The sequence below is a fragment of the Streptomyces sp. NPDC059851 genome, assembly GCF_042732005.1.
Classification (GTDB): Bacteria; Actinomycetota; Actinomycetes; order Streptomycetales; family Streptomycetaceae; genus Streptomyces.
On the sequence record NZ_JBHWJJ010000041.1, the window covers coordinates 1 to 55,604 of the forward strand.

Sequence of the window (55,604 nt, forward strand, 5' to 3'; positions counted from 1 at the left end):
GAGCCACTCACGCGGAGGAGAGGGGTTCGTCCCGGCGGGGGGCTGTGCGCCCCGGCCGCCTCGGCGACAACACCAGTTAGCCAGGCCACCGGCGCGCTGGCAAAGCCCCCCGTCTACTAGGGCGGCTCGCAGACCGGGGCGTCGGGCGGGTCGGGGCCGGGGGTGGGGAACGTGCAGGTGGGGCGGGGTTCGGGGTGGGTGCGGGCGGAGCCGTGAGGGCTACTAGGGCGGGCCGGATGTGACCTGGGTCCTGTGGGGCGCCTCACCGCCTCCGGGCCTGAATGTCACCTTTCGTGGTCGTTCGTACCTGTTTCTGGGCGTGTCCGGGGCCACTTTCGGCCCCTGGATCGAAGGAGACGGGGGCGTCGAACGCCGCTTTCCGAGTCGCTCGGCGGAGTGCCTTCAGCAGCGTGCCGCCGAGGGCGAGGGTCAGGACGACCGTCAGCGCGGCCCTGCCCAGGTCCCAGCCGAGGGAGGTCGCCGTGCAGTACGCGAGGAACCGCGTCAGGTTGGCCGCGACCGGATCCCCCGGGTGGAAGGAAACGCCCTGGCCCATGCCCTGCAGCAGGACCCAACCCTGCAGGTTCATGATCGTCCCGTACGCGAACGAGCCCGCGAACCCGTACGCCGCCAACATCAGCAGCTCCGCCCGGCCCCGTATGCGCTCCGGCCCGGGCAGCAGCCCGGCCCCCAGCGCGAACCAGCCCAGGGCCAGCATCTGGAACGGCATCCACGGACCGACCCCGCCCGTCAGCAGGGCCGACGCGAACATCGTCACCGAGCCGAGGACGAAGCCGAAACCGGGACCGAGGACGCGGCCGCTGAGCACCATCAGGAAGAACATGGGCTCCAGGCCCGCCGTCCCCGCACCCAGCGGCCGAAGGGCGGCGCCCACCGCGGCGAGCACGCCGAGCATCGCCACCGCCTTGGCGTCCATGCCCTGGTCGGCGATCGTTGCGACGACCACGCCGACGAGGAGGGGGAGCAGGGCGGCGAACAGCCAGGGCGCGTCCTGGGAGTGGGCGAGCCCGGACTGGCGGTCGGCGAGCAGCGGCCAGCCGAAGGCGGCGATGCCGATCAGGGTGACGAGGACGAGGGCGGCCGCGGCCCTCGGGCCGACCCGCAGGGGGCGGTTCACGGCGCACCCGGGGTGGCCGGAGCGTCGGGTACCGGCCTTTCGGGCGTGGGGGTGGGGGTGCGCGTAGGTGCGGGAGTGCGGGTCTCGGGTGGTGCGGGTGCGGCCGGGGTGGACGCCAGGGCCGCGGCGACCTCGGACACGGTGAGCCAGTGTCCCGGCGCCAGGATCTTGGCCACCTGCGGTGCGAAGGCCGGCGACGACACCACGACCTCCGCGGTCCGCCCGTCCGCGACGACCTCACCACCGGCCAGGACGACCACCCGGTGGGCCAGCTCCGCCGCCAGCTCCACATCGTGCGTGGCCAGGACGATCGCGTGCCCCTCAGCGGCGAGCTCGCGCAGGATCCCTATCAGCCGCGCCTTGGCCGCGTAGTCCAGGCCGCGCGTCGGTTCGTCGAGCAGCAGCAGTGCCGGGCGGCCGGTCAGCACCAGGGCGAGGGCGAGGGCCAGCCGCTGCCCCTCGGAAAGGTCCCGCGGGTGGGTGCCGTCGGCCACCTCCGGCAGCAGTGCCGACACCAGGCCCCGGCAGGTACCGGGGGTCGCGCCGGCGTCGGCGTCGGCGGCCGCGCACTCGGCGGCGACCGTGTCCGCGTACAGAAGGTCCCGGGGCTCCTGGGGGACGAGCCCGACGCGGCGCACCATCTCCGCCGGCGGTGTGCGGTGTGGCACCCGGCCCCCGACCGACACCTCGCCCCCGGCGGGGGCGAGGGTGCCGACCAGAGCGGCGAGGAGGGTGGACTTGCCTGCGCCGTTGCGGCCCATCAGGGCCACGGTCTCGCCGGCCGCCACCGCCAGGTCGACGCCGTGCAGGACCTCGGCGCGGCCGCGGCGCACCGAGAGGGCGCGGGCCCGTGCCACCGGGGAGGCGGCGTCCGCGGCGTCCGGAAGGGGGGTCGGGTTCGTGGCCTGGTTCGTGGCCGGGTTCGTGGCCGGGTTCGTCGTGGGATTCGAGTCCGCAGTCGCTACCGGGCCGCCGGTGCGGCGGAGCAGGCGCGCCAGGAGCCCGGGCCGGGTGGGGGCGGTCGCCGTCGCCGTCCCGGCGGCGTCAGCCGCCGGGCTTCCGCCGGAGGGGCGTGGCCGTGGGCGCGGGGGCGTCGCCGGGGGAGCAGGCCGGGGCGGGACCGCCGCCTCGGACAGACGGGCGCGCAGAGGGGGTGCCAGGCGGCGGGCGTCGCGTACCGACAGGGGGAGCGGGGACCAGTCCGCCAGCCGGCCCAGCGAGACCACCGGCGGCTGGACGGGCGAGACGGCCAGGACGTCCGCGGGGACACCGATGACCGGAGCCGCGCCCGGCCCGGGCAGGAGCAGCACCTGGTCGGCGTACTGGACCACCCGCTCCAGGCGGTGCTCGGCCATCAGCACGGTGGTGCCCAGGTCGTGGACCAGCCGCTGGAGCACAGCGAGGACCTCCTCCGCAGCCGCCGGGTCCAGGGCGGAGGTGGGCTCGTCCAGGACCAGCACCTTGGGGTGCGTGGTCAGGACCGAGCCGATGGCGACCCGTTGCTGCTGCCCGCCCGACAGGGAAGCGAGGGGGCGGTCGCGCAGGTCGTTCAGGCCCAGCAGGTCCAGGGTCTCCTCGACGCGGCGGCGCATCACGGAAGGCGCCAGGCCGAGGGACTCCATGCCGTACGCCAGCTCGTCCTCGACGACGTCCGTCACGAAGTGGGAGAGGGGGTCCTGGCCGACGGTGCCGACGACGTCCGCCAGCTCGCGCGGCCGGTGCGTACGGGTGTCCCGGCCGTCGACCGTGACGCGGCCGCGCAGGGTGCCGCCCGTGAAATGGGGGACGAGTCCGGACACGGCCCCGAGGAGCGTGGACTTGCCGGAGCCCGACGGGCCGATCAGCAATGTCAGTTCCCCCTCCGGGATGACCAGGTCGGCATCGCGGAGGGCCGGCTGCGGGGCGCCGTCGTAGGTGACCGACACCTCCTCGAAGCGGATCACTGTGACGCCTCCTTCTCTTGCTGTTGCTGCTGTTGCTGCTGTTGCTGCTGTTCGCGGTGCTGGTGCTGGTGCTGGTGCTGGTTGTGCTGGACGTGCTGGTCGTGTTCGTCGTGCGGGACGGCCTCGGGGGGAGTGGGGCCGGGTACCGGCGCCACGACGGCCGGGAGCAGACCGATCATCACCGCGGCCGCCGGCCACAGCGGCAGCACGGGAGCCGTCAGCGGGACCACCCCCGGGCGCAGGGCCTGCGGATCGGCCCCGGAGGCGTACACGAGGGCGGCGGCCACGGCCGCACCCGACCCGGCGACCAACCACGCGCGCACTCCCCAGCGGTCGGGCCGGTAGCGGGTCCGGAGGCTGCGCCGCCCGCCGAGCCGCAGGCCCGCGAGGGCGAGCGCGAGTCCGATGAGCAGGACGGGCAGGCCGTACGCGGCCCCTTCGGCGGCGAGCAGTCCGTACGTGCCCGCGCACATGCCGAGCAGGCCGCCCAGGGTGAGCACGGTGGTGGTGTGCCGCACGACGGACGGGACCCGGGCGGTACGGCCGTAGCCGCGCGCGTCCATCGAGGCGGCGATCGCGACGGAACGTTCGAGGGCGCCCTCCAGGACCGGCAGGCCGATCTGCAGGATGGCCTTGATGCCGCCGGTGGGGCGGCCGCGCAGGCGGCGGGCGGTGCGCAGCCGGGCCACGTCGGCGACCATGTTCGGCGCGAAGGTCATGGCGACGACGACGGCGACGCCCGCCTCGTAGAGGGCGGCCGGGAGGGACTTCAGCAGGCGGGCCGGGTTGGCGAGGGCGTTCGCGGCGCCGACGCAGACGAGGAGGGCGGCCAGCTTCGCGCCGTCGTAGAAGGCGAAGACGAGCTGCTCGGCCGTGACACGGCCGCCGAGGCGGATGCCCTGCGCCCATGCGGGGAGGGGGACCTCCGGGAGGGTGAACAGGACGTGAGAGCCGGGGATCGGTGAGCCGAGGAGTACGGAGAACAGCAGCCTCAGGCCGATCACGAACAGGCCGAGCTTGAGGAAGGCGGCGTACGAGCGGGCCCAGGGCGCGGACGTACGGCGCGCGGCTACGACGTAGCCGGCCACGGCGATGACCAGCCCGAGGAGGAGCGGGTTGGTGGTCCGCGAGGCGGCGGTGGCCAGCCCGAGCGCCCACAGCCACCACGCCCCCGCGTGCAGGGCATTGCCGCGCCGGGCCTCCGGGGCGGCGTACCTGCGGGCGCGGCCGCGGTCGCGGGTTGGGGCGTGGGTGCGGGTGTGCGTGCGGGCGGGGGTGGGAGTGGGAGTGGGAGTGGGAGTGGGAGTGGGAGTGGGGGTGTGGTGGGGGCTGGTGGGGGGTGTCATCGGCGGCGTCGGACGGAGCGCCATACGGCGGCCATCGCCAGGCCGGACAGCACCGCCAGGCCGGCCAGGGGGCCCACCCACGGGCCCTCCTTCTCTTCCTTTCCTTCCTTCGCCTCGTTCCCCCGGTCGTTGTTCGTGGTCGCGTCGCCGCTCTGCGGAGCCGGGGCTCCGGGAGCCGAGGGTGCGGGAGCGGCATCCGCGATCTGCTCGCCGCAGCCCTGCTTCGGGTAGCCCGAGATCGCGCACAGCAGTGCCGCGCTGTTGTAGCGCAGCGGCTTGGCCACCTCCGCCAGCGCCTCCGCGGCCGTGGCCTCGGGGGCCAGTTGCGCGCAGGCGGTGCGCGGGGCGTCCTGCGGCGGGGCGTCGCCCGCCGGCGCGTCCGCCGGTACGCCGAAGTCGACGACCACGGCGATCCGCTTCCGGCCCGGCGTCGCCGGGGTCGCGGAGCAGACCGCGTCGAAGTCCGCCGCCGCCCGCGGCCGGGCGGCCTCGGCGGCCGCGTCCTTGCTCACGGCGAAGCGGAAGCCCTGCACGGAGCCGTCGGCCGGGCGGGCCGTGGAGGGGCCCTGCGTGGCGTACGACCACTGGCCGCCCGCGCCGTCCCAGTACGACCAGTAGCGGTACCCGGCTGCCGCCGCGGGCGAGGCCGCGAGGAGGGACAGGAGGGGGAGGAGGGGGAGGAGCAGCGTCAGGGCGCCGAGGGCCAGGGGCCGGGGCGGGGCCGCTGCCCCGGCCGGGGGCGTGTTGCGGCGGCGGAGGCCGTGCATCAGAGCTGGTTCTTCTTGCGGCGGCCGCTCAGCAGGATGCCGATGCCCATGCCGGCCGCGGCGCCCACGCCGATCATCCACCAGAGGTTCTGGTCGCCCGAGCCGGTCTTCTCTTCGTCCTCGTCCTTGGCGCCGCTCGGCTCCGCCGTGGCCGCGGCCTGCGGGGCCGGGCCCGTGGCGTTCAGGGCTGCAACCAGGTCCGCGCCGCCGAACGCCTTCGGGTCGGTGCGCGTCGCGTGCGCCGCCAGGACCAGGGTGCCGAGGGCCGCCGGGCTGCCCTTGGCCCACTCCGCGGAGTTGCCCTGCAGCCACTCCAGCGCGCCGACCGCCGACTGCCTGTGCCCCGCCGCGGCCAGGGCGATCACCGCGTCGACGGTGTTGCCGACGTCCGGGGTCGGCTGGTCCGCGCCGGGCGTGACGGCCGTGAGGTGGCCGCCGCCCTTCCTCAGCGCCTCGGCCAGATAGCCCGCCGCCACCAGGCCGGCAGCCTCCGGCTCGGCGGCCGCGGTGCAGCCCGACGAGCCCGCGGGGGTGTCCTTAGCGGCCGGGGCGACGACCGCGCCCTTGCCCAGGGCGGCCAGGACGGCGGCGGCCGTCGCATCGGCGTTGGGGAGCAGCTTTCCGTCGGCCGGCTGGTACGCGAAGGCGCCACCGTCGGAGGGCGGCTGTGCGGTGCAGCCGAGCTGGAACGCGAGCAGGCCCTCGTACGCGGACTTGCCGGCCTTCGACTTCACCTCGGCCGGCTTCTCGCCCGCCACGGCCAGGGCACTGATGACCACGGCGGTGGAGTTGGCGTCGCTCGGCGAGCCGGGGACGAAGGCCCAGCCGCCGTCCTCGTTCTGGACGGACTTCAGCCAGTCCACGCCCTTCTTCACCGCCGCGTCCTGGCCGCCCAGTGTCTTCAGGGACTGGACGGCCATTGCGGTGGCGTTCGTGTCGTACATCGTCGTGGCGTCGCAGGCCGCGGCGGCGTCCGCGCGGAAGGAGGCGAAGCCGCCGTTCGCGCACTGCTGCCCGGCCAGCCAGGCAACGGCTTCCTTGGCGGGCTTGACGCCGACCGTGTGCTGGGCGAGCAGCGCGACGGACTGCCGCCACACGCCGTCGTACGTGGGGTCCTTCTTGCCGTACAGGCCGGACGGGATCACCGGGGGCGTCGAGGCCGCCGGGGAGGGCGCGGAGGGCGCGGCGAAGGCTGCGGGGGCGGCACCCGCGCAGAGCACGGCGGAGGCGGCGAGCGCTGCGGCGCTGCGGCGGATGTTCATGCGGGCGGGTGCCTCTCCTGCTGGGGGAGCGGGAGGCAGGCGCGCGCAGGCACCGGGCTCCGGCTCCGTTGACCTCGACGGTGGCGGCCGCCGGGGACTCCGGCGGCACGAGCCGCGCACCTTCGTGTACGGGGCGGTCCGGCTGCCGCCCGGTGGGGCCGGGGCGGGTCACGGTTGCGGGTCAGCGCCGGAATCGCACCGGCTTCCCCCCGTACGGAAGGGTGGACGACGGCCTCACTGTACCGGTCGGTATCGAGGGGACGGGTGGCGCAGGGGGCGGGTGGCCCTTACCTGCGGGGTGGGGGCTCGGGTACCTGCGGGGTGGAGGCTCGGGTACCTGCGGGGCTCGGGTACCTGCGGGGTGGGGGTCGGGAAGTGCGGCGCGTGGGGTCCGGCCCGGTCGGCTTGGCGGGTTCGGTGGGCTTGGGTGGGTGGGCTGCGGGCCTTTCGTCTTCTCCGGGGGCGGGGCACGTCCTTCCCTCAGAGGGCGCGGTACGCCGTCGGGTCGCTGCCCGGCACCGGTTCGGCTCGGCCCTGTTTCACCAGGCGCCGCAGGTGCGCCTCCGCCTCCGAGACGGCGATGTTGCGGGAGCCGTACGGGATCTGCTCCCAGGGCCGGTTCCACTCCATGCGTTCCGCCAGTCCCCACGGGGTCAGCGGCTCGGCCAGCAACTGCCACAGCCCCGCCAGCCGTTCCTCGTGGTGGCGCAGCAGCGCGCGGACCCGGGCCGGGGCGTCGGTGAAGGCGTGCTGGTGGGCGGGGAGCACCTCGGCGGGGTTCAGGCGGGCGATGCGTTCGAGGGAGTCGAGGTAGTCGCCGAGGGGGTCGGTGGCGCGGGTGTCCTCCGGGTCCTCGTACAAGCCGATGTGCGGGGAGATCCCGGGCAGCAGGTGGTCCCCGGAGAAGAGGCGGCCGCTGCCGGGCAGGTTCGCCGGGTGCGTTTCCTCCAGGTGCAGGCAGACGTGGCCGGGGGTGTGCCCGGGGGTCCATACGGCGCGGAGCCGGCGCCCGGCGAGGGGCAGCAGCTCCCCGTCGACGACCTCCCGGTCGGGGACGGCGGCGCGCAGGCCGGGCAGGGTGCGCATCCGGCCGCTCGCGCGGGCAGCCCGCAGTGGGGCGACGTGCTCGTCGGGGGCTCCGGCGGCGGTGAGCTTGGCGGTCAGGTAGTCGAGCCAGACTGCGGGCTCGGCGGACCGGGTCCGTAGGACGACCTCGGTGTCGGCGGCGTGCAGGGCGATCCAGGCGCCGGAGGCGTCCCGGACCTTGCCGGAAAGGCCGTGGTGGTCGGGGTGGTGGTGGGTGATGACCACGCCGTGTACGTCGGAGACCGCGGTACCGAGGGCCTTCAAGCCGGCGGTGAGGGCGTCCCAGGAGTGCGGGTCGTCCCAGCCGGTGTCGATGAGGACGGGGCCGCGGTCGGTGTCGAGGACGTGGACGAGGGTGTGGCCCAGGGGGTTGTCCGGGATCGGAACCTTGATGGCTGCGACTCCGCCGCCGTGGTGGGTGACTTCGGGGGCGGGGGGATCGGGAGGAACCGGAGCGGTCGGGGGAGCGGGGTTCTGGTTCTGGTTCTGCTCCTGGTTCGAGTTCTGGTTCTGGCTCGGGTTCTGGCTCTGGTTCTGGTTTGGGTTCGGTTCCGTCGTCGGCCTTTGTTGGTTTGGCATGCCGTCTCCTCGCCCACGGGTGAGAACGTGTTGCATTAGTAGCCCAAGTCGACCATCTGGGGGGCTTTCTGGCTAGTCATTGGATCTCTTTCGGGGTCCTGTCCTGGTCGTGGACTCCTAGAACTAGAACTGGTATCAGTTCGGGAACGCCAAGCCGGAGGAGGCACCAGCCATGACCGAGCGCGTCGAACACGGGCAGCTGTTCATCGGCGGGGAGTGGAGGGATCCGCTGGGCACCGGGACGATCGAGGTCGTCTCCCCCCACACCGAGCAGGTCATCGGCAGTGTCCCGCACGCGTCCCGCGGCGACGTGGACCGGGCCGTGGCCGTCGCCCGCCGGGCCTTCGACGAGGGCCCCTGGCCCCGGATGCCCTTGGAGGAGCGGATCGCGGTCGTCACCCGGATCAAGGACGCGATCGCCGTCCGGCACGAGGAGATCGCCCGGTCGATCAGCTCCCAGAACGGGTCCCCGTACTCCTGGAGCATCCTCGCCCAGGCGCTCGGCCCCATGATGGTGTACGACGCGGCGATCCAGGTCGCGCGCGCGTACGCGTACGAGGAGCACCGCCAGGGCGTGCTCGGGCCGATCCTGGTGCGCCGGGAGCCGGTGGGTGTGGTCGCGGCCGTCATCCCGTGGAACGTGCCGCAGTTCGTGGCCGCGGCGAAGCTCGCCCCGGCGCTGCTGGCCGGGTGCGCGGTGATCCTCAAGCCGTCCCCCGAGGCGCCGCTGGACTCGTACATCCTCGCCGACATCGCCCGGGAGGCCGGGCTGCCCGAGGGGGTGCTGTCGGTGCTGCCGGCCGACCGGGAAGTGAGTGAGTACCTGGTCGGTCACGCGGGTGTCGACAAGGTCTCGTTCACCGGGTCGGTGGCGGCGGGGAAGCGGGTCATGGAGGTGGCGGCCCGCAACCTGACCCGGGTGACCCTGGAGCTGGGAGGGAAGTCCGCAGCCGTTGTGCTGCCTGACGCCGATCTGGGGGCGGCCGTCGCCGGCATCGTCCCCGCGGCCTGGATGAACAACGGGCAGGCGTGCGTCGCCCAGACCCGGATCCTCGCCCCGCGCAGCCGCTACGGGGAGGTGGCCGAGGCCCTTGCCGCGGCGGCCGGTGCGCTGGTGGTCGGCGACCCCCTCGACCCGGCGACCCAGCTCGGCCCGCTCGTGGCGCGGAGGCAGCAGGAGCGGTCGTTGGAGTACATCCGGATCGGGCAGGAGGAGGGCGCCAAGGTCCTGGTGGGTGGTGGCCGGCCGGCCGGGCTGGAGCGGGGCTGGTACGTCGAGCCGACGCTGTTCGGGGACGTGGACAACGGGATGCGGATCGCCCGGGAGGAGATCTTCGGGCCCGTGGTGTGCCTGATCCCGTACGCGGACGAGCGGGAGGCGCTCGGGATCGCGAACGACTCCGAGTTCGGGCTGAGCGGGAGCGTGTGGACGGCCGACGTCGAGCACGGCATCGACTTCGCCCGGCAGGTGCGGACGGGGACGTTCAACGTCAACACGTTCAGCCTGGACATGCTGGGGCCGTTCGGCGGCTACAAGAACAGCGGAGTGGGGAGGGAGTTCGGGCCCGAGGGGCTGAGCGAGTACCTGGAGCACAAGATGATCCACCTGCCGGGCGGGTACGAGGCCGGGGCCGGAGCCGGGGCCTGAGGGTGGTGTCGGTGTCGGTGATGGGCGACAGGTGGCAGGTTCAAGTGGATCGGGGCGTTTGCATCGGGTCCGGGATGTGCGTGAACCACGCCCCGGAGGGCTTCGCCCTGGACTCGGCGCGTCAGTCGCATGCCCGTGAGGCGGAGATCGATGCGAACGAGCCGATCCTCGCGGCGGCTGAGGGGTGCCCCGTGGAAGCGATCATGATCACGCTGGCCGGGAGCGGGGAGGCGGTGTTTCCGCCGGAGGAGTAGGGAGGGGCGGGGCGTCGGGCTTCCCGCGAGCCCATTGTCCTTCCGGGGCGGGCCGGTCCCTCAGGGGCGCTCCTCCTTCGTCGTCGCGGCGCGTTGCGATGGCCTTCGGCCCCCCCTTGACCGACCGGCCCGCCCCGGAACGCCAACGGACTCCCGGGAAGCCCCGGAGGAACGGCCGGGGGTGGGGTCCGAGGGGCGGGGACGGTGGAGATGTGCGGCCCGGGCTCCGCCGGCGTTCGCCCCGGGCGGGCGGGAGGCGACTCGGGGCCGGGAGCGCCTTGAGGGCGGGAGTGCCTCGGGCGGTGGGTGGGCGCCTCGGGCGGCGGGTGGGCGCCTTGGGGGTTGGGTGGGCGCCTTTGGGGGTCGGGATCGCCTCGGGGTCGGGGCTGCCTCGGGCGCGGGATCGCCCGGGGGTGGGGTTCCTTGGCGGGCGGGACCGGCTCGTGCTTCGGGTGTGGTGGTCCTGTCCCGTGTCGATGGGTGTGCTGCCGCGCGTGCCGGTCGGGGTGTGCTGTCGTGCCGGTGGGGCGGCGGGATCAGGACTTTTCCGGAGCCGTGAGGTCGATCAGGCGGCAGACCGTCTCGATGTCGATCTTGACCTGGGCGATCGAGGCGCGGCCCGACAGCCAGGTGATCAGGGCGGAGTGCCACGTGTGCTCGATGACGCGGACCGCTGACAGCTGCTCCGCGGTGGGCGGGGCGTCCAGGCCCATCGCGTCCAGGATGATGGCGGTCGTCAGGCGGGACACGGTGTCCACCTCGGGGCTGACGCTGCGGTCCGCGAAGGTCAGGGCGCGGACCATGGCGTCCGCGAGGTGGGGTTCGCGCTGGAGGGCGCGGAAGGCGCGCATCAGGGTTTCCGCGACGCGGGCGGCCGGGTCATCGGCGGCCGGGGGGCGCTTGCGGAGGGTCGTGTGCATGTGCTGGAGCTGGTCCTGCATGGTGGCGACCAGCAGGTGCACCTTCGAGGGGAAGTAGCGGTACAGGGTGCCCAGCGCGACGCCGGCCGCCTCGGCGACCTCGCGCATCTGGACGGCGTCGAAGCCTCCGCGGCTGGCCAGCTGGGCGCTCGCGTGCAGGATGCGGCGGCGGCGGGCCTCCTGACGCTCCGTCAAGGGAGGGGATGTCGAGGTGTTCGGTTGCGCTGTCATGTGCCCCGTTCCATGCGCTCCGGCAGGCGACGCAGTCGTGGCGCGAATCACCTGCTCCGCCTCTTACGGTGTGGTTTCCGGCCGGTAGATTCAATGGTCTTCGACGGATCAAGTCTGAAACTTGTTCTACATTATCCGAGCGGTTACGCTCCGGCGAAAGTTGCAGGGAGAAGGGGGCCGAGAGTGACCGCAGAGGCCATGGTGACGAGCCCTTTCGCGGGGTCCGTGACGGACGGTGACCGGCCGTTGCGCATCGCGCTCCTGACCTATAAGGGGAACCCGTTCTGCGGGGGTCAGGGCGTCTACGTCCGGCACCTTTCCCGTGAGCTGGTCCGGCTCGGGCACTCCGTCGAAGTGATCGGCGCGCAGCCCTATCCCGTGCTCGAAGGCGGGGCCACGCTCACCGAGCTGCCCAGCCTCGACCTGTACCGGCAGCCCGACCCGTTCCGTACGCCCAAGCGCGAGGAGTTCCGCGATTGGGTCGACCTGCTTGAGGTCGCCACCATGTGGACCGGTGGGTTTCCCGAGCCGCTGACGTTTTCGTTGCGGGCCCGGCGGCATTTGGCCGCGAGGCTCGGCGAGTTTGATGTTGTTCATGACAACCAAACCCTGGGTTACGGGTTGTTGGGTGGGCTCGGCGCGCCCCTGGTGACCACCATTCACCATCCGATCACCGTGGACCGGAAGCTTGAACTGGATGCCGCTCAGGACCGGCTGAGGCGGTTGTCGGTGCGGCGCTGGTACGCCTTCACGCGGATGCAGGGGCGTGTTGCGCGGCGGCTGCCTTCCGTGCTGACCGTTTCCGGCTCGTCGAAGCAGGAGATCGAGGAGCACCTGGGGGTGCGCGGCGACCGGATCCACGTGGTGCACATCGGTGCGGACACGGATCTGTGGTCGCCCGATGCGGCCGTGGCCGAGGTGCCCGGGCGGATCGTCACCACGTCGAGCGCCGACGTGCCGCTGAAGGGTCTCGTGTACCTCGTCGAGGCGCTGGCGAAGCTGCGCACGGAGCAGCCCGGCGCCCACCTCGTGGTCGTCGGCAAGCGGGCCGAGGAAGGGCCCGTGGCACGGGCGATCGAGGCCTACGGGCTCCAGGACGCCGTCCGGTTCGTCAAGGGTGTGACCGACGAAGAGCTCGTCGATCTCGTGCGGAGTGCGCAGGTTGCGTGCGTGCCTTCGCTGTACGAGGGCTTCTCGCTGCCCGCCGCTGAGGCGATGGCCACCGGTACGCCGCTCGTCGCCACGACGGGTGGTGCCATTCCCGAGGTCGCCGGTCCCGACGGTGAGACCTGTCTCGCGGTGCCGCCCGGTGATGCGGGTGCGCTGGCCGTGGCGCTCGGCCGGCTGCTGGGCGACGCGCAGCTGCGGGCCCGCCTCGGTGCCGCCGGGCGGGAGCGGGTGCTGACCCGGTTCACCTGGGCCAAGGCCGCCGAGGGCACCGTCGCGCACTACCGGGCCGCCATCGAGCGGGCGCGCCGGGTCCGCTGACTCCATGTTTCTCACCGATCACCCCCGCGACCGCGAAGGCAGGACCCCGTGCTGACCGTCGATTTCTCCCGGTTCCCGCTCGCCGCAGGCGACCGCGTACTCGATCTGGGCTGCGGCGCAGGCCGCCACGCCTTCGAGTGCTACCGGCGCGGCGCCCAGGTCGTCGCGGTCGATCGCAACGGCGAGGAGATCCGCGAGGTCGCCAAGTGGTTCGCCGCGATGAAGGAGGCCGGCGAGGCCCCCGCCGGTGCGACCGCCACGGCCATGGAGGGCGATGCCCTGGCGCTGCCCTTTCCGGACGAGTCCTTTGACGTGGTGATCATTTCCGAGGTGATGGAGCACATCCCCGACGACAAGGGGGTCCTCGCGGAGATGGTGCGCGTGCTCAAGCCGGGCGGGCGCATCGCCGTCACCGTGCCGCGGTACGGGCCGGAGAAGGTGTGCTGGGCGCTGAGCGACGCCTACCACGAGGTCGAGGGCGGTCACATCCGCATCTACAAGGCTGATGAACTCATCGGGAAGATACGGGCCGCGGGCCTGAAGCCGTACGGCTCGCACCACGCCCACGCGCTGCACTCCCCGTACTGGTGGCTCAAGTGCGCGTTCGGGGTGGACAACGACAAGGCGCTGCCCGTGCGCGCCTACCACAAGCTGCTGGTCTGGGACATCATGAAGAAGCCCCTGGCGACGCGGCTGGCGGAGCAGGCCCTCAACCCGATCATGGGCAAGAGCTTCGTCGTGTACGCGACGAAGCCCCACCTCCCCGTCGGCGCGGCCCAGTGAGCTCCACCGGGCGCACCGAACGCTTGGTCCTGGACGGTGTGCTGACGGCCGAGGAGGCCGCGGCCACGGTGGCCGGGATCCTCGCCGCGCAGCGCTCCGACGGCGCCATCCCGTGGTTCCGCGGGCACCACCTCGATCCGTGGGACCACACCGAGGCCGCGATGGCGCTGGACGCGGCCGGCGAGCACGAGGCCGCCGAGCAGGCGTACCTGTGGCTGGCCCGGCACCAGAACGCGGACGGCTCCTGGCACGCGGCCTACGCGGACCGGCCGGACGGTGTGGACACCGCCGAGCCGCAGGACGACGGCCGGGAGAGCAACTTCGTCGCGTACGTGGCCGTCGGGGTGTGGCACCACTACCTGGCCACCGGCGACGACCGGTTCCTGGAGCGGATGTGGCCGGTCGTCCACGCGGCCGTGCAGTTCGTCCTGGGCCTCCAGCAGCCGGGCGGCGAGATCGGGTGGAAGCGCGAGGCGGACGGCACGCCCGTCACCGACGCGCTGCTGACCGGATCGTCCTCCATTCACCAGGCGCTGCGCTGCGCCCTGGCGATCGCCGAGCACCGCGAGGACCCGCAGCCGGACTGGGAGCTGGCGGCGGGCGCGCTCGGGCATGCGATACGCCGGCACCCGGAGCGGTTCCTGGACAAGGACCGGTACTCCATGGACTGGTACTACCCGGTCCTGGGCGGGGCGGTCACGGGCGCCCAGGCGAAGGAGCGGATCGACGGGCGCTGGGACGAGTTCGTCGTGCCGGGGCTGGGTGTGCGGTGTGTCCTGCCGAACCCGTGGGTGACCGGCGGGGAGTCCTGCGAACTCGCGCTCACCCTGTGGGCGATGGGGGAGTCGGACCGGGCGCTGGAGGTCCTGCGGTCCATCACGCACCTGCGCGCGGACAACGGCATGTACTGGACGGGTTACGTCTTCGAGGACGAAGCGGTGTGGCCCGTCGAGCAGACCACCTGGACCGCCGGTTCGCTGCTGCTGGCCGTGGCCGCGCTCGGCGGTGACGAGGCGACCACGGCGGTGTTCGGCGGGCAGGAGCTGCCTGCGGGGCTGGAGCCGGACTGCTGCACCGGCGGATGATGCGCGCGGGGCGGCGGTCGCGCCAGTCGGGTGGCCCGGACGGGTGGCCCGAGTGGCGGGGCCGGTGCCCCCGGGTGACGCTGCGGGGGACACCTCACTCCCTCGGAGGAAACCGTGTCCATACGCAGAACCGTCCGATTCCACCGCGCCGTCACGGCACTGACGCTGTCCACCGCACTGCTCGCCGGGGCCACCGGATGCAGTAGCGGCGACAGCAGTGGGGCGAGGGCCCAGGGTGCGAACGCGCCCCTGTCCGCGGCGGTACACGTCGAGCAGATCGAAGCCGTGGAACTGCAGGCCGCGTTGGCGCAGATGCGGGCGGAGGTCGCCTCCCTGGAGGCCGCTTCCGTGGAGGCCGTTCCCCTGATCGTGGCCGAGCCGACGCCGACGACGTCGGCGGAGCGGCAGAAGTTCGCCAAGACGCGCTTCGTCGTCAACGCCGGGCTCGCGGCGGGGGCGACGTACCAGTGGATCGTCAAGCCCTACCGTGCGGGCAAGTTCAAGAAGGGTGCGAAGGGCCGGACGTTCGCGCTGATCAAGGCTGGCCTCGCGGGTGCTTTCGCGTACAACCGGCTGAAGGCGGCGGTGAACAACGCCAAGGGCGACCCGCTGCTGTCCAAGGCGCTGGTCCCGCTGACGGCGGGCATCGAGTCGCTGAAGGGCCTGGCCACCAAGGTGCGTTCGGGTCAGGCCGGTGACGCCGAGATCAGCTCGTTCGAGGACGTCATCAACGGGGTGAAGGGAGCCGGCAAGAGTGCGGGCGCCCCGGTGACCGACCAGGTACCGAGCCCGTCCCAGTTGGGTGGGTAGTGCCCGGGCGGGGGCGGCGGCCGTTGCGTGGGCCGCCGCCCCCGATTCCCCCCGGCGCGGGGCGCGGGGCGCGGCTCAGGCGTTGAGCTCTGCGAGGACGCGCAGGGTGCGGGGGTCCGGGGCGGTGACGAGGAGGTCGGTGACCGGGCCCTTGCGCCACAGGTCCAGGCGTTCGGCGATCCGCTCCCGCGGGCCGACCAGGCTGATCTCGTCGGCGAACGCGTCGGGGACGGCGAGGACGGCCTCCTCGCGGCGGCCGGCGAGGAACAGCTCCTGGATGCGGCGGGCCTCGTCGGCGTAGCCCATGCGCGCCATGAGGTCGGCGTGGAAGTTGCGCGCCGCGTGGCCCATGCCGCCGATGTAGAAGCCCAGCATCGCCTTGACCGGCAGGAGCCCCTCGGTGACGTCGTCGCAGACCTTCGCCCGGGCCATCGGGGCGATCAGGAAGCCCTCGGGGAGGTCGGTGAGGGAGGCCCGGTAGACGTCGGTGCGGGTCGGGGACCAGTACAGCGGGAGCCAGCCGTCCGCGATCCGGGTGGTCTGGGCGATGTTCCGCGGGCCTTCCGCGCCGAGCAGGACCGGCAGGTCCGGGCGCAGCGGGTGGGTGACGGGTTTGAGGGGCCGGCCGAGGCCGGTGCCGTCCGGGCCGCGGTACGGGTGGGTGTGGAAGCGGCCGTCCAGGGTGACGGGGCCCTCGCGGCGCAGCACCTGGCGGACGACGTCGACGTACTCGCGGGTGGCGGTGAGCGGGCTCGCGGGGAAGGGGCGCCCGTACCAGCCCTCGACGACCTGGGGGCCGGACAGGCCGAGGCCGAGCATCATGCGGCCGCCGGAGAGGTGGTCGAGGGTGAGGGCGTGCATGGCGGTCGCGGTCGGGCTGCGGGCGGGCATCTGGGCGACGGCGGTGCCGAGGCGGATCCGGGAGGTGTGGGCTGCGATCCAGGTGAGCGGGGTGAAGGCGTCCGATCCCCAGGCCTCGGCGGTCCACACCGAGGTGTAGCCGAGCCGCTCGGCCTCGGTGGCGAGGGCGAGGTGGGCGGGGTCGGGGCCGCGGCCCCAGTAGCCGAGTGCGAGTCCGAGGCGCATGGCGCCCTCCTTCCGCCAGCGTTCCTGACGACCTGTCAGGTGACGGGGTGACTGTAGGACAACGGCCCCCCGCCCGGAAGGGGCGGGGGGCCGTCGTGCGCCGGCGGGGCCGGGTCAGCCGCGCTGGATGCCGGAGGTGTCGTTCAGGACGCCGCGGCGGCCGTCCTGGGTCTGCGCGATCAGCGTGGACGGGCCGCGCTGATCCACCGCCAGGTACCAGGTGCCCGGGGCGAGTTCGGCGATCGGGGTGGGGGAGCCGTCCTCGGCGAAGAGGGGGCGGGCCACCGGCACCGCGAACCAGAACGGGGTGAAGTCGGCCGCCGGGGCGGCGGGCGCCGCGTCCTGCGGGCCCGGGCCCGGGGCGGGGGTCCCGCCGTACGGCGGGACCGGCTGGGGGGTGCTGCCGTAGCCGGGCTGCGCCTGGCCGCCCGGGTAGCCGTACCCGTCGGGCTGCGGCTGGCCGCCGAACGGTGCCGGGGCGGCGGGCCGGGACTCCGGCACCAGCGGTCCGGCGAGCGCCGGGACCTTCGCGCCGGAGACGGCGACGCCGGCCAGCACGAGGGTGGCGAGGAAGGCGATGATGCAGCCCGCGCCCAGGTCGGCGCCGCTCGGGCTGGTGATCAGCGACCACAGGGAGGACCAGGCGGCCGCCACCGCGAGCACCGTCCCCCACGCGGACAGCGGCAGACCCGCCAGCTTGCGGGACTCCGGCAGGAACCGGCCGCCGACGATGAGGCCGGCGGCGATGAAGCCCAGCAGGAAGATGCTCGGAAGTGCCAGGCGGTAGACGTCGGTGTCCCACACGCTCGGCAGGTCCAGGCCGGTCGCGGAGTAGAAATCGAGGAACGAGGCGATGAACAGCAGCACCGCTGCTCCGATCACCACGCCGTCGCCTCGAGTGAGGGAGCGGATGTTCACGTCTTAGGTGTCCTTCTCGGTCTCGGTCGTCCCGTGGTGCCGCGGTCGCGCATCCAGGAGTGGGGGGCGGGCTGGACCATGGTACGGAGGTTTCCCGCGACCGAGAGGATCGGGGCGGGCGGGCGTCCTGTCGGAACTACCCGCCCAGGAAGCCGACGATGCCGTCCGCGATGCCCTGAGCGGCCTTCTGTCGCCACTCCGGACTGGTCAGCAGCGCCGCGTCCTTGCTGTCACGCATGTTGCCGCACTCGACGAACACCTTGGGCTGCGTGGAGAGGTTGAGGCCGCCCAGGTCGTCGCGGACGACCAACCCGGTGCCGCCGCCGAGGTAGTTGGCGGGCGCCGAGCCGGTGGTCCGGGCGAAGTTCCCGGCGATCCGCTCGCCGAGGGTCCGGGACGGGCCGACGATCGCCGCGGTGTCCGCGGCGCCGCGCTTGACCTTGGCCGGGAGGATGACGTGGTAGCCGCGGCTGCCCTCGGAGACGCCGTCCGCGTGGACGGAGACCACGGCGTCGGCCTTCGCCTCGTTGCCGATGCGGGCGCGTTCGTTGATGCAGGGGCCCCACGTGCGGTCCCCGTCGTGCGTGAACACCACCTTGAGGCCCTTGGCTTCGAGGGCGGTGCGCAGCCGGCGGGACACGTCGAGGGTGAACTCGGCTTCCTTGTAACCGGAGTTGGTGGTGGTACCGGTGGTGTCGCACTCCTTGGTGTTGGTGCCGATGTCCACCTTCTTGTTGATCTCGGTGGTGTGCTTGAAGTTGCCCGTGTTGTGTCCGGGGTCGATCACGACGGTTTTGCCGGCGAGGGCGTTCCCGACGCCGGCGCCGGGTGTCTTGACGGGTGAGGCGGATGGGGCGGGCGATTCAGGCGGGGTGAGCGAGGCGTTCGCGGCACCGGCCGCCGGCACCACGCTCCGCGGCGGCCGCGCGTCGTCGGCCCCGGCCCCGGTGGTCACCTGGACCAGGACCCACCCGGCCAGGGTGGTCGGGGCGAGGACGGCCGCCGCGACGGCCAGGGTGGAGCGGCGCGCGAACCGGCGCCGGTCCGGGCTGACCGAGGAGGCGGACTCGGGGGGCGGGGGGCTGTCGTCGTAGCGCACGCCGCGAGCGTAGACCGGGAGTCCGCCGGGAGGCGGGCACTGGGCCGTCCGAGGGCGCGGTGCGATAGTCAACAGATATGCCCGGATGTGCCGGACGGGGGGCCGTCCGGGTCGCGCTCCCGCTCCTGTTCCGACTCCCGGGCTTCCGGGCTTCCGGCCTTCCGGCCTTCCCGCCCTCCGGCCCGCCGCGGCGCCCGGGGCGGCTACAGACCCGGGCCGGTCCGGCGCAGGACGCGCAGCGAGTCGGTCACCGAGACCTCCTCGAAGGCGCCGGAGGCCATGGCGCGCAGGTAGATCCGGTACGGGGCCTGGCCGCCGTCGGCCGGGTCCGGGAACACGTCGTGGATGACGAGGGTGCCGCCCTCGGCGAGGTGCGGGACCCAGCCCTCGTAGTCACCGGTGGCGTGCTCGTCGGTGTGGCCGCCGTCGATGAAAAGGAAGCCGAGTGCGCCGCCCCAGACCGCGGCGACCTGCGGGGAGCGCCCCACGACCGCGATGACGTGATCCTCCAGCCCGGCCCGGTGCAGGGTGCGGCGGAAGGTGGGCAGGGTGTCCATCAGGCCGACCTCCGGGTCCACGACGGACGGGTCGTGGTACTCCCAGCCGGGCTGCTGCTCCTCGCTGCCCCGGTGGTGGTCGACGGTGATCGCGCTGACCCCGGCCTCGCGGGCGGCGTCGGCCAGCAGGATCGTCGAGCGCCCGCAGTACGTCCCCACCTCCAGCAGCGGCAGCCCCAGGGTCGCCGCCGCGGCAGCGGCCTCGTACAGGGCGAGTCCCTCGGTGGTGGGCATGAACCCCTTGGCGGCCTCGAAGGCGGCGAGGGTCTCCGGCTTGGGGGTGGCGGGGGCCATGGGTTCCTCCTGAGCTGCACGTGAGCGGCCCATGCTGCCCTACCGCCGGGTAGGGCGCCACGCCCGGGTCTGGCGTGCGTACGGCTAGGCCGGCTGCACCAAGGCCGTACGGGCCGGGACGGGCTCCGGAACCGACTGCCGGTCCGGGGCGGGCCGGAGCAGCATGGCGGCGGCGTGGTCCACGAGATGCCGTAGGACCGCCAGGTACCGGTCGTCCCCGCCCAGTACGCCGAGGATGCGATGGGCGTCGGCCCGGAAGGCCTCCAGATCCGTCCGGTAGCGGTGGAGGACGGCCGGGGAGAGCAGGATCCGGGCGAGCTCGGCGCGGGCCGCCCCCGAATTCCGGGCGGCGGTGCACAGGGCGAGGACGCGTTCCCGGGCGGCCCGGTCGGGGGAATCCTCCAGGGCACAGGTCAGCAAGTACGTGGCCGTCCCGTTGAGGAGGTCTTCATTGCGGCCGGAGAGGATGTCCTCCTGGTCGTTGAATATTTGCCAGAGTATGCCGAAGACGTAGCCGAACTCGCGCCAGTGCCCCACTCTTGAGGCATCGGCCCCGGCCAATATCGCGGCCATCGCCGTGATCATCGAGTAGGGTCCGCCGGATTTCCCGCGGTATCCGGTGATGACCGATTGCGGCGTGGCGCGGGAGGGGTCGGTCGCGATGTCGGTCAGCTGGCCCTCGATGCCGACCGCCCAGCCGGTCGCGATCTCGGCCGTGAGCAGGCCGTGCACGGAAGCCGGCACCGGCAGCGAGCGGACGATCCGCAACGGCAGGACGGTGCCGCTGAGGACGGACGCCAGCAGGGCTTCGTTCCGGTCGATGGTCGAAGGCGGGGGCGGCGCCGGGGTCGGGGCCGGATGCGGGGCGGTCTGCGGCGCGGCCTGGGGCTCGTGGGCGTCGGCCAGGTCGTCGAGATAGCAGGCCGAGGTCCACCACAGCACGTGCAGGGCGGCCAGCGGGACGGCGGGGGCGGGATTTCCGGTCTCGATTCCGTGCACCAGCATCGGGAGCACGGAGAGGGGATGCCGCAGCTTTTGATGGCGCAGGAGTTTGGTGACCGCGCTCTTCGCCGCGCTCTTGTTCGTGCCCGTTCCTGAGGCGGGGACGAGGCCCGCGATGGCGGTCTGTATTTCCGTCTCGATGTCCAGTGATACCTGACGGTGCAGATCCACGTACGTCATGGAATTCACAGGTGATTCCCGTTCTGGAGTCGAATTATAGGGGGTGGCGTGAACGCCCCAGATTCGATCATTCGGGACGGAGGTCAGCTAGAGCGTTTTTCGGACACGGCCGGTTCTCGCCGGTCCTCATATCCCGGCCCCGCCTGACCTTCCGCCGGGTTGAAACGTGTTCTACTCTGCCCGCGATCAGGGGCCGCCGGGCGCCCGCACCCGGGCCTGCGCGGACCGGGGGACGTGGAGAGGCGGCAGGATCCGTATGGGCATCGCCATCACACAGGAGCAGCGGGACCTCGCCGAAGCCGTGCGCGGCTGGGCGGCCCGGACCGTGCCGCCGGAAGAGGTCCGCAAGCTGCTCGACGGCCCGCCCCGCACCGGGGTCCGGCCCGCCTGGTGGGACGCGCTGGCCGCCTCCGGGCTGCTCGCGCCCCACCTGGACGGCGGCACCCTCCTCGACCTCGCCGTCGCGGTCGAGGAGGCCGCCCGGGCTGCGCTGCCCGGGCCCTACCTGGGCAGCGCCCTGGCCTCCGTCCTGCTCCAGCGGGCCGGAGCGGCCGGACTCGCCGGGGCGCTGGCCGACGGCACCAGGATCGGGGCCGTCGCCCTCGGGCCCGGCGACCTCGTCGCCACCCCCGCTCCCGGCGGCGGGTACCTGCTCGACGGGCTCGCGCCGCCGGTGCTCGGGGCGGGAGAGGCCGACCTGGTGCTGCTCGCCGCCGCACCCGCCGGCGACAGGGCCGACACCGACGTCGACACCGGCGCCGACACGGGCGCCGGGAGCACTGACGGGGGCACTGGCGGCAGCCGCGACGGGAGCCCCGACGGGAGCACCGGCGGCGCCACGGCCGGCGGAGCCCGCGCCGGCGACGCCTCCTGGTACGCGGTGGACGCCGCCGCGCTGGAGATCCGTACGCACGCCTCCGCCGATCCGACCCGGCCCACCGCCGAGGTCCGGGCGCGCTCCGTCGCCGTACCTCCCGGCCGGCGGCTGTCCCTGGACGGGGAGCTGGTCCGGGACCTGGCCTGCGTCCTGTTCGCCGCGGACGCCTGCGGCACCGCCGCCTGGGCGCTGCACACGGCCACCGCGTACGCGAAGGTCCGGGTGCAGTTCGGCCGGCCCATCGGGCAGTTCCAGGCGGTCAAGCACCTGTGCGCCGACATGCTGGTCCGCCTGGAGCAGGCCCGGGCCCTCGCCTGGGACGCCTCCCGGGCCGCGGACGGGCCCGCCGGGCCGCGCTCCCTGGCGGCGGCCCTCGCCGCCGGGACCGCGCTGGACGCCGCGTACTCGGGCGCCAAGGACTGCATCCAGGTGCTCGGCGGGATCGGTTTCACCTGGGAGCACGACGCGCACGTCCACCTGCGGCGGGCCCTCGTCGCCCGGCAGCTCCTCGGCCCCGGCGACGAGCACCGGCTGCGGGCCGTGCGGCTGGCGTCCGGCGGGGTCCGGCGCGAGCTCAGGCTGGAGCTCCCGGCACGGGCCGAGGCCCATCGGCCCGCCGCGCGCCGCGCTGCCGAGGCCGCGCGGGGCCAGGACCCGGCCGCGGCCCGCCGCACCCTGGCTCCGACCGGCTACGCGGCCCCGCACCTGCCGCCCCCCTACGGGCTCGGTGCCGGGCCCGTCGAACAGCTCGTCGTCCAGCAGGAGCTGGCCCGGGCCGGGGTGCGGCTCGCCGACCTCGGGATCGCCACCTGGGTGGTGCCCTCGCTGCTCGCGTACGGGACCCCCGAGCAGCAGGAGCGGTACCTGCTGCCGGCGCTGCGCGGGGACACCGCCTGGTGCCAGCTCTTCTCCGAACCGGGCGCGGGCTCGGACCTGGCCGGGCTGCGCACCAGGGCCGAGCGGTCGGAGGAGGACGGCTCCTGGCGGATCAACGGACAGAAGGTGTGGACGAGTTCCGCGCACAGCGCCGACTTCGGGATCCTGCTGGCCCGCACGGACCCGGACGCCCCCAAGCACCGCGGGCTCGGCTACTTCGTCGTCGACATGCGCCGCACCCCCGGCATCGACGTGCGCCCGCTGCGGGAGATCACCGGCGAGGCCCTCTTCAACGAGGTCTGGTTCGACGACGCCGTCCTGCCCCCGGACGCCCTGGTCGGGGCCCCCGGCGACGGCTGGAAGGTCGCCCGCAACACCCTCGGCAACGAGCGCGTCCACATGGCCGACCAACTGGCCTTCGCGTCCGGCGTGGAAGCCCTCCTCGCCCGGGCCGCCGGACTCGGCGAGACCCGGCGCGCCCGCATCGGCGTCCTCGCCGCCGAGGCGCACGCCCTCGCCTGCATGGGGCTGCGCACCACGCTCCAGCAGGTGTCCGGGCTGGAGCCGGGCGCGGGTGCATCCGTGCGCAAGCTCGTGCAGACCCCGCACCAGCAGCGGACCGCGGAGCTCGCCGTCGAACTGCTGGGCCCGGCGGGCGCCGTACGGGAGGGGGCGGGGGAGCGGGCGGTGCACGGGCTGCTGATGTCCCGCTGCCTGACCATCGCCGGCGGCACCACGCAGGTCCAGCTGAACGTCGTCGCCGAGCGGATCCTCGGCCTCCCCAGGGACTGACGGGACTCAAGGAGTTGAGGGGCATGGAGTCGAACTCGTACATCGTGGGCGTCGGCATGACGCGGTTCGAGAAGCCGGAGTCGCGGGACTGGCAGTACTGGGACATGGCGAAGGAGGCCGGCGGGGCGGCGCTCGCGGACGCGGGCATCGGCTACGAGCTGGTCGAGCAGGTCCCGGTCGGGTACTGCTTCCAGGCCTCAACGGCCGGTCAGCGGGCCGCGTACGGGCTGGGACTGACCGGGGTCCCGGTCTACAACGTGAACAACAACTGCGCGACGGGCGCCACCGCGCTGATGATGGCCCGGCAGTTCGTGGCGGGCGGCCTCGCCGACTGCGTGCTGGCGCTCGGCTTCGAGAAGATGAAGAAGGGCGCCCTCGGCGGCGGGGCCGACGGCGGCGACTTCGCCACCTCGCCGGTCGCCCGCCACTACGGGATCATGGCCGCCCGGCACGGCTTCGGCATGTCGCCGCCCACCGCCCAGATCTTCGGCAACGCGGCACGCGAGCACATGGAGCGGTACGGGACCACGCCCGCGCAGCTCGCGGCGGTCGGCGCGAAGAACCACCGGCACTCGGCGAACAATCCGAACGCCCAGTTCCAGGACGTGTACTCGGTCGAGGAGGTACTCGCCGCGAAGCCGGTCCACCCGCCGCTGACCCGGCTCCAGTGCTCGCCGACCTCGGACGGGGCCGCGGCGGCGGTGGTCGTCTCGGAGCGGTTCCTGGTCCGGCACGGGCTGCACGGCAGGGCGGTGCGGATCGCCGGGCAGGCGATGGCGACGGACACGCGGGACTCCTTCGCCTCCGGCTCCTGCATCGACGTCGTCGGCAAGCCGATGAGCGCGGCCGCGGCCCGGCAGGCGTACGCGGCCTCCGGCCTCGGCATCGAAGACGTGGACGTGATCGAGCTGCACGACTGCTTCTCGGTCAACGAGCTGCTGACGTACGAGGCGCTCGGCATGTGCGCGGACGGTGCGTCGGGGGAGCTCGTCGAGTCCGGGGCGACCACGTACGGCGGCCGGTGGGTGGTCAACCCGTCCGGTGGTCTGATCTCCAAGGGGCACCCGTTGGGCGCGACGGGCCTCGCACAGGCTGCGGAACTGGTCTGGCAGCTGCGCGGCGAGGCCGGCGCCCGCCAGGTCGGCGGGGCGCGGGTGGGGCTGGCCCACAACGTCGGCCTGGGCGGGGCGGCGGTGGTGACGCTCCTGCACCGTGACGCCTGACCGCCGTGGCCGTGACGCCCGACCGTCCCGGCCGGCGCCGCCGCCCCGAAGCCGACCCCTAGGAGCCGGTGCGCAGGGCCGGGTCCACCACCGTTTCCCCCTGCGCCGCCCGGCGGATCGCGTCCGCCAGGTCCTCCGGCGGGCCGTCGCGCAGGACCAGGCCCGAGGCGCCGGAGGCGAGGACCGCGTCCAGCAGGCCCGGGTGGGCGGAGCCGGTGGTGACCAGGACGCGGCACTCCGGGTCGTCCGCCATCACCTCGGCCACCGCCGGGACGTCGTCCACCACGGCCACCGCCGGGCGCTCCATCGGGGAGGACACCAGCTCGATGTCCGGCTGGAGGCCCAGCAGGACCGCGAGGGCCGGGTCCGGGGGCCAGAGGAGGACCCGCAGGGAGCGGGACGGTCGGTGCGATCGGGGCATTTCGTCCACCCGGTCAGGGTAGGGGACGGGGCGGCCGGAGGCGGGTAGGACGCTTCACCCGAAGGGATCTGACGTGACGTCAGGAGCCTTCACAAGTGCTGGGGCGTGCGTTATACATTCCCTCACCGGTTTCTGGAACGCGTTCTAGAACGCCCGACCGGGGCGGTGGCCCCGGAGCCTCCCGGACCTTCCGGAGCGTCCCGGACCGGTCCGCACGCGACCTCGGTGCGGCCGACGGTGCGGACGACCGCGCCGAGGTCTTCCACGGACAAGGGAGCAGCACCCTCATGCCGATCGATGCCGCCAGGGCCCTGGCCGCCGAACCCCGCCTCGGGGACATCGCCTGGGACCACAAGGACGTCCAGCTCTACCACCTCGGCCTAGGGGCCGGAACCCCGGCCACCGACCCGGACGAGCTGCGCTACACCCTGGAGTCCAGGCTGCACGTGCTCCCCAGCTTCGCGACCGTCGCCGGCGCGGGCATGGCCATGCTGGGCGGCCTCGCCGCTCCGGGGATCGACGTGGACCTCGCCGCCGTCCTGCACGGCGGCCACTCCATCGAGCTGCACCGGCCGATCCCGGTCAAGGGGCGGGCCCGGTCCAGCAGCAAGGTCGCCGCCGTGTACGACAAGGGCAAGGCCGCGGTCATCGTCCTGCGCTCCGAGGTCGCCGACGCCGACGGCCCGCTGTGGACCAGCGACGCGCAGATCTTCGTCCGCGGGGAGGGCGGCTTCGGCGGCGACCGCGGGCCCTCCGCCCGCTCCGAGACCCCCGGACGGGAGCCCGACCGGGTCGAGGAGCGGCTCGTCCGCGAGGAGCAGGCGCTGCTGTACCGGCTCTCGGGCGACTGGAACCCGCTGCACGCCGACCCCGAGTTCGCCAAGACGGCCGGCTTCGACCGGCCCATCCTGCACGGCCTGTGCTCGTACGGGATGACCCTCAAGGCGGTCGTGGACACCCTGCTCGGCGGGGACGTGTCCCGGGTCCGCGCCTACCGCACCCGCTTCGCCGGGATCGTCTTCCCCGGGGAGACCCTGCGGATCCGGATGTGGCAGGAGCCGGACCGGATCCGGGTCGAGGTGGGCGCCGTGGAACGGGACGGCGCGCCGGTCCTCGCGGACACCGTCGTCGAGCACGCCTGACCGCCGGGAACGACGCTCAGCCCCAAACCCGCCAAGCCCGCCAAGCCCGCCAAGCCCGAAGCCGAGGAGCCGCACCGTGCGCGCAGCGCTGCAGAGCGAGATAGGCCAGGACAAGCTGGAAGTCGTCGACGACATGGAGGCCGCGGGCTTCGGCCCCGGGAAGGTGCGGATCCGGATCAGGGCCACCGGCCTGTGCCACTCCGACCTCTCCGCGATGAGCGGCGTCCTGCCGCAGCCCGCGCCGTTCATCCCCGGGCACGAGGGCTCCGGCGAGATCGTCGACGTCGGCGACGGGGTCACCACCCACGCCATCGGCGACCGGGTCCTCGTCTGCTGGCTGCCGCCGTGCGGGCACTGCGCAGCCTGTAGGCGCGGCCAGGGCCACCTGTGCCTGGAGGCCTTCGGGAACGCCGCCACCCCGAACTTCCGCCGCGCGGGCGGCGGGGACGTCTTCGGCTTCGCCGGCACCGGGACCTTCGCCGAGGAGATGGTCGTCCCCGCCGCCTGCGCCGTGAAGATCCCCGACGACCTGCCGTACGACATCGCCGCCCTGATCGGCTGCGGCGTCACCACCGGGCTCGGCGCGGCCATCAACACCGCCCGGGTCGAGGCGGGATCCTCGGTCGCGGTCATCGGTTGCGGCGGCGTCGGCATCTCCGTCGTCCAGGGCGCCAAGGTGCAGGGCGCGGCGCAGATCGTCGCCGTCGACCCGGTGGAGTCCCGGCGCGGGGCGGCGCTGCGGTTCGGCGCGACCGAGGCGGTCGCGCCGGAGGCCTTCGCCGACGCCAGGACCCGGATCACGGCGGGCGAGGGATTTGACTACGTCTTCGAGGTCGTCGGCAAGTCCGCCACCGTGCAGACCGCGTACGCGATGACCCGGCGCGGCGGGTCGGTCGTCGTGGTCGGCGCGGGCGCCCTCGACGACACCTACTCGATCAACATGTTCTCGCTGTTCTTCGACGAGAAGAAGATCCTGCCGTCGATGTACGGGGGCGGGGACGTCCTGCGGTCGTACGAGCGGACCATCGCCCTGTGGCGGGCCGGGCGGGTGGACCTGGCGGGCCTGATCACGCACCGGGTGCAGCTCGGTGAGGTCAACGACGCCCTGGACCAGATGCGCACCGGGACCGCCCTACGCACCTGCATCGACATCTGAGAGGAACCCCGCACATGACGCTCCCACTGGAGGGACTGTCCGCCATCGTCACCGGCGCCGGCCGCGGGCTGGGCCGGGCCGAGGCGGTCGAGCTGGCCCGACTCGGGGCGAGCGTGGTCGTCAACGACTACGGGCGACCCGGTCGCGACGGATCCGGCGAGGCCTCCGCCGGGCCCGCACAGGAGGTGGCCGAGGAGATCCGGGCCGCGGGCGGGCAGGCGGTGGCGCACACCGGCGACGTCGCCGACTTCGGGCAGGCGCGCGGGCTCGTCGAGCTGGCGGTGAGCCGTTTCGGCAAGCTCGACGTCCTGGTCAACAACGCGGGCATCCTGCGCGACCGGATGGTGTTCTCGATGTCGGAGGAGGAATGGGACTCGGTGATCCGGGTCCACCTCAAGGGCCACTTCAACACCACCCATTTCGCCGCGGTGCACTGGCGCGAGCGGTCGAAGGCGGCCGGCGGCCCCGTCCACGGCCGGATCGTCAACACCTCCTCCGAGGCCTTCCTCGGCGGCTCGGCCGGCCAGCCGAACTACGCCGCGGCCAAGGGCGGCATCGTGGGCCTGACCACCTCGACCGCGCTGGCCCTGGCGAAGTACGGGGTGACGGCCAACGCCATCTGCCCCCGGGCCCGTACCCGGATGACGCAGGACGTCTTCGCCGGCTTCCGGGAGCCGCAGGACGGCGGGCTCGACCCGCTGGCCCCCGAGCACGTCTCCCCGCTGGTCGGCTACCTGGCCTCGCCGGCCGCGGTCGGCGTCAACGGGCAGCTGTTCGTCGTGCACGGCGGGATGGTGGCCGTGATGGAACGCCCGAAGGTGGCGGCGAAGTTCGACACCGCCAAGGAAGCCTTCTCGTACGAAGAGCTGGACGCCCTCCTCACCCCGCACTACGCGGGGCGCCCGGCGAACGAGACCTTCGCCGCGGCCGAGGTGCTGGGCCTCGGGCACGGCTAGCTGCTCTGTCCGGGAACCCCGCGGCGGGGAACCCCGCGGCCCACCCGGCACCGCCCGGGACCGACCCGTACCCGCGGTCAGACCCGGGCGGGCTGCTGGAGCGGTGGCTGGAGGAGGGGTGCCTGCTGGAGCGGGACCGGGCGGGGCGCGGCCGGGGGCTGCGGGTCGAGCCGGACCGGGGGCGGTGGCGCCTCCGGCATGGTCAGCCCGGCGATCCCGCACGGCACCTCCGGGGTGGAGTACGGCAGGTGCAGCCGGCCCTCGGGGCTCCACAGCCCGGTGCCCAGCCAGCCGGCGGGCGCGGGGAGGCGGAAGACGCGCCGGTCGGCGGGCCGCCACAGGCCGAGGGCGCCGTCCTCCCGCCGGAGCGCGACCGCGCAGGTCTCCGGCATCAGGGCCTGGCCCGGCTGGACCGCGAACGGGACGGCCGCATCGCCGCGCAGGCACTCCGGGAAGCGGACGGGCAGGGAGCTGCCCAGGACTCCCCAGCCCAGGCGGGGCGTGCCGGGGGCGTCCGAGCGGATCAGCAGCAGCCCGCTGTCGGGGGCGGCCAGCAGCAGCCGGTCGTTGCTGCCGTCCGCGATCTGGAGCAGCGGGGAGGCCGCCCCGCCCCCGGCCAGGTCGACCGCGACGGTCTTGACGATGCCGTCCAGCTCCCGGTCCAGGGCCAGCATCCGCCCGCCGCGGTCCAGCCAGACGCCGCCCGTGCACCGGCCCGGGATCCGGGCGACCTGCCCGAAGGGGCCGCCGGCCGCCCGCCAGACGGTGGTCTCCGTGTCCGAGGAGGCCAGGGCGAAGGCACCCCGCCCGTCCGGGGACGGGGGCAGCAGGGACACCCGTACGCCCGCCCCGGCGGGCTCCACCGAGCCCAGCGGCAGCTCCCCGGTCCGCCAGCCGGCCCCGGCGCTGCCGGTCGGGTACAGCAGGGAGAAGGCGTGCCGTTGCGCGACCCGCCGGTGGATCAGCACCCGCCCGTCGGTCAACGGCAGGACCTCGCTGTCCGCCTCCTCGGGCTGGGCCAGCGGCAGCGGCACCGCGTACGGCTCCGGGCCCGCCAGGGTCCAGCGCTCCGGGTAGCGCGCCTCGCCGGTGCCGGCCAGCCGGGCAGCGTACGACCCGTCTGCGGCGATGGTGAACGGGGCAGCCGTCGTGATCTCGATGGCACAGACAGTCATCCGTGCGTCACCTCCGGTGAGGAAGCTAGTTTTCGCCCTTCCGGGCGGACAACGCGACCCCCGGTGCTTCACACATACGGGTGGCCGCCCGGCGGTTCTGCCGTGGTGGAGGGGGAGCGTGTGCGTGTGCGGTGGCCGTGCGCGCAACCGGTGCGTGCGGGGACGGGCGGGGGGCGGGCCTAGGCCGCGCCGGGGGCCCGGACGGGCGGACTCCCGCCCTCCCGCACGGACGGTAGCCTTGGCCTGTGCCACGTCTCTCTGAAGTCATCGCCGCGCTGGACGCTCTCTGGCCCCCCTCGCGGGCCGAGCAGTGGGACGCGGTCGGAACCGTCTGCGGCGACCCCGACGCCGAGGTCGCCCGGGTCCTGTTCGCCGTCGACCCGGTGCAGGAGGTCGTCGACGAAGCGGTGAAGCTGGGCGCCGACCTGCTCGTCACCCACCACCCCCTCTACCTGCGCGGCACCACCACGGTGTCGGCCGGCACCTTCAAGGGCCGCGCCGTGCACACGCTCATCAAGAACGACATCGCGCTGCACGTCGCCCACACCAACGCCGACACCGCCGACCCCGGCGTCTCCGACGCCCTCGCCGGCGCCCTCGACCTGCGCATCACCGGCCCGCTCGTGCCCGACCCGACCGACCCCGAGGGCCGTCGCGGCCTCGGCCGGATCTGCGAACTCGACCACCCCGAGACGCTGCGCGAATTCGCCGCCCGCGCCGCCGCCCGGTTGCCGCGGACCGCACAGGGCATCCGCGTCGCCGGCGACCCGGACATGACGATCCGTCGGGTCGCCGTCTCCGGCGGCTCCGGGGACAGCCTGTTCGCGCAGGTCCGGGAAGCCGGCGTGGACGCCTTCGTCACCGCCGACCTGCGCCACCACCCGGCCTCGGAGGCCCGCGAGCAGAGCCCGCTCGCCCTCGTCGACGCCGCCCACTGGGCCACCGAGTGGCCCTGGTGCGAGCAGGCCGCGGCCCAGCTCGACGCCGTCTCGGAGCGCCACGGCTGGGGCCTGCGCACCCACGTCTCGCGCACCGTCACCGACCCCTGGACGGCGCACGCGCCGTCCGCCGACTCCCCGACTACCCCTGGAGCCCCCAACTGAACGCCGAGCCCGCCGACCAGATCCGACTCCTCGACGTCCAGGCGCTGGACGTGCGGCTGTCCCAGCTCGCCCACAAGCGTTCCTCGCTGCCCGAGCACGCCGAGGTCGACTCCCTGACCAAGGACCTGAGCCAGCAGCGCGACCTGCTCGTGGCGGCGCAGACGCAGGCGAGCGACGCCGCCCGCGAGCAGACCAAGGCGGAGCAGGACGTCGACCAGGTCCGCCAGCGCGCGGCCCGCGACCAGCAGCGGCTGGACTCCGGCGTCGGCATCTCGGCCCGCGACCTGTCGAACCTGCAGAGCGAGGTCGTCTCTCTCGCCAAGCGCCAGGCCGACCTGGAGGACGTCGTCCTGGAGGTGATGGAGCGCCTGGAGGCCGCCCAGGAGCGGGTCACCGAGAACACCGAGCGCCTCTCCGCCCTGGAGGCCAAGCTGGCCGACGCCACCTCCCGCCGCGACGCGGCCACCGGCGCACTCGACGCCGAGACCGCGAAGGCCACCAAGGACCGCGAGGTCATCGTCGCGTCCATGCCGGCCGACCTGATGGCCCTGTACGAGAAGATCCGCCTGAAGCAGGGCGGCATCGGCGCGGCCCGCCTCTACCAGCGCCGCTGCGAGGGCTGCCGCCTGGAGCTCGACATGTCCGAGATCAACGAGATCAAGGCCGCGGCCCGCGACCAGGTGGTCCGGCACGACTCCTGCGGCCGCATCCTGGTCCGTACGGCGGACTCGGGCATCTGATGCCGCGGCTGGTCGTGGAGGCGGACGGCGGTTCCCGGGGCAACCCGGGGCCCGCCGGCTACGGCGCGGTCGTCTTCGACCCGGAGACGGGCGAGACGCTCGCGGAGCGCGCCGAGTACATCGGCATCGCCACGAACAACGTGGCGGAGTACAAGGGGCTCATCGCCGGCCTCACGGCCGCCCGCGAGCTGGACCCCGACGCGCGGGTCGAGGTCCGGATGGACTCCAAGCTCGTCATCGAGCAGATGTCGGGCCGTTGGAAGATCAAGCACCCGGACATGAAGCCGCTCGCCGCTGAGGCGGCGCGGATCCTGCCCCGCGCGCAGGTCGCGTACGAGTGGATCCCGCGCGAGCAGAACCGGCACGCGGACCGGCTCGCCAACGAGGCGATGGACGCCGGCCGACAGGGCCGGCAGTGGGAGCCGTCGGCCTCCACGGCCGCCCTCGACACGTCCGCCGCCCGCGCCCTGGCCACCCCGCCCCCGTCCGGCCCGCCCGGTGACGCGGTGGCCGGCGCCGCCGCGGTCCGCGCGGCACTCACCGCGACGGTGCCGGCCCCGACGAGCGGCACGACTCCCGCACCCGCGCCTGCAGGGCCGTCCGTGCCCGCCGGGCCGTCCGTGCCCGCCGAGCCGTCCGCGACACCGGCCGGAGGCGGAACCCAGGGCTGGGGCTCGGACATGGGCCCGCCGGCCACGTTCGTCCTGCTCCGCCACGGTGAGACCGCCCTCACCCCGCAGAAGCGCTTCTCCGGCAGCGGCGGCAGCGACCCCGAACTCTCCCCGGCCGGGCGCCGCCAGGCCCACGCCGTGGCCGAAGCGCTGGCGGCCCGCGGCACCATCCAGACCGTCATCAGCTCCCCGCTGCGCCGCTGCCGCGAGACCGCGCAGACCGTGGCGGACCGCCTCGGGCTCCACGTCACCGTCGAACAGGGCCTGCGCGAGGTGGACTTCGGGGCATGGGAGGGTCTGACCTTCGCCGAGGTGCAGGAGCGGTTCCCCGAAGACCTCCAGGCCTGGCTGGACTCCCCGAAGGCCGCCCCGACCGGCGGAGGCGAGAGCTTCGCGACCGCCACCCGCCGGATCTCGGCCACCCGCGACCGGCTGCTGGCCGCACACGCGGGCCGCACCGTGCTGCTGGTCACCCACGTGACCCCCGTCAAGATCCTCGTACGGTTGGCCCTCGGCGCCCCGCCGGAGTCCCTCTTCCGGATGGAGCTCTCCGCGGCCTCCCTCACCGCGGTCGCGTACTACGCCGACGGCAACGCCTCGGTGCGCCTGCTGAACGACACGTCCCACCTGCGGTGACGCGACACGCCTCGGAAGACGGTTCGGGCCCCGCACACACGCGTGCGGGGCCCGAACCGAATCCGGTGCAGAACGACGCCGGCTGTACGCCGGGTTCTGTCACCCGGTGACCTCGCGGTCGCCGGGGAGACGGCCATCCATCTAGGACCGGTGTTGCCACCGGCCTCGTGCGGTCTACCCGCGAACTCGGGCGGGCAGCCCTCGATCGTCCGCGCAGAGCCGTCCGGAGACGACTCCTCTTGACCTTGCTCCGAGTGGGGTTTACCTAGCCGCCTGGGTCACCCCAGGCGCTGGTGGTCTCTTACACCACCGTTTCACCCTTACCGGGAGCCGAAGCCCCCGGCGGTCTGTTTTCTGTGGCACTGTCCCGCGGGTCACCCCGGGTGGGCGTTACCCACCACCCTGCCCTGTGGAGCCCGGACGTTCCTCGGCGGGGCCGGAGCCCCGACGCGGCCGTCCGCCGGCGTCGTTCTGCGAAGGACCATGCTACCCGCCGACGCGGCACCGCTTGACCTTGCCGCAACGGCAGGGTTTCTACTGGCCGCATGAGGATCGGAGAGATCGCCACGCTCGTCGGGGTCACCACCCGCGCGATCCGGCACTACCACCACGTCGGCCTGCTCCCGGAACCGCAGCGCCGCCCCAACGGGTACCGGGCGTACACAGTCCGCGACGCCGTGCTGCTCGCCCGCGTCCGCCGGCTCACGGAGCTCGGACTCGGCCTGGACGAGGTCCGCGACGTCCTCGCGGACGACGCCGGGCGGGACCTGGCGGAGGTCCTGGAGGAGCTCGACGCCGACCTGGCCCGGCAGGAGGCCGCCCTCCGGGAACGCCGGCGCCGGCTCGCCGCGCTGCGGGCCGCCCCGCCCGGCGCGACCGAGCCCGTCTCCCCGGCCCTCGCCGCACTGCTCGCGAAGGCACCCGGGACCGGGTCGCCGTCGGCCGCGCTGGACCGCGAGCACCTGACCCTGCTCGACACGGCGGGCGCCGGCGGGGCCGAGCTGTACTCCGCGCTCGGCGCGCTGGCCGCCGACCCGGCCGTCCTCGACCTGTACCGGCGCCTCGACGACCTCGCCGACGCGTCCGTCGACGACCCGCGGATCGCCCCGCTCGCCGCCGAGCTGGTCGCGGCGGTCCCCGACGAGGTGTTCGAGGCGATCCCCGAGGGCGGCCGGGCGGCCGTCGCGCCCGGCTTCGCGGAAGCCCTGCTCGCCGAGTACGCCCCGGCGCAGGCGGAGGTCGTACGGCTGGTGATGGAGGCGTTCACGGAGAGGGGACGGGCATGAGGCGGGTACGGGCGGCGCGGATCGCGGCCGGTGCGGTGATACCGGGCGAGCTGCTGCTGGTGCTGCTCCTCACCGCCGGGGTGCGGCCGCCCGGCCGGGTGGTCGCCGTGGCCGAGGTCATCGTCACCGCGGTGCTGCTGTTCGAGGCGTGGGTGCTGCGCTCCCTGTACGCGGCCGAGCGCGCCCGCGGTGCCGCGCGCGGCGGGGCGTGGCGGGCCGCGGTGCGGGCCGTGGTGCCCGTCGCCGCGAGCCGGCTGCTGCTGCACGAACTGCGGGCCACGGCCTCGCTCGTGCGGTGGGCGCTGCGCCGCCCGCCGCACGCGGTGGGGGCCGGGGACCTCGCCGCCCGCTACACCGGGCCCCAGACCGCCATGATGTACGGCTTCCTGTTCGTGTCCGTCGTCGAGACCGTCGTGCTGGCCCTCGTCATCCCGTGGCCGGCCGTGCACCGGGTGCTGCTCGTCCTGGACGTGTACGGGGTGCTGCTGGTCCTCGCCCTGCACGCGGCGTGCGTGACCCGGCCTCACGTCGTCCGCGGCGACGGATCCCTGCGGCTGCGCTACGGGGCCCTGTTCGACCTGGAAGTCCCCGCGGGGGCGATCGCCTCGATCCGGGTGGACCGGCGCTACCCCGAAGGCCGGCTGGTACGGCTCGGCGAGGACGGCGTGCTGGACCTGATCGTCGGCAGCCAGACCACGGTCACCGTGGAGCTCGTCCGGCCGCTGCCCTTCGTCCGGCCCCTCGGCGCCCGCGGTGAGGCCTCCGGCCTGCGCTTCCACGCCGACGACCCGGCGGCGCTCGTCGCGGCGGTACGGGCCGGCAGGGAGGCTGCTACGGCACCGTGAAGAGGACCTTGTCCTCCCCGGAGTGGCCGGGGTCGGCGCGCTTGAGGGTGGCCCGGACGCTCGCGCCGAGCACGAGGGCCGCGGCCGATCTGACCTTGCCCAGCACGGCGGGGTCCGCCAGGTGCACCTTGCCCTCTCGCGGCCTGTCCAGCTCCTTGTCGGTGTCGATGACCGTGGCGTCGAAGACCTCGCCCACCCGGTGCATGAGCACCGCCGCCTCCACCAGGTCCACGGACCGCCGGTCCACCTTGCCCCCCTTCCCCCGTGCCATGACGTCCGGCAGCCCGTCCAGGGCCGCGAGCACCCAAGACGGCGGGGCCTGGTCCGCGCAGGCGGCCACGCACAGCTCACCCGCGTACCGGTCGACGAGGCGCCGCAGCGGAGCCGTGCAGTGCGCGTACGGCGCCGCGATCGCCGCGTGGAGCGTGAACTCGGGCAGGCGGTGGTCGCGGAAGGGCGTGTAGACGGACTTCTCCAGCAGACCGGTGGCCTCGTGGAGGAAGGCCGCGTGCTTCTGGTCCTGCGGATCGAGGCGGCGGATCAGGTCCGCGTACGAGACGTGGTGCTGCCAGTCGATGTTCAGGTCCTGGGCGATCAGGCGCAACCGCGCGACCTCGTGGTTCGGCGCCGGCGGCTGGGTCCGCAAGATGCCCGTACCACTGTCCAGCATGATCCGGGCCGCGGCCATACCGGTCATGAGGGAGATCTGCTCGTTCCAGCCGTCCACGGGCAGCGGCGCCCGGTAGCTCAGCCGGAACGACCCGTCCTCGAAGGCGACCTCCTGGTCCGGCAGGGGGAGCGAGATACCGCCGCGCGCGGCCTCGACGGCCTCCCGCAGCGTGCCGATCTCCCGCAGCAGGGCGACGGACTCCTCGGCCGTGCCCGCGTCGATGGCCCGCTGGACGCCCGCGTAGTCCAGTTTGGCCCGGCTGCGGACCAGCGCGCGGCGCACGTGGGACTGCGTGACCTCACCGTCGCCGTCGAGGTCGTGCTGCCACAGCAGGGCGGGGACGTCCCGCCCCGGCAGCAGGCTGCCCGCACCTTCTGAGATCACCGGCGGATGCAGGGGCACCTTGCCGTCGGGGAAGTACAACGTCTCCACCCGCTCGTGGGCCTCGGCGTCCAACTCGTCGTCGGCCGTGACGAAAGCGGCCACATCGGCGATGGCGTAATGGACGCGGAAACCGCCACCGGGCCGCCGCTCCAGGTACATGGCCTGGTCGAGGTCCTTCGAGGTCGGCGGGTCGATCGTGAAGAACGGCAGGTGGGTGGCGTCCTCGTCGGGCAGCCGCGGCGCGGCTGCGGCGGCATCGGCGGCCTCCAGCACGGGCGCGGGGAACTCCGCGGGGACCTGCAGCGCCGTCCGCAGCTTCTGCAGGGCCGCGCGCAGCGCGGCCTCGGCCGCATCGGACAGGTGCATCGGGCGGCGTCGCATGCCCCGAGCGTAGGGCGGCGCACGCCCCCCGGCACGGTGGGGCGGTCCGTTCGGGAGGGCCTAGGCTGGCATGTCGGGGCCGCACCCCCGCGCTCGTACGCGAAGAAGGAGAAACCACCGTGCTCGTGCTGCTGCCGCCGTCCGAAGGAAAGGCCGCCGGCGGCTCCGGCGCACCCCTGGACCCGGGGACGCTGTCGCTGCCGGGGCTGTCGGAGGCGCGGGCGGCCGTCCTCGACGAGCTGGTCGACCTGTGCTCGGCGGACGAGCTGAAAGCCCGCGAGGTACTGGGGCTGAGCGAGGGGCTGCGGGGCGAGATCGCGAAGAACGCCGGCCTGCGGTCCGCCGCCGCCCGGCCGGCCGGGGAGATCTACACCGGCGTGCTGTACGACGCCCTGGGCCTGGCCGACCTGCCGGACGGGGCGCGCGCCCTCGCCGAACGGTCACTGCTGGTGTTCTCCGGGCTGTGGGGCGCGGTCCGGATCACCGACGCCATCCCCTCCTACCGCTGCTCGATGGGCGTCAAGCTGCCCGGGCTGGGGGCGCTCGTCGCGTACTGGCGGGCGTCGATGGCGGAGGTCATGCCCGAAACCGCCGGCGACGGGCTCGTCCTCGACCTGCGGTCGGCGGCGTACGCGGCGGCGTGGAAGCCGAAGGGGCGGACCGCGGGGCGCACGGCGACGGTGCGGGTGCTGCACGCGCAGGTCGTCGACGGGGTCGAGAAGCGGTCCGTGGTGAGCCACTTCAACAAGGCGACGAAGGGGCGGCTGGTACGGGACCTGATGGTGGCGGGGGCTGTGCCGGCTGGGCCGGCGGACCTGGTGACCGCCCTGCGGGATCTGGGGTACACCGTGGAGGTCAAGGCTCCTGCGAAGCCGGGCGGGCCGTGGTCCCTCGACGTGGTCGTCACCCACATCCACTGACCGCCCGTTCCCGTCGGCCGCCGGGTGCGGGTCGGGTGCGGGTGCTGGTGTGTGCCGCTGCGCGGAGCCCTTCCCCACCCCGCCCCTTCCCGAAGCTGTGGGCTCCACCCCCAGACCCCAGCGCCTCGAACGCCGCGCCGGCGAGGCCGGAAAATCCAGCCCGCGCGGCGTCGACCGCGCCGGGGGTCAGTGGTGGAGGGGCCAGGGGGTGGCTTCGGTGGAGCCGGCGTATTCGGCGCAGGCGTCCGTCAGGGTTTCCAGGAGCGTGAGGGGATCCGGCAGGGCGTGTTCCATGCCCCGGACCCAGGTCACCGCACGGTCCCCCGGTAGCGCCGCCGGCGGCACCAGCACGTAGCTGCCCCGGCAGTGCCACCGCAGCCCGGGGTGCTCGTCCATGGTTTCGGGGTGGCAGTCCAGCTCGCAGGGCCACCACTCGTCCTCGTCCTCGGGGGTGCCGCGCGTCGCGGTGAAGAAGAGCATGCGGGCCTGGTCGCCCGTGCCGCCCGATTCGGCGACGGGACCGACGTCGATGCCGGCGTCGAGGAGGCGGCTCAGTGCGCGGGTCCCGGCTTCGAGGGGGACGTCCAGGACGTCGTGGAGCATGCCGGTCGCGGTGATGAAGTTGGCCTGGGGCTGGTTGCGGGCCCAGCGCTCGATCTGCGCGCGGTCGGTGGTCGACTGGGTCTGCCAGGCGAAGGAGAGGGGGTGCCGCGCGGGAGTGGGGCAGCCGATGCGGTCGCAGGAGCAGCGGTAGCCGGCGGGATGGGCGGCGGGGGCGAGCGGCAGGCCGGCGGCTGCGACGGACAGCAGCAGTTCCTCGCGTACCCGGGCGGGGTCTTCGGGCGAGGGTTTCGAGCGCCGGCGCAGCCACTGCGAAATCCTGCTCTGCTCGCCGCGTTTGACGCGGCCGGACTCGGACCCCATCTATCCCCTCACCTCACCGTTGGCCACCGGCAGACCCTCACATCGTCCCACCATCCTGAGGTCCGGATGACCGCTCTCCCCCACCGGGGGGTGGGGGTGAAGACTGTGCGAACGGCAGCCGAACGGCAGGAAAATCCTCATATGTGGATGCAAACGGGGCGATTGTTTCCGCTGGTGGGGGTCCGTCGGGGCGGCGGTGACCTTCGCCACCCCGGTCCGACCGGAGGTGGGTGGCTCAAGCCCGCTGGCCGGAGAGGACCCCGTCCACCAGGGCGTCCGCGTACGCGTGGGTCAGCGGCGCCGTGCGCAGCAGCCAGCGGTAGGTGAGCGGTCCGAGCAGCATTTCCACGGTCAGGCGGAGGTCGGCGTCGGCGGCGAGCTGGCCGGCCTCCTGGGCGGTGCGCAGCCGCGCCTCGTACAGGGCGAGCTGCGGTTCCAGGAGCTGCTCGGTGAACCGGGCGCCCAGGTCGGGGTCGGTGGCCCCGGCGGCGGTGAGGGCGCGCGCGGGGGCCGCGTACTTCTCGTCGTTGAACTCGTCCACCGTGGCCCGCAGTACGTACTTCAGGTCGGCGGCGAGGTCCCCGGTGTCGGGGAAGCCGGTCCAGCCGCCCTCGGTCCCGGCGTCCCCGGCGAGGGCCAGCGAGGCGTCGAGCAGGACGGCCGCCTTCGACGGCCACCACCGGTAGATCGTCTGCTTGCCGACGCCCGCGCGGGCGGCGATGGCCTCGATGGTCAGCTTGTTGTAACCGACCTCGCCGACCAGGGCGAGCGCCGCGTCGAGGATGGCGCGCCGCGAGCGGTCGCTGCGGCGGCTGGCGTCGGGGGCCTTCGCGTCCGGGTTCTTGCTGCTCATTCGGACAAATTACCAACCGAAACGTCTCGTCTTTGAGTCATTCCGCAAACCACCCGGACAGTTCACTGCACGGTCCCCTTGGTGGAGGGACGATTCTCTCCACAAGTCCGTGAGTCGTGAGGAGCCTTCTTTGCGCAGAGACGCCACACCCCGGCGCTACCTGATGTGCCCACCGGCACACTTCCAGGTCACGTACTCCATCAACCCGTGGATGGACCCCACGAAACCGGTGGACCTGCCCCTCGCACACGCCCAGTGGGAAGACCTCAGGGACCGCTACCTGTCCCTCGGCCACACCGTGGAGACCCTCGAACCGGACCCCGGGCTGCCCGACATGGTCTTCGCCGCCAACGGTGCCCTCGTCATCGACGGCCGGGTGCTCGGCGCCCGGTTCGCCCACCCGGAGCGGGCACCCGAGGCGGAGATCCACCTCGACTGGTTCCGCTCACACGGCTTCCGGGACGTCCACGAGCCCTCGCACGTCAACGAGGGCGAGGGCGACTTCGCCGTCACCGCCAGCTGGATCCTGGCCGGGCGCGGCTTTCGCTCCAGCCCGCTCTCGCACGACGAGGCCCAGGAGTTCTTCGGCCGCCCGGTGATCGGCCTGGACCTGGTGGACCCGCGCTACTACCACCTGGACACCGCGCTGTGCGTGCTGGACGGCGACGAGGTGATGTACCACCCGGAGGCGTTCTCGCCCGGCAGCCGGGCCGTGCTGCGGAGGCTGTTCCCGGACGCGCTCCTCGCCGACGACCGGGACGCGGCGGCGCTCGGCCTGAACGCGGTCTCCGACGGCCGCCACGTCCTGCTCCCGCAGGCGGCGACCGGGCTGCTGGCTCCCCTGCGCGACCGCGGGTTCGAGCCGGTCCCGATGGACCTGGGGGAGCTGCTCAAGGGCGGCGGCAGCGTGAAGTGCTGCACCCAGGAGCTGCGGATGTAGCCGCCGCGGGCCGGCCAGGGGCCGCGGGGAGCTAGGGGGTCGTGGCGTCGGTCGGGGGCCACTGCTCGCCCCACTCCGCGTCCCGGGCCGCCTTGTACAGGTCGCCGTGGCGCTTGGTCACGGTGGACCGGGTCAGCCCCTCGCCCTGCGGGCCGCACAGGTCCAGCAGGACGAGTCCCTTCCGGATCTGCGGCTTGCGCGTGATCCGGGAGGGGGCCGGCTCCGCCGGGAAGCGGGTCGCGGCGACGTAGCTGAACTTCTCGTCCTCGTACGCCAGCGAGCCGCCCTTGACCTGCCGGTGCAGCGAGGACCGGCTGACCCGCGCCGAGAAGTGGCACCAGTCCTGCCCGACCTCGATGGGGCAGGTCCCGTCGTGCGGGCAGGGCGCGGCGACCCGCAGCCCGGCCTCGATCAGCTGGTCCCGGGCCTCGCGGATGCGCAGGTACCCGTCGGGGGTGCCCGGCTCGATCAGGACCACGGCCCGTCCGGCCCGGGCCGCTTCGGCGACCACGGCCCGGCGGGCTTCGGGGGTGAGCTCGTTCAGTACGTACGAGACGGTCACCAGGTCGGCCTCGGGCAGGGTGATCCCGGAGCCGATGACGGCCCGCCGCCACTCGGCGGTGCGCAGCACGGGCGAGCCGGAGGCTCCGGCCAGTTCCCGGCCGAGGGCGAGGGCCGGTTCCGCCCAGTCGAGGACGGTGGTCGTGCGCGGGCCGTCCCAGGTGGCGTCGACCGCCCAGGTCGCCGCGCCGGTGCCGCCGCCCACGTCCACGTGCGAGGCCGGGCTCCACTGCGGGGCGGCCGCCGCGAGTCCGGCGAGGGCGGCCCGCACGGCCTCGAAGGTGGCCGGCATCCGGTACGCCGCGTACGCCGCCACGTCGGAGCGGTCGCGCAGGACGGGCGCATCGGTGGGCGTACGCCCCCGGTAGTTGGCGATGAGCCGCTCGACGGCGGCCGCGGCCTGCTTCGGGGGGAGCCCGTCGAGCAGCCCGGCCAGTGCGGACCGGAGGTCTTCGGCGGTGGTGGGGGCGGAGACGTTCACCTGCGAAGTTTACGGCGCGCCGGGTGCCGGCCCCACGCCACGCCCGGGGCCCTGCCCGCCCTGCCCTGAGTCGACCCCGGGCCCACCGCCGGACGCGCGCCGGTCAGGCATCGCCCGTCGCGCCGCGCCCGCGCCACGGCCGGCACATGCCGAGGAAGCAGCCCACCGCGAGCAGCGAGCAGGCGACCTGGACCACGGCCATCGGCACGGCCGTGTCCTCGCCCGCGATCCCGACCAGCGGCGAGGCGATCGCACCGACCAGGAAGGAAGCAGTGCCGAGCAGGGCCGAGGCGGATCCGGCTGCGTGCGGGGTGCGCATCAAGGCCAGTGCGTTGGTGTTCGGCAGGACCAGGCCCATCGCCGACATCAGCACGAACAGCGCGGCGGCGACCGGAACGAGGCCGACCCGCCCGAACACCCCCGTGGTCATCAGCAGCAGTGCCACAGAGGCGGCCGTGACGACGGCGAGCCCGACTGCCAGCACCTTGTCCAGGCTGACCCGGCCGACCAGCAGCTTGCCGTTGACCTGCCCGGCCAGGATCAGCCCGACGGAGTTGAGGCCGAACAGCAGGCTGAAGGTCTGCGGGGAGGCCCCGTAGATCTCCTGCACCACGAAGGGGGAGGCGGATATGTACGAGAAGAGCGTGGCGAAGGCGAAGCCGCCCGCCAGGGTGTACCCGGCGAAGGCGCGGTCGGCGAGCAGCCCCCGCATGGTCCGCAGCGCGGTCGGCACACCCCCGGTGTGCCGCTGCGCGGGCGGCAGCGTTTCGCCAAGGCTGCGCCACACCAGCAGGGTGAGGACGAGGCCGACTCCGGCGAGCACGACGAAGACCCCTCGCCAGTCGGCGAAGCGGAGCACCTGGGCGCCGATGAGCGGGGCGACGATCGGGGCCACGCCGGAGACGAGCATCAGGGTGGAGAAGAACCGGGCCATCTCGACCCCGTCGTACAGGTCGCGGACGATGGCGCGGGCGATGACGATCCCGGCGGACCCGGCCAGGCCCTGGAGGAGGCGGAAGCCGATCAGGAGCCCGGCGCTCGGGGCGAAGGCACAGACGGCGGTGGCGAGCACGTAGAGGACCATGCCGGCCAGCAGCGGTCCGCGGCGTCCCCACTTGTCGCTCATGGGCCCGATGACGAGCTGGCCCAGCGCCATGCCGGCGAGGCAGGCCGTGAGGGTGAGCTGGATGGTGGCGGCCGGGCTGTGCAGGGCCGCGGCGACCTCTGGCAGGGCCGGCAGGTACATGTCCATCGACAGCGGGGCGAGGGCGCTGAGGCCGCCCAGGACGACGGTGACGAGGAGCCCGGTGCGGCGCGCGGCGGCCGGCGGGGCCGGGGCCCGGTCCGCGGCCCCGGCCTGGGCCTGGGCCGGGACCGGGGCGGAACCGGGGGCGGAACCGGGGGCGGAACCGGGGGCGGAACCGGAGGGGGCCTGAGGGGTGGATGAGCTCGGTGCGGTGGACCGCGTCTTCGGCGACGGCTCGTGCGAAGCGGCCGTCGCAGGGCCTGTCTCCGGCATGCGGGACTCCTGTCTCTTTCGTCGTTTTTTCACACCCCTGGCCGCCCCATGCTCTCAGCTGGCGGAACGTCCGTAGACGCCCGCGGCATGTGACGTACCCTGCGGGCCCATGGACGCAAGTGGGAAGAAGATCGCCCTCGTCACCGGAGCCGGCTCCGGCATCGGCCGCTCCGTCGCCCTGGCGCTGGCCGGCGCCGGCTGGGCGGTGGCCGCCGCCGGCCGCCGTACCGAACCGCTCCAGGGGACGGCCGAGGCGGCCGAGGCGGCCGGACCCGGCGCGGACGTGCTGTGCGTACGGGCGGACGTGAGCGAACCGGACGACGTGGACGCCCTGTTCGCGACGGTCCGCGACCGGTACGGCCGCCTCGACCTGCTGTTCAACAACGCGGGCACCTTCGGCCCGGGCGGCGTCCCCCTGGAGGACCTTTCCTACGAGGCCTGGCGCTCGGTGGTCGACGTCAACCTCACCGGGGCCTTCCTGTGCGCGCAGGCGGCGTTCCGGCAGATGAAGGAGCAGGACCCGCAGGGCGGCCGGATCATCAACAACGGCTCGATCTCCGCCCACGTGCCGCGGCCGCACTCGATCGCCTACACCGCGACCAAGCACGCCGTGACGGGCCTGACCAAGTCGCTGTCGCTGGACGGGCGCCCGTACCGGATCGCCTGCGGCCAGATCGACATCGGCAACGCGGCCACCGAGATGACCGAGCGGATGCAGCAGGGGATCCTCCAGGCCAACGGGCAGCTGGCGGTGGAGCCGGTGATGGACGCGGCCGACGTCGCCCGGACCGTGGTGCACATGGCGGAGCTGCCGCTGGAGGCGAACGTGCAGTTCGCGACGGTGATGGCGACCGCGATGCCGTACATCGGGCGCGGCTGAGCGGCGGGCTTCCGCGGGGTATGAGTCCGGGTGCGTGCCCGGGTGGCTGATCGCGCAGTTCCCCGCGCCCCCCGGGGGCGATGCCGGCCGGGCGATGCCGGCCGGGCGATGCCGGCCGGGCGGGGCCGGGAATGGCCGGGCCCCGGCGCGGGTTGGGGCGATCATGACGAACGAGGTACTGCGCTACACCGCCTTCTCCGACGACCCCGCCGGCGGCAACCCGGCCGGCGTCGTGCTCGACGCGAGCGCCCTGGACGACGCCGCGATGCTCCGGATCGCGGCCGAGCTCGGCTACAGCGAGACGGCGTTCCTCACCGCCCCGCCGGCGGGGCTCGACGGCGCCCCCGGCCGGACGTTCACCCTGCGCTTCTTCAGCCCGAAGGCGGAGGTGCCCTTCTGCGGGCACGCCACGGTGGCCGCCTCCGTGGCCCTCGCCGAGCGGATCGGGCCGGGCGAGCTGGTCTTCGCCACCCCCGCCGGCACCGTCCCCGTCTCGGTGGCCGACACCGGCGGGGGGAGCCTGCGGGCGGTCCTGACCAGCGTCGAACCGCACACCGAGGAGATCGCGGACGCCGACCTCGCCGAGGCGCTCGCCGCACTGGCCTGGCCGGCGTCCGACCTCGACCCGGCGTTCCCGCCCCGGATCGCCTTCGCCGGAGCCCGCCACCTGGTGCTCGGCGCGGCCACCCGGGCCCGGCTCGCGGACCTCGACTACGACTTCGCCCGCCTGGAGGCGCTGATGCGCCGCCTGGACCTGACCACCGTTCAGCTGGTGCACCGGGCGGGCCCGGACACCTTCCACGTCCGCGACCCGTTCCCGGTCGGCGGTGTCGTCGAGGACCCCGCCACCGGAGCCGCGGCCGCGGCCTTCGGGGCGTACGCCCGCGAGCTCGGACTCGTCCCCGAGGAGGCCGTGCTCACCCTCCGCCAGGGCGAGGACATGGGCCGCCCGGGGGTCCTCACGGTGGAACTGCGGGCGGGCGACCCGCGGGTGCGGGTCGGCGGCGCCGGCATCCGGATCCCCGGATGACGATCGTCACCTACCCCGAGGCGGACCTGCCCGCGGAGCTCGCGGCCCAGGTCATCGAACTGGAGGAGCAGGCCTGGCCCGGCAACCGCCACGGCCACGATCCCGAGCTCGCCCCGCTGATGATGCTGCTGCTGGACGCCGACGGGACGGTGGCCGCCTCGCTCGCGCTGCTGTACAAGCCGGTCCGGCACGCGGGGCGCACGTACCGCGCCGCCGGGCTGAGCACGGTGGTGACCCGCCGGGCGGCGCGTGGCCGCGGCCACGGCGGCCGGCTGGTTGCCGCGGCCCGGGCGGAGCTGGCCGGCGACCCGGCCGTGGACGTGGTCCTGTTCAGCTGCGACCGGCCGCTGGCCCGGTTCTACGAGGCGGCCGGCTTCACCCGGCTGCCCGGCGCGGTCCTGGTGGGCGGCACACCCGAGGAACCGCTGGCCACCGACGCCCCAGGGTTCGCCAAGGAGGTGCTCGGGGACTTCCGGGCCGGGCGCGCCGAGCCCGCCGCCTTCGCGGGGACCCGGATCGCCCTGTACCCGGGGCTCGTCGACCGACTCTGGTGACGGCGGGCCCCGCCGCGTACGCGCGTCCCGCCCGCATTGCCGGCGTGCACGTACGACCGCGGGCCCGTACGAGCCGTACGCGCGGAAGGGACCCGGACACACGGTCCGGGTCCCTTCCGGCGACGGTCGGTGCGGTTCACGCGCCGGGCTGCGCCTCCGCCGCCGGGTCCGCCGGGTCCGAGGCGCTTTCCGGGGACGGGGCCTGCGCCGGCTGCGCCGGGCTTCCCGAGCCCTGCGCGAGGAAGAGGGCCAGCGCGGGTACGAGGTAGAGGACCCACACCCCGACCTGGAGCCAGGTCGGGTCCGGCTGGAAGTTGAAGGTGCCCTTCAGCAGGGTCCCGTACCAGCTGTCCGGCGGGATCGTCCCGCTGATGTCGAAGGCCTTGTCCGCCAGGCCGGGCAGGAACTCGGCCTCCTGCAGGTCGTGCACGCCGTACGCGAGCACGCCCGCGGCGACGACGACCAGCATCGCGCCCGTCCACGTGAAGAACCGGGACAGGTTGATCCGCAGCGCGCCCCGGTAGAACAGCCAGCCCAGCAGGACCGACGTGCCGAGGCCCAGCAGGACGCCGATCAGGGGCGCGGAGCCTTCACCGGCGGCGTGCACCGACCGCCACACGAACAGCGAGGTCTCCAGCCCCTCGCGGCCGACGGCCAGGAACGCCGTCGTCACCAGGGCGCCCGTGCCCAGGGCCAGGGCCGCGTCGAGCCTGCCGTGGAGCTGGGCCCTCAGGTACCGCGCGGTGCGCTTCATCCAGAAGACCATCCACGTCACCAGGCCGACCGCGACGATCGACAGGCCGCCGCCGATCGCCTCCTGCGCCTGGAACGTCAGTTCCGAGGTGCCGAATTCGAGGGCGGCCCCGAAGGCGAGGCTGATCGCGGCCGCGAGGCCCACGCCCAGCCACAGCGGGGGCAGTTTGTCCCGGTTCTCCGTCTTGACCAGGTACGCGACGAGGATGCAGACGACCAGGCTGGCCTCCAGCCCCTCGCGCAGGCCGATCAGGTAGTTGCTGAACACGTCGGTTCTCCTCGTCTGCGGACCGTGTCACGCGAACAGGGCCCGGCCCCACCAGTCGTCCTCGTCGCGGACGCCCGGCGGGACGGCGAAGACCGCCGAACCCACGTGCTGGATGTACTCGTTGAGGACGTCGGACTTCGCCAGCTGCCGCTGGATCGGGACGAAGCCCTTGCGGACGTCGCGCTGGTAGGCGATGAAGAACAGGCCCGCGTCGAGGCGGCCCAGCCCGTCGGTGCCGTCGGTGAAGGAGTAGCCGCGGCGCAGGATCGTCGCCCCGTCGTTGCTGTCGGGGTGCGCGAGGCGGACGTGCGCCTCCGGCTTCATCGCCTTCAGGAACGGCTCGTCGCGCTCCTTGGACTTGCCGACGGGCGCGCCCTCGCCCTTGTCGCGGCCGAAGATGTCCTCCTGCTCCTGCAGGGAGGTGCGGTCCCAGGTCTCGATGTTCATGCGGATGCGGCGGGCGACCAGGTACGAGCCCCCGGCCATCCAGGGGCTGCCGTCCTCCGCCCCGACCCACACGTGCTGGTCGAGGGCCGCCCCGTCGGTCCCGGAGATGTTCCGGGTGCCGTCCTTGAAACCCATCATGTTGCGCGGGGTCTGCTCCTCGGGGGTGGTCGAGGAGGTCTTGCCGAAGCCGAGCTGCGACCAGCGCATCGCGACCCTGCCGAAGCCGATGCGGGCGAGCTGGCGGACGGCGTGCACGGCGACCTGCGGGTCGTCGGCGCAGGCCTGGACGCACAGGTCCCCGCCGGAGCGGGCCGGGTCCAGGTTGTCGCCGGGGAACAGCTCCAGGTCCACCAGGGCCTCCGGGCGCTCGCCCTCCAGGCCGAAGCGGTCCTTGGCGAACAGGCCCGGGCCGAAGCCGATGGTCAGCGTCAGCCGGGACGGCTTGAGGCCGAGGGCCTCGCCGGTGTCGGTCGGCGGGGCTTCGGGCCGGCCCTCGTAGGCGTCGCCGACGGGCCGGCCGGCCGTCATCAGGCGGGCCGCCCCGGTCCAGTCCTTCAGCAGCTGCACGAGCTCGGCGCGGTCCTTCGTCCGCACGTCGAAGGCCGCGAAGTGCAGGCGGTCCTGGACCGCGCTGGCTATACCGGCCTGGTGGGCGCCGTGGAAGGGCACGGCCCCGCCCGCGGACGCCGCCGGCGCCGGGTGGGAGGAGGGGACGAGGGCCGCCGCCGCGCCGCCGGCCGCGGCGGCGCCGAGCGTCAGCCCGGCCCCGCCCCAGCCGAGCACGGAGCGCCGAGAGGGGCCGCCGGCCTCGGCCGGCACAGATTCAGTCATTCCGCTTTCTCCCGACTGCCGTTGACCGTTGCCGTGACTACTTGGCGACCGCGGCGGCCAGCTTCGAGAGCGGCTCGGCCAGCGCGTTGACGCCGTCCGACAGCTCCTTGCGCTCGGTCTCGCCGACCTTGTCGTAGGAGGTGAACTCGTAGGTGTTCTTGTCCGCGCGGTACTTGTCCAGCAGGGCGTTCAGCGCGGCGAACTGGGTGTCGAGCTGCCGGGCGAGCTCGGAGTCGTTCTTCGCGGCGACCGGCTTGAGCAGCTCGTACGCCTTCTGCGCGCCCTCGACGTTGGCCTTGAAGTCGACCAGGTCGGTGTGGCTGTAGCGCTCCTCCTCGCCCGTCACCTTGCCGGTGGCGACCTCGTCGAGGAGTTCCTTGGCACCGTTGGCGATGGAGGTGGGGGTGATCTCCGCCTGGCCGACCTTCTTCTGCCAGTCGGTCAGGTCGGTGATGAGCTGGTCGGCGAGCTTCTTCTCCTCGTCGCCGACCTTGCCGTCGACCCACAGGGCCTTCTCCAGGCGGTGCCAGCCGGTCCAGTCCTTCGCCGGGTCCTGGCCGGCCTCCAGGCCGTCCTCGCGGACGTCGACCTTCGGGTCGATGTCGCCGAAGGACTCGGCGACCGGCTCGGTGCGCTCCCAGCCGATGCGGGAAGGGGCGTACGCCTTCTTCGCGGCCTCCAGGTCGCCGGCCTTGACCGCGTCCGCGAAGACCTTGGCGGCGGGGAGGGTCTCGTCGGCCTGCTCCTGCACGTACTTGCGGTAGCCGGCCACCGCGGCGTCCAGCTCGGGGCTGCGCTTCTCGGCGGCACCGTTGCCGGTCGCCTTGACCTTCTGGCGGATTCCGTCGCCCTTCATGCCGGGCTTGCAGGCGATCTCGTAGTCGCCGGGCTTGACCTCGGCGGTGATGGTGGCCTTGGTGCCCGGGCCGATGTTCTCGCGCTCGGTGACGATCCGGTCGTCGGGGAAGAGGAGGTAGAGCTCGGTGACCTTCGAGCCCTTGTTCTCGACCTCGATCGTGACCTTGCCGGCCGGGAACTCGGTCGTGGAGACCTCGCACGCGGTGTCGGAGGCGGCGACCTCGACGGCCTTGCCGTCGTCCTTCCCGCCCTTCTCTGCGCAGCCGGTGACGGCCGTCAGTGCGGCCACGGCGGCAGCCGCGGTGAGGACGGTGAGGCGGGCGGGGCGCATGGGGGCTCCTGGGGTCGGGGTGCGGGGAACGGCATGCGGCAGACGGCCGCCCCGGGGGTGGGGCGGCCGCAAGAGCGGACCTGACTTAGCCGAGCCTTACTTAGCCCGGACCCGTCCGTCCAGTGATCTGACGCACACCTTTCGGCTCCGGACACGGAGCCGTCACGGGGGCCTCACGGAGGCCCCACGAGAGGGTCAAGCGGACGTCAAACCGACGTGGCCGCTCCGTACGGCGGACCGGTCCGCGCCGCGTACGGGGAGCACGAGCGGAATTCCGGATCGCGGATGTGGCAGCACCTCCACGGGCTGCCGGTAGACGCGGCTGAGCAGATCCGCGCGCAGCACCTCGGCCGGCGCTCCGTCCGCCGCGATCCGCCCGCCCTCCAGGACGGCGATGCGGTCGGCGTAGGCCGCGGCGAGGCCCAGGTCGTGCAGGACCGCGACCACCGCGTCCCCGGCCGCGGCACGCTCCCGGCAGATCCGCAGCACGAGTTCCTGGTGGCGCAGGTCCAGGGCCGCCGTCGGCTCGTCGAGCAGCAGCAGCGGGGCCTGTTGGGCCAGGACCCGGGCCAGCGCCACCCGGGCCCGCTCGCCGCCGGACAGCGCGGTGAACGGGCGGGCGGCGAAGCCGGACACCTCCGTGGCGGCCATGGCCCGGGCCACCGCCTCCTCGTCGGCGCCGGCGTCGAAGCGGTCGGTGCCGGACCAGGGCGCGCGGCCCATCGCCACGACCTCCGCCACGGTGAACGGGAAGGACGACTCGGCGGCTTGGGGGAGCACGGCGCGGCGCAGGGCCAGTTCCGCGGCCGTCCATGCGTCCGCCGGGCGCCCGTCGATCCGGACGACGCCCGAAGCGGCGGGCAGATCGGCGGCGAGGGCGGCCAGCAGCGTGGACTTCCCCGCGCCGTTCGGGCCGACCAGGGCCAGCACCTCCCCGGCCCGGGCCGCCAGGTCGATCCCGGCCAGTACCGCGCGCCCGCCGAGGCTGACGTGCAGGTCGGCCGCCCCGGCGACGGCGGTGCCCGCCGGGCGGCGTTCGGGGACGGCGGGCCGACGCCGCCGCAGGAAGCGGAGGCCGGCGGAACGTACGGCGGTCATGCCCAGCCTCCTTGCTTGCGGCGGGTACGGCGCAGCAGCCAGAAGAAGAACGGGCTGCCGATCAGCGCGGTGAGGACCCCGAGCGGCAGTTCCGCCGGGGCGGCCGCGGTCCGGGCGGCGAGGTCGCCCGCGAGCAGCACCGCCGCGCCGGCCAGGGCGCTGCCGGGGACGAGGAAGCGGTGGCCGGGGCCGTTCGCCATGCGCAGCAGGTGCGGGACGAGCAGTCCGACGAAGGTGATGACGCCGGCCACGGCGACGGCGGCCGCGGTCAGCAGCGCGACGACGACGATGAGCGCGAGCCGCATCCGCTCCACGTCCACGCCCAGGTGGCGGGCGGACCGCTCACCGAGGGAGAGCAGGTCCAGCCGGCGGGCGTAGCAGGGGGCGAGCAGCAGGCCGGCGGCGGCGCAGGGCAGGACGGCGAGCACCTTGGGCCAGGTGGCCTGCGCGAGGGAGCCGAGCTGCCAGAAGGTGATCTGGTTGACCTGGCCGCTGTCCGCGAAGAAGACGAACAGGCCGATGAGGGCGCCTGCGAAGGCGTTGACGGCGATGCCGGTGAGGACGAGGGTGATGACTTCGGTCCGGCCGCCGGTCCGTGACAGCAGGTACACGGCGCCGACGGTGACCAGCCCGGCGGCGAACGCGCAGGCGGTGACGGTCCAGTTGCCGAGGAAGCCGAGGCCGAACGCGATGGCGGCGACCGCACCGACGGCGGCGCCCGCCGAGATGCCGATGACACCGGGCTCGGCGAGCGGATTTCCGAACACCCCCTGCATCAGGGCCCCCGCGCACCCCAGGCTGGCTCCGACGAGCAGCGCGAGGGCGACGCGGGGCAGGCGTACGTTCCACAGCACGCTCTCGCCGACCCGGTCGAGGGCGGCCCCGCCCAGGCCCAGCCGGTGCTGCACGGAGCCGATGACATCGGCGAGGGGGATCTCGTACGCCCCGACGCCGGCGGAGAGGAGCGCGAGCAGGACGAGCACGGCGGCGAGACCGGCGGTCAGCCGGCCGCTGCGGCCCCGGTGCCCGCCCGGGGCGGCGACGGCGGGGACGGGTGCGGCCCCGGGTGCCCGTCCGGGCGCAGGTGCGGGTTCGGGCGGCGGTTCGGGTGCGGGTTCAGGTCCGGAGGCGGGTTCCGTCGCCCCGGGGGCGGGTTCCGTGGTGCGGTCGCCCATGTCAGGCCTTGCCGTAGAGCTGGGCGATGAGCGAGGTGAGCACCTGATCGGTGCGGGGGCCGTAGTTGAGGAGGACGCCGTCGTCGATGCTGATCACGCGGCGGTCCAGGCCGGCCGGGGTCTGGGCGACGCCCGGGATCTTCACCAGGCCGTCCGGGCCGCCGACGGACTCCAGGCCCTTGGACATGACGAGGAGGGCGTCGGGTGCGGCGGCCGCGAGGGCCTCGCTCGTGATCGGGGTGAAGTCCTTGCCGAGGCCGGACTCCTTGCCGGTGTCGATGGCGCCGGCGGCCTCCAGCAGCGAGGAGGCCCCGGAGTCGGAGCCGCCCATCAGGTACACGGACGCCGAGCCGCGCAGGTACAGGAACGCCACCCGGGGCCGCTCGCCCGTGGCGGCCTGCGGCGGGACGGCGGCGCGGGCCGCCGCGATCCGTTCGGCGGTGCGCTGGTTCAGCCGGGTGCCGGCGTCCTTGACGCCCAGGGCGGCGGCCACGGCGTCGATCCGCCGGGGTACGTCGTCCAGGGACTTGGCCGGGGCCACCACGAGCAGCGGGACGCCTGCGTCGCGGATCTGGCGGAGCGCCTCGGCGGGGCCGGTGGTGGTCTCGGCCAGCACCAGCGTGGGGCGCAGGGACAGCACGCTCTCGGCGGAGACCTCGTGACCCCGGGTCACCACGGGGAGCTGCGCGGCCTGTTCGAAGGTGGCGGTGATGTCACGGGCGACGACCTGCGGGCCGAGGCCGAGGGTGTGGACGACCTCGTTGAGGCTGCCGGTCAGGGGCACCACGCGGTCGGCGGAGGTGACCGTCACCTGGCCGCCGTCGGCCGAGGGCACGGTCACGGGGAGGGCGGGTGCCGGGGCGGGGGAGAGCGGTTCCACCCGGTCCGGGGGCGCGGCGGCGGCGCCGCGGGCGGACGGGGCCGCGCCGGGGGAGTCCGTGCTCGCGCAGCCGGTCACGGCGGCGGCCGTCGCCAGGGCGCAGAAGGCGAGGGCGAGGCGGCCGAGGGAGCGGCGGGGGAATGGGGTGGCCGCGGCGGGCGTAGGCACGAAGGCACCGTCCAGGTCGTCCGGCTGATGGTCCGTCGGGTAGGGGGTTCCGCTCCCGACCGGGATAGCTTAGGTTAGCCTAACCTTACTGGCCAGGTCCTGGAGGGGACATCGATGTCAGCACGACCCGTCCGCCCGTTCGCCGTCGCCCTGGTGGCGACCCTGGCGGCTCTGCTGGCGGCTCTGATCCCCGCCGCCGGGGCCCACGCGGCGAGCCGTACCGTGCAGGGCGGCAGGCTCGACTGGGGCATCAAATCGTCCTTCCAGAGTTACGTCACCGGCCCCGTCGCGAAAGGCGGTTTCCAGCTGAAGAACGGAGCCGCCACGGTCGGCGGCAGCCTGTTCCGCTTCCACTCGGCGACCGGCTCCTACGACCCCGGAACCGGCGCCTTCGAGGCGGCCTTCAGCGGCGGCGTCGCCTTCCACGGCCACCAGAAGCCCGACGGCGGCAACGAGCTGGACCTGACGATCAGCCGGCCCGCGATCCGGATCGAGGGCGGCAGCGGCACCCTCTACGCGGACGTCGTCGGCAAGGCCAAGGACACCGGCCAGGTCACCAGCCGCTCCCGGGTCCCCTTCGCCACCCTCGGTCTCGGGGGCATCAACATGTTGGGCGGCGGCAGCCCCCTCGCCCTCGCCAACGTCCCCGCCACCCTCACCGAACAGGGCGCCCAGGCCTTCGCCGGCTACTACCCGGCCGGCACCCCGCTCGACCCGATCACGCTTTCCGTCGACGTCCAGACCGCCCCGGCCGCAGCGTCCTCGCCGTCCCCGAGCGCTGCGGCCGGGGCCTCCCCGGGCGCGCAGACCCCCGCCGGCCAGGGTGCGTTCGCCGACGCGGCCGTCGACTGGGGGGTGCGGCGCACCTTCCGCGAGTACGTCACCGGTGCCGTCGGCCAGGGCAAGTGGACCCTCGCCGACGGAGCCCAGGACGGCGGCGCGCTGTTCCGCTTCCCGCAGGGCAAGGGCGCGTACGACGGCCGCGGGGGCACCCTCGACGCCGCCTTCGCCGGCACGGTCCACTTCACCGGCAGCCATCTCGACCTCAAGCTCGGCCGGGTCACCGTCAAGGTGGAGGGCGGCAAGGGCGTCCTCACCGCCGACGTCACCACGGGCGGCGCGACCAAGCCCGCCGTGCCGCTCGTCGAGTTCGACGCGGCCGGCCTGAAGACCGAGGGTGCGCTCGCCACCCTCACCGAGGCCCGGGCCACCCTGACCGAGGGCGGCTCCCAGGCCTTCAACTCCATGTACAAGGCCGGCACCGAGATGGACCCCGTCTCCCTCGCCGTCGCCCTCGACGCCACCGCCGCGCTGCCCGCCCTGCCCGACCTGGGCTCCGCCCCCGCGTCGCCCGCCCCGCAGACCACGGCCTCCCCGGCCGCCGGCCCGTCCCCCGCCGCACAGCCCGCAGGACGGTCGGACACCGGGCTGTACGCCGCCCTCGCCGCGGCCCTCCTGGTCCTGGTCGGCGGCGCGGCCTGGCTGCTGGTGCGGCGGCGCCGTACGCGGGCGGCCGCCTCCGGTGAACAGCCGGGCCACCCCTGAGCCTTCCTCCCCGCACGCCGCACACGGCTGCATGCCACCCCCATTCCCTTCCAGGAGAACCAGCCCATGTCCTCATCCACCCGCCGCCGCACCACGGCCCTCGCGGCGGCCGTCGTCACCGCCGCCGCGCTCGGAGCCACCGTCCTCGCCCTGCCCGCCACTGCCGTCGGCGCCGCCCCCGCCGCCCCGGCCGTGGGCGCCGCCCCCGCCGCCGCACCCGTGCCGATCGTCAACGGCACCCTCGACTGGGGCGTCCTGGCCCGCTACCGGGCGTACGTCACGGGCATGGCCAAGGGCACGATCACCCCGGCCGACGGCGCCGCGGCCAACACGGACGGCACCTTCCGCTTCACCTCCGCCACCGGTGCGTACGGCGAGGGCGGCGGCCATGTCGTGACCGCCCGTTTCAAGGGCAGCGTCACCTTCGAATCGACCGCCCACCGCTTCAAGGTGACCCTCGCCAACCTCAAGATCGACACGGGTACGAAGAAGCTCACCGCCGACGTCACCAAGAACGGCACCCTCACCCGCGACGTCCCCCTGGCGAACGTGGCCTTCGCCGGCCGCACCATGGAGAAGCTCGCCACCACCCTCACCAAGGAGGCCGCCGAGCAGCTCGGTTACGACGACTACGCGGGCATGGCCGGCGACCCGCTCACCGCGGAACTGAAATTCGACGAGTCCACCCCGCCCTCGTCGCCCGCGCCTTCGCCGTCCGGCTCGACGGCGCCCTCCCCGTCGCCGTCGAACGCCGGGCCCGCCCCCACGCTCGCACCCTCACCGGGCACGAGCTCCTCCGCACCGGCCGGCCCCCAGCAGCTGCTCGGCGGCCGGCTCACCTGGGGCGTGAAGGAGTCGTTCCGCGCGTACGTGGTGAAGGGCGGCGGCTCCGTCACCCCGGCCGGCGGTGCGATGGCCGCCGGGAACAGCTTCTCCTTCGCCTTCGGCAAGGGCGAACTCGACGCGGCCAAGCAGAAGCTGAACGCCTCCTTCGCGGGCAGCCTCCGCTTCCAGCGACCCGACCGCCGCATCGACATGACCTTCACCAACCTGCGCGTCAACGCCGAGGGCAAGAAGGGCACCCTGGTCCTTGACGTGAAGACGCCCGGGGCGACCAAGGCGGACATCCCGTTCGCCACCCTCGACCTGTCCAAGGCCGACTACCGCACCACCGGCGGGGTGCTCACCCTGGGGTCCGTCCCGGCCGCCCTCACCGCCGAGGGCTCCGCCGCGCTCGACTCCTACTACGAAGCGGGCCAGGCCACCGACCCGGTCACCCTGTCGGTCACCGTCGACAAGGACGCCGTCCTGCCCAGCACCGCGCCCACGACCGGCCAGACCGGCGGTTCCGCGACGGGCAGCACCACCGGCAGCACCGGAACCGGCAGCACGGTCGGCGGTGGCACCGCAGGCTCCACCAGCGGGAAGCTCGCCGCCACCGGCGCCGACGTCCCGGCCGGAGCGCTGCTCGCCACCTCCGGCGCGGCCGTCGTGGCCGGCGCGGGCGTCCTGTCCCTCGCCCGCAGGAAGCGCGCCGCCCGTCCCTGAGCCGAGGCGCCGGGCCCGGGCCGGGCCGTGCTTGAATGCCCGCGTGAACGATCTCGATGTGCTCAGGGTCTTCTGCGCGGGCGACGGCCGGTTCGGCAACCCGCTCGGCGTCGTACGGGACGGCCGTACCTGCCCCGACGACGCGTCGCGGCAGGCGCTGGCGGCCGAACTCGGCTACAGCGAGACGGTGTTCGTCGACGACCCCGAGCGCGGGGTCGTCGACATCCGTACCCCCGGCACGCGGATGTCCTTCGCGGGGCATCCGCTGGTCGGAGTCGCCTGGCTGCTGGACGTCGAGGAGCTCCGGCCGCCGGCCGGCTCCGTATGGGCCCGGTACGACGGCGAGTTCACCTGGATCACGGCCCGGCCCGAATGGGTCGAGGGCAAGCGCACCGAGCAGTACGCGACCCCTGCCGAGGTCGACGCGCTGCCCGCGCCGCCGCCGGGCGAGGGTTGGTTGTACGCGTGGGCCTGGGAGGACGAGGCCGCGGGCCGCATCCGCGCCCGGGGCTTTCCGCGGCGCCCGGACGGGGTCATCGCCGAGGACGAGGCCACCGGCTCTGCGGCGGCCCTGCTGGCGGCACAGCTGAACCGGGCCCTGAACATCACCCAGGGCGCGGGTTCGCAGATCCTCACGGCCCCCGGCCCTGACGGCACGGTCGAGATCGGCGGCCGCGTCCGCTTCGACGTCCCGCCCCAGGCGGGCCCGTCGCAGGGCCGCCTGGCCAGGCCGGTGTGCTGAACGGGCCGACGTGCCGACCTGGCCGACGCCGTACGGCCCGGTGCGCCGTACGGGCCCGGTGCGCCCCACCGGGGCCGTACGAGCCGGGCCGGCTCAGGCGCTGAGCGGGAACTCCTCGGCCAGCTGGCGGAAGACGGCCCCGTTGTAGTCGAAGGCGCGCTTGCACTCGTCGATGATGCGCTGCTTCTCCAGGTCGTCCGCGGCGATCGCGTCCAGCAGCTCGCGGTAGTGCCGCTTGAACGCGGCCGGGTTGGCGATGTCCGCGAAGACGTAGAACCGGACCCCGTCGCCCTTGCGGGCGAAGCCCCAGGTGCGCTCCGCCTTGTCGCGGATGATCTGGCCGCCGGAGAGGTCCCCCAGGTAGCGGGTGTAGTGGTGGGCGACGTACCCGCCGGGCCAGGTGGCCGCGCACTCGGTGACCCGGGCCGCGTACGCCCCGGTCGCGGGCAGCGCCACCAGCGTCTCGCGCCAGGAGGGGCCGCGCAGGT

50 protein-coding genes, 1 other RNA gene and 1 riboswitch (1 of these 52 running past the window's edge) are annotated in these 55,604 nt (G+C 74.1%); of the genes, 24 read left to right on the forward strand and 27 right to left on the reverse strand.

Annotated features, from left to right (window positions below):
- Positions 1-262: 262 nt before the first annotated feature.
- The 6 genes from ACFV7Q_RS16705 to ACFV7Q_RS16730 all read right to left on the reverse strand — a co-directional run bounded on the left by ACFV7Q_RS16705 (position 263) and on the right by ACFV7Q_RS16730 (position 8,121).
- Complete coding sequence (locus ACFV7Q_RS16705; RefSeq protein ID WP_385428984.1) at positions 263-1,138, reverse strand: ECF transporter S component; 876 nt, start codon at positions 1,136-1,138, stop codon at positions 263-265.
- Complete coding sequence (locus ACFV7Q_RS16710; RefSeq protein WP_385428986.1) at positions 1,135-3,081, reverse strand: ABC transporter ATP-binding protein; 1,947 nt, start codon at positions 3,079-3,081, stop codon at positions 1,135-1,137. Before ACFV7Q_RS16710 ends, ACFV7Q_RS16705 begins: the two co-directional genes overlap by 4 nt.
- The gene (locus ACFV7Q_RS16715) at positions 3,078-4,427 is read right to left on the reverse strand and encodes an energy-coupling factor transporter transmembrane component T (RefSeq protein WP_385428991.1); all 1,350 of its coding nucleotides are present in this window, start codon (positions 4,425-4,427) and stop codon (positions 3,078-3,080) included. Before ACFV7Q_RS16715 ends, ACFV7Q_RS16710 begins: the two co-directional genes overlap by 4 nt.
- On the reverse strand, positions 4,424-5,194 hold the full coding sequence (locus ACFV7Q_RS16720) for an SCO2322 family protein (RefSeq protein ID WP_385428993.1): 771 nt from the start codon (positions 5,192-5,194) through the stop codon (positions 4,424-4,426). Before ACFV7Q_RS16720 ends, ACFV7Q_RS16715 begins: the two co-directional genes overlap by 4 nt.
- On the reverse strand, positions 5,194-6,456 hold the full coding sequence (locus tag ACFV7Q_RS16725) for a prenyltransferase/squalene oxidase repeat-containing protein (RefSeq protein WP_385428995.1): 1,263 nt from the start codon (positions 6,454-6,456) through the stop codon (positions 5,194-5,196). The genes ACFV7Q_RS16720 and ACFV7Q_RS16725 overlap by 1 nt, the downstream gene beginning before the upstream one ends.
- Positions 6,457-6,591: 135 nt before the next feature.
- Positions 6,592-6,664, reverse strand: a riboswitch (cobalamin riboswitch).
- Positions 6,665-6,936: 272 nt separating this feature from the next.
- A complete protein-coding gene (locus tag ACFV7Q_RS16730; RefSeq protein WP_385428997.1) occupies positions 6,937-8,121 on the reverse strand; it encodes an MBL fold metallo-hydrolase in 1,185 nt (394 codons plus the stop codon).
- Positions 8,122-8,293: 172 nt separating this feature from the next.
- On the opposite strand from ACFV7Q_RS16730, the gene ACFV7Q_RS16735 reads away from it, so the two are divergent.
- Together ACFV7Q_RS16735 and ACFV7Q_RS16740 are read left to right on the forward strand one after the other, a co-directional pair.
- The gene (locus tag ACFV7Q_RS16735) at positions 8,294-9,769 is read left to right on the forward strand and encodes an aldehyde dehydrogenase (protein WP_385428999.1); all 1,476 of its coding nucleotides are present in this window, start codon (positions 8,294-8,296) and stop codon (positions 9,767-9,769) included.
- 20 nt (positions 9,770-9,789) lie between these two features.
- Positions 9,790-10,023 carry a ferredoxin gene (locus ACFV7Q_RS16740; RefSeq protein WP_385429080.1) on the forward strand — a complete coding sequence of 78 codons (234 nt, stop codon included), beginning with the start codon at positions 9,790-9,792 and terminating at the stop codon, positions 10,021-10,023.
- A gap of 536 nt (positions 10,024-10,559) precedes the next feature.
- On the opposite strand, the gene ACFV7Q_RS16745 is transcribed toward ACFV7Q_RS16740, so the two are convergent.
- Complete coding sequence (locus ACFV7Q_RS16745) at positions 10,560-11,174, reverse strand: TetR family transcriptional regulator (protein ID WP_385429001.1); 615 nt, start codon at positions 11,172-11,174, stop codon at positions 10,560-10,562.
- Between the two features lie 183 nt (positions 11,175-11,357).
- On the opposite strand from ACFV7Q_RS16745, the gene ACFV7Q_RS16750 reads away from it, so the two are divergent.
- The 4 genes from ACFV7Q_RS16750 to ACFV7Q_RS16765 all read left to right on the forward strand — a co-directional run bounded on the left by ACFV7Q_RS16750 (position 11,358) and on the right by ACFV7Q_RS16765 (position 15,340).
- The gene (locus ACFV7Q_RS16750; RefSeq protein WP_385429003.1) at positions 11,358-12,662 is read left to right on the forward strand and encodes a glycosyltransferase family 4 protein; all 1,305 of its coding nucleotides are present in this window, start codon (positions 11,358-11,360) and stop codon (positions 12,660-12,662) included.
- A gap of 48 nt (positions 12,663-12,710) precedes the next feature.
- Positions 12,711-13,445, forward strand: coding sequence for a class I SAM-dependent methyltransferase (locus ACFV7Q_RS16755; protein WP_385429005.1), 735 nt, complete (start codon positions 12,711-12,713; stop codon positions 13,443-13,445).
- Positions 13,442-14,530: a prenyltransferase gene (locus tag ACFV7Q_RS16760; protein WP_385429007.1), complete on the forward strand. Its 1,089-nt coding sequence runs from the start codon at positions 13,442-13,444 to the stop codon at positions 14,528-14,530. Before ACFV7Q_RS16755 ends, ACFV7Q_RS16760 begins: the two co-directional genes overlap by 4 nt.
- Positions 14,531-14,650: 120 nt before the next feature.
- Entirely contained in the window at positions 14,651-15,340 is a 690-nt protein-coding gene (locus tag ACFV7Q_RS16765; RefSeq protein WP_385429082.1) for a hypothetical protein, read from the forward strand.
- A 75-nt stretch (positions 15,341-15,415) separates the two neighbouring features.
- Here ACFV7Q_RS16765 and ACFV7Q_RS16770 read toward each other — a convergent pair whose 3' ends face one another.
- From ACFV7Q_RS16770 to ACFV7Q_RS16790, 5 genes are all read right to left on the reverse strand, one after another.
- Positions 15,416-16,426 (reverse strand): LLM class F420-dependent oxidoreductase, encoded by a 1,011-nt coding sequence (locus ACFV7Q_RS16770; RefSeq protein WP_385429009.1) that lies wholly within the window; start codon positions 16,424-16,426, stop codon positions 15,416-15,418.
- A 114-nt stretch (positions 16,427-16,540) separates the two neighbouring features.
- Complete coding sequence (locus tag ACFV7Q_RS16775; RefSeq protein WP_385429011.1) at positions 16,541-17,344, reverse strand: DUF5336 domain-containing protein; 804 nt, start codon at positions 17,342-17,344, stop codon at positions 16,541-16,543.
- A gap of 136 nt (positions 17,345-17,480) precedes the next feature.
- Positions 17,481-18,443 (reverse strand): N-acetylmuramoyl-L-alanine amidase, encoded by a 963-nt coding sequence (locus ACFV7Q_RS16780; protein ID WP_385429013.1) that lies wholly within the window; start codon positions 18,441-18,443, stop codon positions 17,481-17,483.
- Positions 18,444-18,646: 203 nt separating this feature from the next.
- Entirely contained in the window at positions 18,647-19,294 is a 648-nt protein-coding gene (locus ACFV7Q_RS16785; RefSeq protein WP_385429015.1) for a class I SAM-dependent methyltransferase, read from the reverse strand.
- Positions 19,295-19,378: 84 nt separating this feature from the next.
- The gene (locus ACFV7Q_RS16790; RefSeq protein ID WP_385429084.1) at positions 19,379-20,476 is read right to left on the reverse strand and encodes a polyprenyl synthetase family protein; all 1,098 of its coding nucleotides are present in this window, start codon (positions 20,474-20,476) and stop codon (positions 19,379-19,381) included.
- 256 nt (positions 20,477-20,732) lie between these two features.
- On the opposite strand from ACFV7Q_RS16790, the gene ACFV7Q_RS16795 reads away from it, so the two are divergent.
- Both ACFV7Q_RS16795 and ACFV7Q_RS16800 read left to right on the forward strand, forming a co-directional pair.
- Entirely contained in the window at positions 20,733-23,021 is a 2,289-nt protein-coding gene (locus ACFV7Q_RS16795; RefSeq protein ID WP_385429016.1) for an acyl-CoA dehydrogenase family protein, read from the forward strand.
- Between the two features lie 23 nt (positions 23,022-23,044).
- A complete protein-coding gene (locus ACFV7Q_RS16800) occupies positions 23,045-24,244 on the forward strand; it encodes a beta-ketoacyl synthase N-terminal-like domain-containing protein (protein WP_385429018.1) in 1,200 nt (399 codons plus the stop codon).
- 58 nt (positions 24,245-24,302) lie between these two features.
- On the opposite strand, the gene ACFV7Q_RS16805 is transcribed toward ACFV7Q_RS16800, so the two are convergent.
- A complete protein-coding gene (locus tag ACFV7Q_RS16805) occupies positions 24,303-24,665 on the reverse strand; it encodes a DNA-binding response regulator (RefSeq protein WP_385429085.1) in 363 nt (120 codons plus the stop codon).
- A 287-nt stretch (positions 24,666-24,952) separates the two neighbouring features.
- Between ACFV7Q_RS16805 and ACFV7Q_RS16810 the strand changes: the two genes are divergently transcribed.
- The 3 genes from ACFV7Q_RS16810 to ACFV7Q_RS16820 all read left to right on the forward strand — a co-directional run bounded on the left by ACFV7Q_RS16810 (position 24,953) and on the right by ACFV7Q_RS16820 (position 27,919).
- Complete coding sequence (locus tag ACFV7Q_RS16810) at positions 24,953-25,807, forward strand: MaoC/PaaZ C-terminal domain-containing protein (protein WP_385429020.1); 855 nt, start codon at positions 24,953-24,955, stop codon at positions 25,805-25,807.
- Positions 25,808-25,883: 76 nt separating this feature from the next.
- The gene (locus ACFV7Q_RS16815) at positions 25,884-26,963 is read left to right on the forward strand and encodes a Zn-dependent alcohol dehydrogenase (RefSeq protein WP_385429022.1); all 1,080 of its coding nucleotides are present in this window, start codon (positions 25,884-25,886) and stop codon (positions 26,961-26,963) included.
- 14 nt (positions 26,964-26,977) lie between these two features.
- Positions 26,978-27,919, forward strand: a complete 942-nt coding sequence (locus ACFV7Q_RS16820; RefSeq protein WP_385429023.1) for a 3-oxoacyl-ACP reductase — start codon at positions 26,978-26,980, stop codon at positions 27,917-27,919.
- Positions 27,920-27,996: 77 nt separating this feature from the next.
- Here the strand turns inward: ACFV7Q_RS16820 and ACFV7Q_RS16825 are convergent, their stop codons facing one another.
- A complete protein-coding gene (locus tag ACFV7Q_RS16825) occupies positions 27,997-29,094 on the reverse strand; it encodes a hypothetical protein (protein ID WP_385429025.1) in 1,098 nt (365 codons plus the stop codon).
- 245 nt (positions 29,095-29,339) lie between these two features.
- On the opposite strand from ACFV7Q_RS16825, the gene ACFV7Q_RS16830 reads away from it, so the two are divergent.
- The 3 genes from ACFV7Q_RS16830 to ACFV7Q_RS16840 are packed head-to-tail and all read left to right on the forward strand — an operon-like array spanning position 29,340 to position 32,244.
- Positions 29,340-30,197: a Nif3-like dinuclear metal center hexameric protein gene (locus tag ACFV7Q_RS16830; RefSeq protein WP_385429027.1), complete on the forward strand. Its 858-nt coding sequence runs from the start codon at positions 29,340-29,342 to the stop codon at positions 30,195-30,197.
- Complete coding sequence (locus tag ACFV7Q_RS16835; protein WP_385429087.1) at positions 30,194-30,937, forward strand: zinc ribbon domain-containing protein; 744 nt, start codon at positions 30,194-30,196, stop codon at positions 30,935-30,937. The genes ACFV7Q_RS16830 and ACFV7Q_RS16835 overlap by 4 nt, the downstream gene beginning before the upstream one ends.
- Entirely contained in the window at positions 30,937-32,244 is a 1,308-nt protein-coding gene (locus ACFV7Q_RS16840; RefSeq protein ID WP_385429029.1) for a bifunctional RNase H/acid phosphatase, read from the forward strand. The genes ACFV7Q_RS16835 and ACFV7Q_RS16840 overlap by 1 nt, the downstream gene beginning before the upstream one ends.
- Before the next feature lie 69 nt (positions 32,245-32,313).
- On the opposite strand, the gene rnpB is transcribed toward ACFV7Q_RS16840, so the two are convergent.
- An RNA gene (gene rnpB, locus ACFV7Q_RS16845) (RNase P RNA component class A) lies at positions 32,314-32,713 on the reverse strand.
- A gap of 76 nt (positions 32,714-32,789) precedes the next feature.
- Between rnpB and ACFV7Q_RS16850 the strand changes: the two genes are divergently transcribed.
- Positions 32,790-33,530: a MerR family transcriptional regulator gene (locus ACFV7Q_RS16850; RefSeq protein ID WP_385429031.1), complete on the forward strand. Its 741-nt coding sequence runs from the start codon at positions 32,790-32,792 to the stop codon at positions 33,528-33,530.
- Positions 33,527-34,375, forward strand: a complete 849-nt coding sequence (locus ACFV7Q_RS16855; RefSeq protein WP_385429033.1) for a hypothetical protein — start codon at positions 33,527-33,529, stop codon at positions 34,373-34,375. The genes ACFV7Q_RS16850 and ACFV7Q_RS16855 overlap by 4 nt, the downstream gene beginning before the upstream one ends.
- Here ACFV7Q_RS16855 and ACFV7Q_RS16860 read toward each other — a convergent pair.
- Positions 34,362-35,810, reverse strand: a complete 1,449-nt coding sequence (locus tag ACFV7Q_RS16860) for an RNB domain-containing ribonuclease (RefSeq protein WP_385429035.1) — start codon at positions 35,808-35,810, stop codon at positions 34,362-34,364. The genes ACFV7Q_RS16855 and ACFV7Q_RS16860 overlap by 14 nt on opposite strands.
- Positions 35,811-35,929: 119 nt before the next feature.
- On the opposite strand from ACFV7Q_RS16860, the gene yaaA reads away from it, so the two are divergent.
- Entirely contained in the window at positions 35,930-36,730 is an 801-nt protein-coding gene (gene yaaA / locus ACFV7Q_RS16865; RefSeq protein ID WP_385429037.1) for a peroxide stress protein YaaA, read from the forward strand.
- A 186-nt stretch (positions 36,731-36,916) separates the two neighbouring features.
- Here the strand turns inward: yaaA and ACFV7Q_RS16870 are convergent, their stop codons facing one another.
- Together ACFV7Q_RS16870 and ACFV7Q_RS16875 are read right to left on the reverse strand one after the other, a co-directional pair.
- Positions 36,917-37,654, reverse strand: coding sequence for a bifunctional DNA primase/polymerase (locus ACFV7Q_RS16870; RefSeq protein ID WP_385429039.1), 738 nt, complete (start codon positions 37,652-37,654; stop codon positions 36,917-36,919).
- 235 nt (positions 37,655-37,889) lie between these two features.
- Complete coding sequence (locus ACFV7Q_RS16875; protein ID WP_385429040.1) at positions 37,890-38,507, reverse strand: TetR/AcrR family transcriptional regulator; 618 nt, start codon at positions 38,505-38,507, stop codon at positions 37,890-37,892.
- A 109-nt stretch (positions 38,508-38,616) separates the two neighbouring features.
- Between ACFV7Q_RS16875 and ddaH the strand changes: the two genes are divergently transcribed.
- Entirely contained in the window at positions 38,617-39,447 is an 831-nt protein-coding gene (gene ddaH, locus ACFV7Q_RS16880; protein WP_385429042.1) for a dimethylargininase, read from the forward strand.
- A gap of 31 nt (positions 39,448-39,478) precedes the next feature.
- Here ddaH and ACFV7Q_RS16885 read toward each other — a convergent pair whose 3' ends face one another.
- Positions 39,479-40,489: a small ribosomal subunit Rsm22 family protein gene (locus tag ACFV7Q_RS16885; RefSeq protein WP_385429044.1), complete on the reverse strand. Its 1,011-nt coding sequence runs from the start codon at positions 40,487-40,489 to the stop codon at positions 39,479-39,481.
- A 103-nt stretch (positions 40,490-40,592) separates the two neighbouring features.
- On the reverse strand, positions 40,593-42,008 hold the full coding sequence (locus ACFV7Q_RS16890; protein WP_385429046.1) for a Bcr/CflA family efflux MFS transporter: 1,416 nt from the start codon (positions 42,006-42,008) through the stop codon (positions 40,593-40,595).
- Positions 42,009-42,117: 109 nt separating this feature from the next.
- Here ACFV7Q_RS16890 and ACFV7Q_RS16895 point away from each other — a divergent pair, with 109 nt between their 5' ends.
- The 3 genes from ACFV7Q_RS16895 to ACFV7Q_RS16905 all read left to right on the forward strand — a co-directional run bounded on the left by ACFV7Q_RS16895 (position 42,118) and on the right by ACFV7Q_RS16905 (position 44,472).
- Positions 42,118-42,888 carry an SDR family oxidoreductase gene (locus ACFV7Q_RS16895; RefSeq protein ID WP_385429047.1) on the forward strand — a complete coding sequence of 257 codons (771 nt, stop codon included), beginning with the start codon at positions 42,118-42,120 and terminating at the stop codon, positions 42,886-42,888.
- A 163-nt stretch (positions 42,889-43,051) separates the two neighbouring features.
- Positions 43,052-43,918: a PhzF family phenazine biosynthesis protein gene (locus ACFV7Q_RS16900; RefSeq protein WP_385429049.1), complete on the forward strand. Its 867-nt coding sequence runs from the start codon at positions 43,052-43,054 to the stop codon at positions 43,916-43,918.
- Entirely contained in the window at positions 43,915-44,472 is a 558-nt protein-coding gene (locus tag ACFV7Q_RS16905) for a GNAT family N-acetyltransferase (protein ID WP_385429051.1), read from the forward strand. Before ACFV7Q_RS16900 ends, ACFV7Q_RS16905 begins: the two co-directional genes overlap by 4 nt.
- 136 nt (positions 44,473-44,608) lie before the next feature.
- Here ACFV7Q_RS16905 and efeU read toward each other — a convergent pair whose 3' ends face one another.
- The 6 genes from efeU to ACFV7Q_RS16935 form a co-directional block, all read right to left on the reverse strand.
- Positions 44,609-45,493, reverse strand: a complete 885-nt coding sequence (gene efeU / locus ACFV7Q_RS16910; RefSeq protein ID WP_385429053.1) for an iron uptake transporter permease EfeU — start codon at positions 45,491-45,493, stop codon at positions 44,609-44,611.
- 27 nt (positions 45,494-45,520) lie between these two features.
- The gene (efeB, locus tag ACFV7Q_RS16915; protein ID WP_385429055.1) at positions 45,521-46,771 is read right to left on the reverse strand and encodes an iron uptake transporter deferrochelatase/peroxidase subunit; all 1,251 of its coding nucleotides are present in this window, start codon (positions 46,769-46,771) and stop codon (positions 45,521-45,523) included.
- Between the two features lie 37 nt (positions 46,772-46,808).
- A complete protein-coding gene (efeO, locus tag ACFV7Q_RS16920; RefSeq protein WP_385429057.1) occupies positions 46,809-47,960 on the reverse strand; it encodes an iron uptake system protein EfeO in 1,152 nt (383 codons plus the stop codon).
- 195 nt (positions 47,961-48,155) lie between these two features.
- Positions 48,156-49,058 (reverse strand): heme ABC transporter ATP-binding protein, encoded by a 903-nt coding sequence (locus ACFV7Q_RS16925; protein ID WP_385429059.1) that lies wholly within the window; start codon positions 49,056-49,058, stop codon positions 48,156-48,158.
- A complete protein-coding gene (locus ACFV7Q_RS16930) occupies positions 49,055-50,233 on the reverse strand; it encodes a FecCD family ABC transporter permease (protein WP_385429060.1) in 1,179 nt (392 codons plus the stop codon). The genes ACFV7Q_RS16925 and ACFV7Q_RS16930 overlap by 4 nt, the downstream gene beginning before the upstream one ends.
- 1 nt (position 50,234) lies before the next feature.
- Positions 50,235-51,281 (reverse strand): hemin ABC transporter substrate-binding protein, encoded by a 1,047-nt coding sequence (locus tag ACFV7Q_RS16935; RefSeq protein ID WP_385429062.1) that lies wholly within the window; start codon positions 51,279-51,281, stop codon positions 50,235-50,237.
- Positions 51,282-51,395: 114 nt separating this feature from the next.
- Between ACFV7Q_RS16935 and ACFV7Q_RS16940 the strand changes: the two genes are divergently transcribed.
- From ACFV7Q_RS16940 to ACFV7Q_RS16950, 3 genes are all read left to right on the forward strand, one after another.
- On the forward strand, positions 51,396-52,826 hold the full coding sequence (locus ACFV7Q_RS16940) for an HtaA domain-containing protein (protein WP_385429063.1): 1,431 nt from the start codon (positions 51,396-51,398) through the stop codon (positions 52,824-52,826).
- Positions 52,827-52,892: 66 nt separating this feature from the next.
- Complete coding sequence (locus ACFV7Q_RS16945; protein WP_385429065.1) at positions 52,893-54,374, forward strand: HtaA domain-containing protein; 1,482 nt, start codon at positions 52,893-52,895, stop codon at positions 54,372-54,374.
- Between the two features lie 43 nt (positions 54,375-54,417).
- The gene (locus ACFV7Q_RS16950; protein ID WP_385429067.1) at positions 54,418-55,116 is read left to right on the forward strand and encodes a PhzF family phenazine biosynthesis protein; all 699 of its coding nucleotides are present in this window, start codon (positions 54,418-54,420) and stop codon (positions 55,114-55,116) included.
- A 93-nt stretch (positions 55,117-55,209) separates the two neighbouring features.
- Here ACFV7Q_RS16950 and ACFV7Q_RS16955 read toward each other — a convergent pair whose 3' ends face one another.
- Positions 55,210-55,604 carry the 3' portion of a heme oxygenase (biliverdin-producing) gene (locus tag ACFV7Q_RS16955; RefSeq protein WP_385429089.1) on the reverse strand. Its footprint extends 253 nt past the window's final position, so the window shows 395 of its 648 coding nt (coding positions 254-648); its start codon lies beyond the right edge, outside the window; it ends in the stop codon at positions 55,210-55,212.

Coding starts and splice junctions, on each gene's coding strand:
- ACFV7Q_RS16715 (WP_385428991.1), bottom strand. CDS start 4,427: ATGACACCCCCCACCAGCCCCCACCACACCCCCACTCCCACTCCCACT.
- ACFV7Q_RS16720 (WP_385428993.1), bottom strand. CDS start 5,194: ATGCACGGCCTCCGCCGCCGCAACACGCCCCCGGCCGGGGCAGCGGCC.
- ACFV7Q_RS16725 (WP_385428995.1), bottom strand. CDS start 6,456: ATGAACATCCGCCGCAGCGCCGCAGCGCTCGCCGCCTCCGCCGTGCTC.
- ACFV7Q_RS16730 (WP_385428997.1), bottom strand. CDS start 8,121: ATGCCAAACCAACAAAGGCCGACGACGGAACCGAACCCAAACCAGAAC.
- ACFV7Q_RS16735 (WP_385428999.1), top strand. CDS start 8,294: ATGACCGAGCGCGTCGAACACGGGCAGCTGTTCATCGGCGGGGAGTGG.
- ACFV7Q_RS16740 (WP_385429080.1), top strand. CDS start 9,790: ATGGGCGACAGGTGGCAGGTTCAAGTGGATCGGGGCGTTTGCATCGGG.
- ACFV7Q_RS16745 (WP_385429001.1), bottom strand. CDS start 11,174: ATGACAGCGCAACCGAACACCTCGACATCCCCTCCCTTGACGGAGCGT.
- ACFV7Q_RS16770 (WP_385429009.1), bottom strand. CDS start 16,426: ATGCGCCTCGGACTCGCACTCGGCTACTGGGGCCGCGGCCCCGACCCC.
- ACFV7Q_RS16785 (WP_385429015.1), bottom strand. CDS start 19,294: ATGGCCCCCGCCACCCCCAAGCCGGAGACCCTCGCCGCCTTCGAGGCC.
- ACFV7Q_RS16790 (WP_385429084.1), bottom strand. CDS start 20,476: ATGACGTACGTGGATCTGCACCGTCAGGTATCACTGGACATCGAGACG.
- ACFV7Q_RS16795 (WP_385429016.1), top strand. CDS start 20,733: ATGGGCATCGCCATCACACAGGAGCAGCGGGACCTCGCCGAAGCCGTG.
- ACFV7Q_RS16800 (WP_385429018.1), top strand. CDS start 23,045: ATGGAGTCGAACTCGTACATCGTGGGCGTCGGCATGACGCGGTTCGAG.
- ACFV7Q_RS16805 (WP_385429085.1), bottom strand. CDS start 24,665: ATGCCCCGATCGCACCGACCGTCCCGCTCCCTGCGGGTCCTCCTCTGG.
- ACFV7Q_RS16810 (WP_385429020.1), top strand. CDS start 24,953: ATGCCGATCGATGCCGCCAGGGCCCTGGCCGCCGAACCCCGCCTCGGG.
- ACFV7Q_RS16820 (WP_385429023.1), top strand. CDS start 26,978: ATGACGCTCCCACTGGAGGGACTGTCCGCCATCGTCACCGGCGCCGGC.
- ACFV7Q_RS16825 (WP_385429025.1), bottom strand. CDS start 29,094: ATGACTGTCTGTGCCATCGAGATCACGACGGCTGCCCCGTTCACCATC.
- ACFV7Q_RS16840 (WP_385429029.1), top strand. CDS start 30,937: ATGCCGCGGCTGGTCGTGGAGGCGGACGGCGGTTCCCGGGGCAACCCG.
- ACFV7Q_RS16850 (WP_385429031.1), top strand. CDS start 32,790: ATGAGGATCGGAGAGATCGCCACGCTCGTCGGGGTCACCACCCGCGCG.
- ACFV7Q_RS16855 (WP_385429033.1), top strand. CDS start 33,527: ATGAGGCGGGTACGGGCGGCGCGGATCGCGGCCGGTGCGGTGATACCG.
- ACFV7Q_RS16860 (WP_385429035.1), bottom strand. CDS start 35,810: ATGCGACGCCGCCCGATGCACCTGTCCGATGCGGCCGAGGCCGCGCTG.
- ACFV7Q_RS16870 (WP_385429039.1), bottom strand. CDS start 37,654: ATGGGGTCCGAGTCCGGCCGCGTCAAACGCGGCGAGCAGAGCAGGATT.
- ACFV7Q_RS16875 (WP_385429040.1), bottom strand. CDS start 38,507: ATGAGCAGCAAGAACCCGGACGCGAAGGCCCCCGACGCCAGCCGCCGC.
- ACFV7Q_RS16890 (WP_385429046.1), bottom strand. CDS start 42,008: ATGCCGGAGACAGGCCCTGCGACGGCCGCTTCGCACGAGCCGTCGCCG.
- ACFV7Q_RS16895 (WP_385429047.1), top strand. CDS start 42,118: ATGGACGCAAGTGGGAAGAAGATCGCCCTCGTCACCGGAGCCGGCTCC.
- ACFV7Q_RS16900 (WP_385429049.1), top strand. CDS start 43,052: ATGACGAACGAGGTACTGCGCTACACCGCCTTCTCCGACGACCCCGCC.
- ACFV7Q_RS16905 (WP_385429051.1), top strand. CDS start 43,915: ATGACGATCGTCACCTACCCCGAGGCGGACCTGCCCGCGGAGCTCGCG.
- efeB (WP_385429055.1), bottom strand. CDS start 46,771: ATGACTGAATCTGTGCCGGCCGAGGCCGGCGGCCCCTCTCGGCGCTCC.
- efeO (WP_385429057.1), bottom strand. CDS start 47,960: ATGCGCCCCGCCCGCCTCACCGTCCTCACCGCGGCTGCCGCCGTGGCC.
- ACFV7Q_RS16925 (WP_385429059.1), bottom strand. CDS start 49,058: ATGACCGCCGTACGTTCCGCCGGCCTCCGCTTCCTGCGGCGGCGTCGG.
- ACFV7Q_RS16930 (WP_385429060.1), bottom strand. CDS start 50,233: ATGGGCGACCGCACCACGGAACCCGCCCCCGGGGCGACGGAACCCGCC.
- ACFV7Q_RS16940 (WP_385429063.1), top strand. CDS start 51,396: ATGTCAGCACGACCCGTCCGCCCGTTCGCCGTCGCCCTGGTGGCGACC.
- ACFV7Q_RS16945 (WP_385429065.1), top strand. CDS start 52,893: ATGTCCTCATCCACCCGCCGCCGCACCACGGCCCTCGCGGCGGCCGTC.